Genomic DNA, 56,656 nt, shown 5'->3' with positions numbered 1-56,656 from the left:
CCTCGCGATGCTCGGCGAACGAGGGCGTGATCCTGTCGTCCGCGAAGTTCACGGGCAGCCCGCCTCCGATGTCGAGGTGAGTGACGCGGCGCTCTCCGGCACGGGCATTGATCTCCTCGGCCAGCTCCCAGACGAGGCGCACGCCTTGCGCTGCGTGCTCGAGCGAGATCCCCTGCGAGCCGGAGTGCACGTGCAGCTGGTTGAGCCAGGGGCGGTGGAGATAGGCGCCGACGACGCGCTCCCGGTCATCGGCGAGCCCCACCCCGAACTTCGAGTGCCGCGTCGCCGTGCTCATGGCGCCGATCTCGCCGGCGCCGGTCTGCGGGTTGATGCGCAGCCCGAGCACAGCCGAGCGGCTCGCGCCCTCGCGCACGAGCGCATCGATGCGCTCGAGCTCGTCGAAGTTGTCGGCGTTGACCGCTACGCCGAGCTCGAGGGCGCGACGCAGATCGCTGCGAGTCTTGGCCGGCGAGTCGAAGACGATGTGCTCGGGAGCGAAGCCCGCTCGCAGGGCGAGGGAGAGCTCGCCGGCCGTCGCCACCTCGCAGCCGAGGCCGAGTTCGGCGAACTCGCGCAGCACCGGCAGCAACGTCACGGACTTCGCGGCGACGGCGTGCAGCGTCGGAGCCGGCGAGCGGTACGTCCGCTGCAGCTCCGACGCGCACTCGCGCAGGGTGTCGAGGTCGATCACGCCGCACAGCGGCGCGTCGTCGTTGAGCAGCCCGCTGCGCATCAGCCGCCGCACGGCATCGTGCCTGCGCTCGCGGATATCGGACACCATCGGGGTCAGCCCCGGTCGGTCTCGGCCATGAGGTCAGCGAGACCGTGCGTGTCCGCCACCTCGTGATACGGGGCGAAGCGCGGGTTGCCGGGCAGTCTCGAGCGGTTGATCCACACACGGCGCACGCCCATGCCGGCCGTCGGGATGATGTCGTACTCCCACCCCTGCGCCGCGTGGGTGAGGAGCTCGCGAGGGCGGTCGACGATGCGGAACATGTACTCGAATGCCTGCTTTCGGGGCTTGTAGGCGCGGGCGTCCTCGGCGGTGAACACATGATCGAAGTCGATGCCGAGCGTCTTCACGTGGTGAGGGATCAGGTCGTTGTCGCTGTTGGTGAGCAGCGCGAGCTGGTAGCCCATCTCCTGCAGACGAGTGAGCCCCGCATGCACGTCGCCGAAAGGCTCGAAGCGCCGCACCGCCTCGATGAGCTCGTCGCCGAAGCGCTCGTCGTAGGGGATGCCGTGGCGCATGCAGGCGATCTCGAGGGTGTCGCGCAAGATGTCCTGGTAGCGGCGGTAGAGGCTCGAGGTCGCGAAGAAGCGGATCACGCGGAGGTCTGCGAGGAGGCCTTGGAGGTCGATGCCGTACTCGGCGGCGCGAGGGCCGACGATCGACCGCACGGCGCCGTCGAGGTCGAAGCGGATGAGCGTGCCGTAGCAGTCGAAGCTGATGAGCTTGCGTCGGGCGTCGGACATGGGGTTCTCTCCTTCGTGAGTGTCTGTTCTGGAATGGAGCTCTGATCAGAGCTGCTCGTATCTCATGGGGTCGCTGAGCGGCGATTCGGGATGCGAGCCGTCGAGTTCGTCGATGGCCCGCAGATCCTCGTCGTCGATGCGGAGCTCGACCGCGGACAGGTTGCTGCGCTGACGCTCGGGGCTCGCTGATTTCGGCAGCGGGGTAGCGCCGCGGCTGATCTCCCAGGCGAGCGCGAGGGTGCTGACCGGTGCACCGTACTTGCCGGCGATCGAGACCAGCAGGGGATCGCTCAGCAGATCGCCTCCCCGTCCGAGCGGGCTGTAGGCCTCGGTGCGGATGCCGCGTTCGGCGTGGGCGGCGCGCTCCTCGGCGCGCGACCAGAACGGGTTCATCTCGATCTGGTTGACGAAGGGGGCGACGCCCGTGGCCGAGGTTATCTCGTCGAGCATCGGTACTGTGAAGTTGCAGACGCCGATGTGCCGCACGAGGCCGCGCCCGCGGGCCTCGACGAGCTCGTGCCAGGTCTCGACGTAGAGCCCCCGCTCAGGGTTCGGCCAGTGGATCATGTAGAGGTCGAAGTGATCGAGGCGCATTCGCAGCAGCGACTCCTCGACGGCTCGCTGCGAAGTCTTGCGGCCCTGGTACTTGCCGCGCAGCTTCGACGCGATCCAGAGCTCCTCCCGGGCCACGCCGCTGCGGCGCACGCCCTCGCCGACCGCTGCCTCGTTGTCGTAGTTCTGCGCGGTGTCGATGAGCCGGTAGCCCATCGCGGCGGCCGAGGCGACCATCTCAGCCGCTTCGTAGCCGAGTGCCGGCCAGGTTCCGAGGCCCATCGGGGGCAGGTCGTGGTTCGCGGTCACGATGAGGCCGGGGCGCTGGCGGGCGCGGTCGATAGTGCGTCGATGAGATTCTCGATCTCGGCCTCGGTGCTGATGAAGGGCGGAGCGAGGGCGATGGCCGTGGTGCCGAGCGGCCGGGCGAGCACGCCGTGCGAGGACCGCATGACGAGGCTCACCGCGCGCGCGTCGATGCCGTCCGAGAGCTCGACGATGCCGATGAGGCCGACGCTGCGTGCGGTCTTAACGCCCGGTGCCGCAGCGACTTGCTCGCGCAGGCCGTTCGCCAGCCGGGTGCCGAGGTGCTTCACCCGGGGCAGCAGCCGATCCTCCTCGAGGATGTCGAGCACCTTCAGGGCGACGGCGCAGCCCGTTGCGTGGCCCGAGTAGGTCACGCCGAAGTGGTAGATGAACTCGGGGTCCTCACTCCAGAAGGGCTCCCAGATCTTGCGCGAGACGAAGAGGCCGCCGAGCGGGAAATAGCCGCAGGTGATGCCCTTGGCGAACATCGTCATATCGGGCTGCACGCCGAAGTGGTCCGAGGCGAACCACTCTCCGGTGCGGCCGAAACCCGAGATCACCTCGTCGAAGATGAGGAGCATGTCGAACTCGTCGCACAGGGCCCGCAGGCCCTCCAGGTAGCCGTCGGCGGGCGGGTGCACGCCACCCGAACCGATCACCGGCTCTGCTGCGATCGCGGCGATGCGCTCGGGGCCGATTTCGAGCACCTGGCGTCGTACCGCCTCGATGTCGTCGCGAGAGATGAGGCCCGTGTCGGGGATCAGGTTACCGCCGCCGTAGAGCGAGCGCATGTCATTGTTGCCATAGAGGCTCGTGCCGAACGCATGGAGGCCGTGATAGGCGTTCTCGCGGCTGAGAATGGTGCGCTTCTCGTGGGCTCCCTTGCGCTGCCAGTGGAGGCGGGCGAGCTTGAACGCGAGCTCAGCGGCATCGGATCCGCCGGCGCCGAAGAGCACTTTGGAATCGGGGAAGGGGGCGTGACGCTCGCTCAGGCGGTCGGCGAGCTCGGCGGCGCGGGGATTGAGGAAGCCGCCCCAGGTCTGAAAGGTCTCCAGTTCGCGCATCTGATCCGCGGCCGCCTCGACCACGCGCGCGTCGCCGTGCCCGATGTTTGCGTACCAGAGAGTCGCGCTGGCATCGTAGAGACGCGAGCCCTCCTCGGTGAGGATGTAGGCGCCTTCGCCCTTGACGACCATCGTCTGCATGCCCTGCACGAGGCCCATCTGCGTACTCGGCACCCAGAGTGCACGCCCTGCCTGCGCCACGTCGATCCCCTTTCAAATGGATTCGAGCCGGATCTTTGCCGAACCGCATTCTGGGTCAGCTGTTCTGAATCCTGGCACCTCTTATCCGCAATGCTAGCGGAACAAGGCTTTACACGGCGACCCTGGTTTTGTAAGGCCGGGTGAGTATAGACTTGCGATGGGAAATGGAACACATAGTTCACTATATGGCACGAAGTGCGTCGACGCGCTCGTGATCCGCTTCTCCAAACCGTGTTCACCGCGTAATAAGGACGTTCATGATCTCCAGCACTCAGCGGGCGCAGGGGGCGCTCGCGGCTCTCGGCATCGATTCCACTCGTCTGGCCCCCTATATCGACGGGCATTTCCAGCGCGACTACACCGGGGACTACTGCGCGGTGGTCGATCCGGCCACCGAGGAACCGCTGATCGAGGTCGCGGACGGGCAGCCGGCTGACATCGACCGCGCGGTGGCCTCCGCCCGCGCCTCATTCGAGTCGGGAGCATGGGCCCGCCGCCGCCCATCGCAGCGCGGCCAGATCCTCAACCGCATCGCACTCACGCTGCGCGAGCGAGCCGAGCACCTCGCAGTCATCGAGACCCTCGATGTCGGCAAGCCGCATGCCGAGGCGCTCGCCGATATCGAGGCCACCGCGCGCTATTTCGAGTTCTACGCCGGCCTTGCCGATAAGCACGGCGGCCGCACGGTGCCGCTCGCCGATCACCTCGTCGACTTCACTCTGCTCGAACCGATCGGCGTCTCGGGCCAGATCATCCCCTTCAACTACCCCGCCCAGAACACGGGTCGCGGGGGAGCTCCCGCGCTTGCCATGGGCTGCTCGGTCGTGCTGAAGCCCTCGCCCGACTGCCCCCTCAACCCGCTGCTGATCGCCGCAATCGCGACCGAGTGCGGTGTGCCCGCGGGCGTGTTCAACGTGGTTCCAGGAGGGGTCGACGCCGGCCGCACGCTCTCCTCGCATCCGGGCATCGATCAGATCACCTTTACCGGCTCGGTGGCTACCGGCAAGGAGGTCGCGCTCGCCGCGGCCAGGAACGTGACTCCGAGTGTGCTCGAACTCGGTGGAAAGTCGCCCGTGGTCGTCTTCGACGACGCCGACTTCGAGCTCGCGATCGCAGGGGTCAGCGGCTCGATCTTCAGCAATGCCGGTCAGACCTGCGCCGCAGGCACCCGTCTGCTGGTGCAGCGCTCCGCGCGCGGCGAGGAGTTCCTCGACCTGCTCGTCGAACGAGCCCGCAGCCTCACGATCGGCGAGGGGATTGAAGGCGCGACGCTCGGCCCGCTCGTCTCGAAGCGTCAGCAGGAACGCGTGGCCGCCTACCTCGAGGCCGCGTGCGAGGGGGGCGGGGTGGTGCTCACGGGCGGCGGGGTGCCCGATCGCAAGGGCTACTTCGTCGAACCGACCGTCGTCGAGGTGCCGAACAACAAGCATCGCCTTGCGCAGGAGGAGATCTTCGGACCCGTCATGACGGTCATCCGTTTCGACGGGCTCGAGGAGGCGGCCGAGATCGCCAATGACTCTGAGTTCGGCCTCTCGTCCTACGTCTGGACCAAGGACATCGACAAAGCGCTATCGCTCGCCAAGAGGATCCGGGCCGGCCAGGTCAACATCAACACCTTCGAGGTGGGCACCGGCATCGAGATCCCCTTCGGCGGCTTCAAGAACAGCGGGTGGGGCAGGGAGAAGGGCATCGAGACGCTGGCCAGCTACACCCAGACCAAAAATGTATGCATCGGCTTGAACACGGCGCTCACCCGCTGAGCCGACGGCAAGGATAGAAAGGGACTCCGCAAGAACATGGCACAGCTCAGCCAGGCACTCCGTCAGGCCACTCCGCTCCGGGTCGTCTCGGGCCGGGGCACGACGATCACGACCGACACCGGCGAGACGTATCTCGACGCGACCTCGGGCATCGGGGTCACCTCAACGGGACACTGCCATCCTCGCGTCGTAGGGGCAGCGCAGCAGCAGACCGGAAAGCTCATCCACGGCCAGTACGGGGTCTACCTGCATGATCGGCTGCCGGAGCTCATGGAGGCGTTGAGCGGGGTGCTGCCGGAGCACCTGAGCGACTTCTTCTTCGCCAACTCCGGGGCCGAGGCGGTCGAGTCGGCCGTGCGGCTCGCGCGCAACGCCACCGGGCGGCAGAACGTCGTCGTCTTCCAGGGATCGTTCCACGGACGCACGATCGGTGCCTCTGCGCTCACGACTTCGGGCGCTCGATTCCGGGCGGCGGCCAGCGGGCCGCTGCCGACCGGCGTCGTCATCGCTCCGTTCCCCTCGGCCTTCCGTTACGGCTGGAGCGAGGAGGAGGCCAATCGCTTCGCGCTCCAGGAGCTGCACCACATCCTCGCGACGCTGACCACGCCGGACGACGTAGCCGCGATCCTCGTCGAGCCCATCCTCGGCGAGGCGGGCTATCTGCCCGGCAACGCCGAGTTCTTCAGCGCGCTGCGCGAGATCGCCGACGAGTACGGCATGCTGCTGATCTTCGATGAGGTTCAGGCCGGGGTCGGGCGCACCGGCAAGTTCTGGGCTCACGAGCACTTCGGCGTCGCCCCAGACATCATTGTCTTCGCGAAGGGTATCGCGAGCGGCTTCCCCCTTTCGGGCATCGCCGCCCGGCCCGAGATCATGGCGAAGGCGCTTCCGGGGTCGCAGGGCGGTACCTACTCGGCCAACGCGGTGGCCTGTGCCGCGGCGATCGAGACGATCTCCGTGATCGCGGACGAGGATCTCGTCGGCAACGCCGCCCGTCGCGGTCAGAGGCTGCGCGACGGCCTGGTGGAGCTTTCGAGGGAGTTCCCCGTCATTGGCGATGTTCGCGGCCTCGGCCTGATGCAGGCCGTCGAACTTGTCGGTCCGAATCGCGAGCCCGTCCCCGATCTCACCTCGAAGGTGCTCGCGGCGGCGCTCGAACGAAAGGTCATCATGCTCGCCTGCGGTCCCTACGGCAGCATCGTGCGCATGATCCCCGCGCTCGTCATCACCGAGGCGGAGGTCGACCGTCTGCTCGAAGTCTGGCGCGAGGTGCTCGTCGAACTCGCCGGCCCGAGGTGAAGAACGGCAACGCATGAGAATCGCCGTCATAGGTATCGGTACCGTTGGCGTGCAGGCTGCGTATCAGCTCGCGCGCAGGGGCATCGAGGTGGTCGGGTACGAGCAGTACCCGATCGGGCACGCGGCCGGTGGAGCTGGGGGAGATTCGCGTCTTTTCTCCCGGGTCGAGCTGAACGACCCCCGCTACAGTCTCCTGATCGAGCGAGCTGAAGCCATCTGGCGCCGACTCAACGAGCGCACGGGTGCCTCGCTGCTCACGTTCACGGGCGGCCTCGTGATGGGGGATCCCTCGCTGGATCCCGTGCGGCGCGCCATTGAATCGTGCGAGCTGACTTCTTCGCCGCAGGTCCTCTCTCGAGGCGAGCTCGAGCGGCGCTTCCCCGAGATCCGCATGAACCCCGGCGAGGTCGTGCTCTTCGATCCGAACGCGGGGCGAATCGACCCCGAGCTCTCGGTCGTGCTTACCGGTCGCTTGGCCGAGGCGTACGGTGCCGAGCTGCGGCCGGGCACTGCCGTTCAGGCGATCGAGTCGCGTGCCGCCGGTGTCGGGGTGCGCGACGCAGAGGGCTGGCAAACCTACGATCGCGTCGTGGTAGCGGCCGGGGCCTGGACCGGCAAGCTGCTCGGCGGAGCGGTCCCGGAGCTGACGGTACGGAGGCTGACCTCCGCGTGGTACTTCCCAAGCGAAGCGGCGCGATTCGAGTCTTTCGTGCCGTTCATCCGGCTGATGCCCGACTACATCTACGGTCTGCCCAGCGCTGACGGGAGGGCCGTCAAACTCGGCCTGGGCTACGATTCGCATCTGCCGGTCGATGACCCCGACGCCACCGAGCGGTGGCTGCGGCCGGGCGAAGGGGTCGGGGAGTTTGCGCTGCTCGTCGAGAAATACCTGCCCGGCCTCGCCCCCGAGCCCTTCCGGGTCGAGACCTATTACGAGACGTACACTCCCCAGCGGCGGGAGTACATCTGCGAGCTGCCTGAGGATGAGAGGGTCCTCGTCCTGACAGGCTTCTCAGGGCACGGCTTCAAGGTTTCTCCCGCGGTGGGCGAGTTGGTGGCCGAGTGGGCGCAGGGCGAGCAGTCGCGTTACCCGTCCGACCTCTTTCTCGATCTGTGAGGGGCCGGCCGCGGTTAGCTCCGATGCCGTCCGGTGAGCGGTCGGGCGGTCGGTCGGGTTCTGCTGCGCTCGGTAGACGGCGAGCGGGATCCGCAGTTCTCGCTCGGACCCGGCCGGGCAGCGCGCACCCGACCTGCGCGCCCGGAATCGCGCGCTGCGGGTCGCCGCACGCGACCCGCAACATGGCGGCTTCGTGAACACTTGCCGATCGGCGCCGTGATCAGCCGTCCGCCTGCCGGATCGTTGCCAAGATATGAGGATGCCGGTTCGAGAGACGACGGGAGGCGAGCCCTCGCCGTGAGCGCCCAGAAGCCCGTCGAGCTGCTCGCCCGATGACGCCGGGTCGGGATCCGGCTCAGGCGACTCCACGAGGCGGAGCCGCCGAGGTCTTCCGCGTGTTCTTGAAGCTCGGCGTCACCTCGTTCGGCGGTCCCGTCGCGCACCTGGGCTACTTCCGGGAGGAGCTCGTCGCGAGGCGCCGGTGGGTGAGCGACCGGCAGTACGGGGAGCTGGTCGCGCTCTGCCAGTTTCTCCCCGGCCCGGCGTCCAGCCAGGTCGGCTTCGCGCTCGGGCTCATCAGGGGCGGTGCGCTCGGGGCGCTCGCCGCCTGGGCGGCGTTCACGCTGCCCTCGGCGCTGCTCATGGTGCTGTTCGCCGTCGGCGCGGTCTCGCTCGACGGCCCGCTCGGGCACGGCGTGGCGATGGGGCTGCGGGCCGTCGCGGTCGCCGTCGTCGCCCACGCGGTCTGGGGCATGGCGCGCGCGCTCACCCCCGACCCGCGGCGGATCATCATCGGCGCAGCCGCCGCGGCACTGGCGCTGCTGCTACCCGGAAGCTTCGGCCAGCTCGCCGCGATCGGCATCGGGATCGTCGCGGGCGCGCTGTGGTGCCGAGGCGTGATCCCGGCGACCGGCGCTCCCCTCGCGACGCGCGTCTCCCGACGGGCGGGATTCGCGGCGCTCGCCGTGTTCGGCCTGCTGCTCGCGGGGCTGCCCGCACTCGCCCGCCTGGTCCCGGGTGGGTGGACCGGCATCGCAGACGCGTTCTATCGCGCTGGAGCGCTCGTGTTCGGCGGCGGACACGTCGTGCTCCCGCTGCTGCAGGCGGAGCCGGCCATCGCGGCCGAGGTGACGCAGGACCGGCTCCTCGCCGGCTACGGGGCCGCGCAGGCGCTGCCGGGGCCGCTGTTCGCCTTCGCCGCCTACCTCGGTTTCGAGACGGAGACCGGCGCTGCAGCGCTGCCGGCGGCGCTCCTCGCGCTCGTCGCCGTGTTCCTTCCGGGTCTCCTCCTGCTCGTCGCGGCTCTGCCCTTCTGGAATCGGCTCCGGCAGAGCGCGGGAGCGCGCGCCGCCATCGCGGGAGCGAACGCCGCGGTGGTCGGGATCCTCGCCGCAGCCCTCTGGAACCCGGTGATCGTCTCGGCGATCACCGGGATCGCGCCACTCGTGATCGCCGTCACCGGCTTCCTCATGCTGGTGGTCGGGAGGCTCCCCGCCTGGGCGGCGGTGGTCGCCGGCGCGGCGGGCGGCGCGCTCGCCGCGGTCGTCGGCATCGCCTGAATCGTCGGCGTCGCCCTCGCGCTCGTCGCTGTCCGCGCCCGGGGTGCTCGCATCCTGCTCAACGGCTCCTTCGGCGAACGCGGGCCCGGCTTGCGGGGCACCGCTGTGCCGCCTCGGCCCTGGCGCCCGTTGCAGCGCGAATTCCGTCGGGGGCCTCTGCCTCCGGCGCCGCTGTCATAATGAGGGCATGCCCGAACTGCCCGAGGTGGCCGCGCTGGTGGGCGAGCTGCGACGAAGGATCGGCGGACGCGTCGTCGACCGCCTCGACGTGTTCGCGTTCGCCGCGCTGAAGACCGTCGCCATCCAGTCGTCCGAGCTGAGCGGGCGCACCGTCGATGAGGTCGAGCGCCGTGGCAAGTTCCTCGACCTGCGCGTCGGCGCCGATCACCTGATCATCCACCTGGCGCGGGCCGGCTGGATCGCGTGGCGCGGCGACCCGCCGAAGACCGCGGCCAAGCCTGGGCGCGGTCCGCTCGCCGCGCGGCTCACGATCCGCGGCGAGGAGGAGGGCTCGTTCGGGGGCTGCCTCGACATCACCGAGGCGGGCACGAAGAAGAACCTCGCGCTGTACCTGGTGGGCGATCCCATGGACGTGCCCGGCATCGCCCGCCTCGGCCCCGACCCGCTCGACGACGCGTTCACCTTCGAGGCCTTCGCGGGCATCCTCGCCGCCGCGGGCCGGTCGCAGATCAAGGGCGTGCTGCGCACGCAGTCGCTCATCGCGGGCATCGGCAACGCCTACTCCGACGAGATCCTGCACGCCGCCCGCATGTCGCCCTTCAAGCCCGCGGACATGCCGCGGGACGACGCGCTGCGGCTGTACGACGCCCTGCGGTCGACGCTGCGGGAGGCGGTTGACCGGGCCGAGGGGCTCCCGGCCGCGGAGCTCAAGCGCGAGAAGAAGACGGCGATGCGGGTGCACGGCAGGGCTGGCGAGTCGTGCCCCGTCTGCGGCGACACGGTCAGGCAGGTCATCTTCGCCGACTCCACGCTGGAGTACTGCCCCGCCTGCCAGACGGGCGGCAAGCCGCTCGCCGACCGGGTGCTGTCGAGGCTGCTCAAATAGCGACCGGATCCCGCATCGATCAGGAATCGAGAAGCCGCGCCGCCGTCGCGCGGGTAGCCTGGGTGCCGTACGAACCGCCGACCGAGGAGGAGACGAGCATCATGTCCGAGCGCACGTCCGAGCGACAGCCGATCGCCTTCGAGGGCCGGCCCGAGCGGATCGGGGACCGGATCATCCTGCGGTTCCCCGCCGAGGCGAGCGCGGCGCTGCCTTCGCGGGGCCAGGTCGCGGTCGCGGCCGTGATGAACGGGCACGCGTTCGAGACGGTGATCGAGCCCGACGGCATGCGGGGCCACTGGCTCTCGGTCGACGGGGGTCTGCTGCAGGCCCTGGCCGGCGGCTCGGGCGAGGCGCTCGGCGACGGCGACACGGTGACGATCGAGGTCGAGCCGGTGAAGCAGTGGCCCGAGCCCGAGCTCCCGTCCGATCTCACGGCCGCCCTCGACGCGGCACCGGATCTCGCCGAGGCCTGGCCGAGCCTCACCCCGATGGCGCGCTGGGAGTGGGTGCGCTGGATCGAGGCCACGAAGAACCCGCAGACGCGCGAGCGCCGCGTCGAGGTCACGATCTCGAAGCTGCGCGACGGCAAGCGGCGGCCGTGCTGCTTCGACCTGTCCTCGTGCACGGACCCCGAGGTGTCGAAGAGCGGAAAGCTCGTCGGCGCCGTGTGATCGGCCGCCCTTGACCCTGACACCGTGTCAGGCGCCTCACTCGGTATCTGCTCGATCGATACCGAGAGGAGGAGACATGACATCGCTCGACCGGGCCCTCGGCGCGCCGGATCCGTCGGCCAGGCTGCAGGCGGCGCTCGCCGCGGGCACCCGCCCGCACTCCGAGGATGTGCCGGTGCTGATCCGGCGCTGCGGCGAGGAGCCGGACTTCGGCCAGGGGCCGGGTGAGGGAGGCGGGCATGCTGATCGCCGAGCTGCGGCGGGAGACCGAGGATCGCATCGCGCGCGAGCGCGCGCTGCTCGGCCGCCTCGACGAGATCGGGGTCGCCGCCCCTGAGGACTGGGAGGACGTGCTCGACGTGGCCGGCGCGCTGCGGTGGGCGATCGCGCGGGCGGGCGAGCCCGCGGTGGCCGCGCTCGTGGCTCGGGTTCGGGATCCCGACGCCCGGGTGAGGATGCGCGCCGTACGAGCGCTCGGCGATCTCGAAGGGGCGGCGGTCACTGAGGCGCTTTCCGTGCTCGTCGGCGACGCGGACGACGAGGTCGCCGACCTCGCGGCGCTGGCGTTGGCCGCCCGCGCGGGGTTCGAAGCGCGCTCGCCGCAGGAGCCCGGCGCATCGAGCCCGACCGCTGAGCAGGCGCTGTCTCGCGTGCTGCCGCGACTCGTCGCCATGATCGTCGCGGGATCGCGTGACGTGGAGGCCGCAGAGGTGCTGGGCGCGCTGGCCGCTCGATCCGCCGCTGTCGAGCAGGAGATCGCGGCGGCGCTGACCGACGGGCTCAGGGCGGCCGGTGCGGGCGTGCCCCGGTACGACTTCGCGGCGCGCAGCCGGCTGGCTCAGGCGCTGGGGGAGATCCCGAGAGGGGCCGCCCGTGCGGCGCTCGGCGCACTCGTCGCCGATCCCGATCCCGCTGTCGCGCGGGTGGCGTGCTATCTCGTGGGGCGTGCTCAGCCCCGGCGACGGAGAGTTAGGCGATAGCGCGAACCTCGTGGTCGATGCCTCGGCGCGCGTGCCGGAGATGGTAGGCGGTCTGCATCTGCAGCCGACGCTCCGGGCTGCGACCGAGGGTCTAGGAAAGCGTGAGCGCCCCGTCCGGGCGGACGGGGCGCGTGATCAGCGGTTGATCGCTGCCCCGATGATCTGCAGTCCTTCGACGAGCCGCTCGGTCGGCGTATTGATCGGGGGCATGAGCTTGATGACTTCGCCATTCGGCCCGCAACGCTCCACCAGCACTCCGGCCTCGAGTGCGCGTCGCTGCGCAGCGTGCGCGGCGTCCGCATTGCCGAGGCCGAAATCGACACCGGCGATGAGGCCTCGCACCCGCGCCGATTCGACGCCCGGCAGCCCGATGAATCCTTCCCGGCCGTGCGCGCCGGTGACGGCATCGTTCATCGTCGCGCAGTTCCGGCTGACGAGCTCGAGGAAGGCGGGATCGGTCCAGTACGCCAGCGCGATCCTCGCGGTTACGAACGAGAGCTGATTTCCCCGGAAGGTTCCGGTGTGCTCCCCGGGCTCCCAGACGTCGAGCGCGGGTGCGATGAGGTTCAGCGCCATGGGCAGCCCGAAGCCGCTGATCGACTTCGCAGTGGTGACGATGTCGGGAACGATGCCCGACCGCTCGAAGCTGAAGAACTGGCCGGTGCGTCCGCATCCGGCTTGCACCTCGTCCAAGATCAGCACGATGCCGTGTTCGCGCGTCCAATCCCGCAGATCGCGCAGCCACTTGGCGGAGGCCCCGAACACGCCGGCCTGGATCTGCACGGCCTCGACGATCACGGCAGCCGGAACGTCGGTGCCGCTGCGCCGGTCCTCGACGAGGCGCCTCAGGAAGCCGAGCGAGTCGAACTCGCCATGGGGTCCGTCCTCGAACGGTACGAAGGTGACATCGTGAGTGAGCGATCCGAAGTTCTTCCCCGCGCTCCGTCCGCCGCTGACCGCGTACGCGCCCGCGGTCATCCCGTGATAGCCGCCGTTGAAGGCGACGACCCGGCTGCGTCCCGTCGCTTTGCGGGCGAGCTTGAGGGCCGCCTCGTTCGCATCCGCTCCGGTCGGTCCGGTGAACTGCACCCGATAGTCCAGGTCGCGAGGGCCCAGGAGCTGCTGTTCGATCGTCTCGAGCAGTTCCCGTTTGACCCGCGTGAAGAGGTCGAGCCCGTGCACCACCGCCCTGCCGCGCAGATGGCCGATGATGGCGTCCCGCATCCGCGGATCGTTGTGCCCGTAGTTCAGGGCGCCGGCGCCGGCGAAGAAGTCGAGGTACTCGCGTCCGTCTTCACCGCGCAGCACCGTGCCCTGCGCGGTGTCGAAGACGATCGGCACGTCGCGGCAGTACATGCGCACATTCGACTCGCGCCGCTCGAAAGTCTCGACGGTGAGGCCTGCCTGCCGGTTGGTGGTGTCGGTGGTGGTCATTGCTCTGCCCCTTCAGTGCGCCGAGTCGCCCCGGTGCTCGTGCGGGTGCCCCAGCGGCCCCGTCTGTACTCGAGGCTGGTCGAGCAACCTTCTCGAAAGCTTCTCGGAACCTTATCGATTACTTACCGCGACGAAACGCCTGGTGATCGGGTGGCTGCTCGGTGCGTGCTTCAGCGGGTGGCGCGCGGCGAAGCCGAACGGGTGCCGGGAGCGTCGACTCCTCAATCCGCGGCGTCGAGCAGCTCGCGGATCGCTGGGGTGACGGGAATGCCGAGGGTCTCGGCCTCGGCGCGCGTCCGATAGCGGTGGTCCGCCGGCATGCGATCCATGCCGGCATCGCGGAGCGCCTGCACCAGGCGGCTCGCCCGACCGGCGAAGGGCGTCGATGCGCCGCGGTCGGGGTCGATGACCAGCAAGAACTGCCCGGTGCGCGTGGAGTGTGCCCCGCCCGGCTTGTCCCGCTGCGCTTCGAACGAGAAGTCGCCGCCGGTGAGCGCGGACGCCAGCAGCTCCACCATCATCGAGAGCATCGCGCCCTTGTGCCCGCCGAACGGCAGGAGCACGCCGCCGTCGACGATGGCGCGCGGGTCGGTGGTTTCGCCTCCCGCGGCGTCGACACCGGTGCCGACCGGAACGGACCGGCCGGCCTGCGCCGCGAGGGTGAGGTCGCCGTACGACATCGAGGAGGTCGCGAAGTCGGCGATGAGGTGCGGAGCCCCCTCGATGGGCATAGCGAAGGCGAAGGGGTTCGTGCTGAGCACGGCCCGGTGCGCTCCGGCCGGTGCGACGGTCGGCTCGCCGCCCGTGACCGCGGTCACCGCGACGTAGCCGGCATCGGCGAACGGCTCGAGGTCGGGCCAGAGCGCGCTGTGGTGCTGTGAGTCGCGGATCGCGACGACGGCGACGCCCTGCTCCTCGACGGCCCGCGAGATCTCGTCGCGGGCGCGTGAGAGCGCGAGCTGGGCGATGCCGCCGGCGGCGTCCACCCGCAGGTAGCTCGAGCTGACGCGCTCGACACGTGGTTCCGCGACGCTGTCGAGGTATCCGGAGCGCAGGGTCTCCGCATACTGGGACACGCGGAACACCCCGTGGCTCAGGGCGCCATCGCGCTCGCAGCCCGCGTGGTTGAGGGCGAGGATCCCGGCGACCTCGGGCGAGGCGCCGGCCTCGACGAGCACGGTCTCGATCGCCTCGACGAGGCGCTCGAAGGGGATGCGTTCGGTGCTCATCTCCAGCTGCTTCCGTTCTCCCGCTGAATCAGGCGCCGTTGAGAGTGCGCCCGTGCGCAGCGGATCCCGAGACGGCGCACGGAGCTCGCCTGCTTGCCCGTGTCGTCCCTGCGCCCCCATCGAAAGCGGGTGGCTTCGACAGCGCGGGCGCGCCGGTACCCGCCTGCGCATCGAGTGCTCACAGCGTTCAGGGAACGGCCCCACCGCATGCACCGACCTCCTTGAGCTCTATGAACGGTTCAGCGGACAAGGTTCTGAACGATCACGCGATCGTAGGCCTCGACGGTCTGCCGCAGGATGACGTCGAGCGGTTGCGCCCAGATGTCGTCGTTGAAGATCTCGACCTCGATCGGGCCAGTGTAGCCCGCCTCGAGCATCGTGCGGGTCATCGCCACCAGGTCGATGACCCCGTCGCCCGGCTGCAGGCGGCTCTGCATATTGTTCGGCGCGGGCAGCGGCAGCTTGAAATCGTTGATCTGGTAGCCCGACAGGCGCCCTTGCGAGCCCGCCCGCGCCACGGAGTCCTCGAACTCGGGATCCCAGAAGGTCGCCCAGGAATCGACCAGCACGCCGACTTGCTCGGCAGGCAGGCCGTCGATCACTCGAAGCGCCTGGCCCACGGTCGTGATGATCGAGCGATCGTTGACGAAGAGCGGGTGAATGGGCTCGAGCATCACCTGCACGCCGCTGGAGACGATGTCGGGCAGCAGCGTCTCGAAGGCGTCGCGCACCCGGCCTTCGGCGTTCCGGATCGAGCGGTCGTGCTCGGGCAGGCCGCCCGCGACGAAGGAGAGCGTCGGGATCGAGAGCTCGGCGCACATCTCGAGCGCCGAGCGCACGGCATCGTACGCCGCCGAGAGCTCGACGCCCCGCTTGTTCGTGAGGAAGCCTACCCGGCTCATCGACGTCGCCGTGAGACCCGAGTCGTTCAGCCAGCGGCGCACTGCAGCGGGTCCGGCCTCCTGGACCGGCTCGACCCAGACGCCGATGTGTTCGATGCCCGCCGCTGCGGAGGCTCTGATGGTCTCCTCCAGCCCGTACGGCATTGCGGTGGCCTGATTCAGGCACAGTTTCATGGTTCTTGACACTCCTTTCGGTGCCCCTGTCGAGATATCAGCGGGGCGCTTCGACGACCCGGGGTGTTCTCCCGGCCGCCGAAGCGCCCCGAGCGCACGCGCCGCTGAAGCCGGACGCCGCTTTGGGTCAGAACCTCACGGCATCCACGAACTTCTTGAGATCGGGGTTGTCGTTGCGGTTGAACGCGTCGTCGGGTGTCGTGTTCACCGCGATCTCCCCCTCGTGGAAGAAGACCAGGCGATCGGCGGCGCGCGCCGCGAAGGCCATGTCATGGGTCACGAGGGCGATGGCGATCCCATCGGTCTCCTTCAGACGCTGCAGCACCCCGAGCACCTCTGCCGCGACGGGCGGGTCGAGAGCACTCGTGATCTCGTCGCAGAGCAGCAGCTTCGGCTCCATCATGAGCGCTCGCGCGATCGCCACTCGCTGTCGTTCACCGCCCGAGAGTTGGCTGGGCTTACTGCGCAGGTGATCCGACATGCCCACCTCGGCGAGCGATCTCTTCGCGCGCTCCAGCGCCTCCTCCTTGCTGAGGCCGAGCTTCTTGAGCGGTGCCAGCGTGAGATTCGCAAGCACGTCCATGTGCGGCCAGAGCGTGTACGACTGGAAGATCATACCGACGTGCGAGTCGAGTTCTTCCCAGACCTCCGTGCGCTCCTCGTCCTCGAAGACGACCTCGCCGTCGAAGATGATCCTGCCGTCATCGGGATCGGTGAGGCCGGCCAGTGCGCGCAGCAGCGTACTCTTGCCCGAGCCCGACTTTCCGATGATGACCGTGATGTCGCCGGCCTTCATGTCGAAGTCGACGTTCTTCAGGATCTGCCGATCGCCGAAGCTCTTCTGGAGTCCACGCGCCGAGACCAGCACCTGCCCGATCGATGCGGTGATCGTGCGCACCGTTCCGGTCGGGGTCTGCCCCGTCCGGGGATTCTGTTCGTCGGTCATCAGTTCGCCTCCTTCTTCACGGCTTCGACGAGGGTCTTGACCGGCCTGCGTCGGCCCGGTACCTTCTGGCCGTTCTGTTGCATGCGGCGCTCCAGGTAGCTCGTGATGAGCGAAACGGGGAAGGCGACGATGAAGTAGATCACCGCTGCCGAGGTGAACACCTCGAGCGCCCGGTACGACTGCGCGGAGATCGTGTTCGAGATGAACATGAGATCGGCCACCGCGATGGTCGAGACCAGCGCCGTGTCTTTGAACATCGAGATGTTCAAGGAGAGGATCACCGGCACCTGTTGGCGCAGCGCCTGCGGCAGGATGATGTGCACCAGCCGCTGCATAGGGGTCAATCGCAGCATGACCCCGGCCTCGATCTGCTCCACCGGCACGGCCTGGAAGCCGGACCGGTACGCTTCGGCCATGAACGCGGTGAGGTTGGCCGTGAGGGCGATGATGGCCGAGGTGAAGCCCGGAAGCGTCACGCCGGTCAGCGCGGGCATCGCGTAGTAGATCCAGAAGAGCTGCACGAGCATCGGAGTGCACCGGAAGATCTCGATGTAGATCTGGAAGATCCACCGGATGATCGCGATGTCCGACATGCGTCCGACGGCGACCGGTACCGCCAGGATCATGCTGAGCGCGATGGTGATGATCGCGAGCTGGAGTGTGGTGCCCAGGCCTCCGAGCAGGGTGTCGAAGTTGGTGCTGATCACAGACCAGTCGAATGTATATGTCTTATACATAAGCGTTCCGCTAGCTTCTGCTCGACTACTGCTTCAGCAGCCCTGCCTCGCCGAGCTGATCCTCGGTCACGTAGCCCACCTTTGCGTAGGCCTCGTCCATGAGCCCGTCGTTGATCGCGCGCTCGATGGCGATGTTCACGGTCTCCACCGAGCGCGCGTCGGCGGTCGCGGGAACGCCGTAGGCCGCGAAGCCGCGGTAGACGTCGGGGTCGGGGAGGATGATCTTGACGTCCGAGTTCTCCTGGGCGAAGCTCACGAGGGTCGGCAGGTCGCCGGTGATGGCGACGACGCGGCCGGCGAGCAGCGTCTGCAGTGAGCTCGTGTATGCGTCGGACTCCTGGTAGTTGGCCTCGGGGAACTTGCGCGGGAAGCCGCCGGACGCTGCCGAACCTGTGACGATGCTGATCGGGTTGCCGGAGGTGACGACATCGTCGACCGTGGTGTAGGGCGCGTCCGCCATCACCGCCATGGCGGCCGGGTAGTCCCAGACCGGATTGGTGAACTGCACCGCGGTCGCGCGCTCGAGCGTACGGTCGAGGTTCGCCGCGAAGTCGTAGCGACCCGCCTGCAAACCGGCGACGATGTTCTTCCACTCGGCGGGAACGGTCTCCAATTTGACGTTGAGCGCATCGGCGAGGTTCTGCAGCGGAATGAGGTTGGGACCGCCGAACGTACCGTCCTCGAGCTCGACCGTGTGCGGCGGCGAGATCGCCACGCCGACGCGCAGCACGCCGCGATCCTTGATCTCCTGGAGCCAGGAGCCCTGGGCGGATGCGTCGTCACCGCCGCCGCCGCCACCGCTCAGCTTCGCGCCGAGGAAGCCGCCGCCGAGTGCGAGGAGGATCACTACGATGAAGGTCAGCACCATTCGATTCGCACTGTTGCCCTTTTTCTTTGCCACAATCTCATCTCCTTTGACTGTTTGATTGTCAGACACTCTCGTCGCTTCGAGAGTCTATGAGCTTCTGTGGCATCTGTCCACACCCAAGATGTTGGTTGTCCGGTTTGTGACGGTTCCGCAATCTTGCTGCGCCTTCTCAGCCCCTTGCACCCGCCTCGATGCCGAACCAGGTGTCGCTGAGCGTGAAGCCGTGGGGATAGGGATCGGTCGGGTCGAGGGTCATCTGGCTCAGGCCCGTGATCCATGCCTGACCGCCGACCTGGGGGATGACGGCGTCGTACCGGCCGACCTTCGCGGTGCCCTCGATCTGAGCGCTGAAGGTGCTGCCGGTGATCGACTCGTGGGTGAAGCTCTCGCCGACCTCGATGTCTCCGCGCGCGTGCAACAGGGCGAGGCGGGCCGAGGTGCCGGTGCCGCAGGGGGAGCGATCGCAGCGGCCGGGCGAGACGACGACCGTGCACTTGGCGGCGAGGTCGCCGTCGGCGTCGCGACGCAGCGGGCCCATCCACTCGAAGTTGGTGATACCCGGCATGTCGGGATTGCCGGGGTAGGCGACGGGCACCTGCTCGGCCGTAGCGAGCTTGATCCGCTCGCCCACGTCGCAGAGTTCGCGCGCCTCGCCGGGGCTGAGGGAGAAGCCGAGATCCTGCGCCTCGACCATGGCGAAGGTCATGCCGCCGAAGGCGACGTCGACTCGCACGGTGCCGATGCCCTCGACCTCGACCATCGTGTCGCGGGCGTAGCAGAAGGCCGGCTGGTTCGTGAAGGTGACCTTCGTCACCTTGCCGTTCTCGCACTCGCAGCGCAACCGGACGAGCCCGACCGGGGCCTCGAGGGTGAGCTCGGTGACGGGCTCGGTCATCGGCAGGATCCCGGTCTCGAGCAGCACCGTGGCGACGCAGATCGTGTTCGACCCCGACATCGCCGGGTACTCGGTGGTCTCGAGGATGATGTAGCCCATCGCCGCCTCGGGGCTGTTGGAGGGCACGATGGCGTTCACGTTGTGCCAGACCGCGGCGCGCGGCTCGAAGAGCATGAGCTCGCGGACCTGATCGTAGTTCTCCTCGAACCAGAGCTTCTTGTCGAACATCGTCTCGCCCTGCACCTGGCCGATGCCGCCGATGATGACGTTGCCGATCTCGCCCTCGCAGTGGGCGTTGACGACGTTGAGTACGCGATTCGATCGCATGGTCGGGCTCCTTTGCTCTGGTGTCGGCGCGAGCGCGCCGGGAGGTTGTTGCGTCTGATTGTAAGACAAATTGCCGATTGGCGACAATAGCGGCCCGGGGCGGCGGTCAGTACGGGCGCCGCTTCATCCGCGGCGCACCAGAGCTGCCGCGGAGGAAGTCGAAGTCGAAGCCGGCATCGGCCTGCATCACGTGCTCGACGTAGAGGCGGCGGTAGCCGCGGTCGAACTGCTGCTCGGGCGGCTGCCAGCTTCGGCGGCGCGCCTCGAGATCCTCATCGTCGACCTCGAGGTCGAGACGGCGATTCGCCACGTCGAGATGGATGATGTCGCCGTCGCGCACGAGCGCGAGCGGCCCGCCGACGCCCGCCTCCGGCGTGACCTGCAGCACCACGGCACCGAAGGCGGTGCCGCTCATGCGGCCGTCCGAGATGCGGACGAGGTCGGTCACGCCGCGGTCGAGGAGCTTCCTCGGGATCTTGAAGTTGCCGAGCTCGGGCGCGCCCGGATAGGCGGTCGGGCCGATCCCTCGCAGCACGAGCACCGAGTTCTCGTCGACTTCGAGGTCGGGGCTGTCGAGACGCGCGTCGAGATCCTCGATCGAATCGAAGACGACTGCGGGCCCGCGGTGGTCGAGCAGCCGGGAGTCGGCCGCGGTCGCCTTGATGAGAGCGCCGCGGGGGGCGAGGCTGCCGCACAGGATCGCGAGGGCGGGCGCGCTGCTCACCGGATTCTCGCGGCGGCGGATCACGCGCTCGTCCCACACCCGCGCCGACGCGATCTCCTCGCCGATCGTGCGTCCCGAGACGGTCGGCGCATCGGGGTCGAGCAGATCGCCCATGCTCCTCATCAGAGCGGCCTGTCCGCCCGCGTTGTAGAAGTCCTCCATCAGGTACTCGCCCGACGGCATGACGTTCGCGAGCAGGGGCACCTCGCGGCTGTACCGCTCGATGTCGTCGATGCTGAATTCGAGGCCCAGGCGACCTGCGAGCGCGAGTAGGTGGGCGGTGGTGTTGGTGCCGCCGCCCAGGGCGGCGTTCGTGCGCACGCCGTTGCGGAAGGCGGCGGGCGTGAGGATGTCGGCGATGCCCACCCCTTCGCGCACGAGCTCGACGATGCGGCGGCCCGTCTGCTGCGCTGCGGCCCGCTTCCGCGCGTCCATGGCGGGAATGTTCGCAGTGCCCATGAGCGAGAGGCCCATCGACTCGAGCACCGCCCCCATCGTGCATGCCGTGCCCATGGTGTTGCAGGTGCCCGTGCCGCGGGAGATGCCGTACTCGGCGTCGTCGAGGTCGGCGGGCGTGAGCACGCCCTTGCGCGCCTCGTCGCCCAGCTTGTACATGTCGGTGCCCGAGGCCATCTGGCGGGCGCGCCAGTTGCCGCTGAGCATGGGGCCCGCGTGGATCATCATCGTCGGCAGACCGGTGCTCGCCGCCCCCATGGCGTAGGCCGGTGCGGTGTTGTCGCAGCCGGTGAGGATGACGAGCCCGTCGACGGGATTCGCGCGCGCGAGCTCCTCGAGCTCCAGGCTCATGAGGTTGCGGTACATCATGCCGCTCGGCCGCATGATCGAGTCGCCGATCGACATGGTCGGGAACACGAGTGGGAAGCCGCCTGCCTCGAGCACGCCCCGCACTGCGCGCTCGGCGAGGTCGGTGAGGCCCGAGTTGCAGGGCACGAGGTCGGAGGCGGAGTTCGCGATGCCGATCACCGGGCGGCCGTCGAACATCTCGCCCAGGTGTCCGCCGGCCTTGAGGTTGGCGCGGTGGTTGAACGGGGCGTTGCCCTGTCCCTCGAACCATTCCCGGCTGCGCAGCCCGCACGAACCGCAGTCGCCGCCGTTGTCGCCGGTGCAATCGGCCATGGTGCCCCCTCGCCTCGTGTGCCGTGACGACGACAGTACCGCAGGCGGGCGATTGTCGCCAATCGGCAATTTCGGAGGATGCGCTCCTCTCGCGAGGGATCCCTGCCGCGAGAGATCCCTGTCGCGACGGATCCCTGTCGTGACGGATCCCTCCGCGATGCCCCGGCTACGCGCCCGTGCGGTACCGCTCGAGCTCCGCGAAGAAGCCGGGCCAGGTCTTGGCCGAGCACTCCGGGTCGTTGATGACGATCCGCGGTTCGACGAGCGTGAGGAGGCCGAAGGCCATCGCCATGCGGTGGTCCTCGAAGGTGTCGATCGCGGCCGGTTCGAGGCGCCCGTTCGGGCGGATCACGAGCGTGTCATCGTCGGCGGTCACGACCGTCGAGATGCCGAGCTTCCCGAGCTCCGTGATCATGGCCGACAGTCGATCCGACTCCTTGTGCCGCAGGATGCGGGTGGAGGTCAGGGTCGTGTCGCCCTCGGCGACCGCCGCGACGGCGCCGATCGTCAGGCACATGTCGGGCATCGGGGCGAGGTCGGCGGTGCGGCCCCGCAGCGCCGCCCCAGCGGCTCGGCTCACTCGCACGCCGCCGTCGCGCCAATCGACGGTCGCGCCCATCTCCTCGAGCGTCTCCAGCATCACCGCGTCGCCCTGCATCGTGTTCCGCAGCACGTCGGGTATGAAGACCGGGCGCCCCGTGATGGCCGCGGCCGCCGCGAAGTAGTTGGCGCTCATGATGTCGGGTTCGACGGCGTAGTCGCGGTGTCGGTAGCCGCTGCCCGCGATGACGAAGACGAGGTCTTCGCCGTCCTCTCTCATCTCGATCTCGGCGCCGAACGCGCGCATCACCGTCGCCGTCATCGCGATGAAGGGGCGCGAGACCGGCCGCAGGGCGCGCAGCTCGACGCCGTGTCCCGAGGCCGCCAGGGCCATGAGCAGCCCGCTCACGAACTGGCCGGAGTCGCTCGCGTCGATGGAGAGGGAGCCGGGAATCGTCGGGGCGCCGGTGATGCGGCGCAGGCCCGGACGGTCCTCGATCTCCTTGCCGAGACGACGCAGTGCGCGATAGAGCCCTTCCATGGGACGCTCGAGCAGGCGATCGGTGCCCGTGAGCAGAACGGGGGCGTCGGTGAGCACGGAGAGCGCGGCCAGGAAACGCATGGTCGTGCCCGAGGCGTTGCAGTCGAGCGGGGTCTGCGGCGGCGCGAAGCGGGGCGACCCGGTCACGAGGTAGGCGTCGGATCCCTCCTCGCGGAGGGTGGCCGCGGTCTGATCCAGTCCGCCTGCCATCGCCCGGGCGTCGTCGTTGCGGGGCACGCGCGACACGGCGCTCGTGCCGTCGGCGAGCGCCGCGCAGACGAGCGCCCGCGCGGCGATGCTGCGCGAGCCGGGCACGCGGGGGATGAAGTCTGTCGTCATGCTGCCACTGCTTTCAATCGGACGCCGGTCGCCTCGGGCCTTTGGGCGCCGAGACTCACCGGCTCGTCTCGTCGCGCTCAGTCGCGTCGACAGCGCGCCGCTCGATCCACCGGGAGAGGCGTATGCCGGCGCTGTGGCTGTGCTGCCACGCCTCGCGGGCCGCGACCTCGGGGTCTCCCGAGAACAGCGCCGCCATAAGCGCCTCGTGCTGCGCGAAGGCCTCTTCGCCGGTTACGGCGGCGTGCGCGTTGCTGGTGATGATGAACAGTCTCACCTGGTTCTCGACCAATCGGTACTGCTCGCGCAGGCGCTGATGCCCCGAGAGCTCCACCGTCAGCTTATGGAACTCGAAGTCTCGGGCGCTGATGCCATCGACCTGACCGTTCAGACAGACCTCGTGGAAGGCTCGGTGAGACGCAGTGATCGCCTCGCGCGTGGGGCCGTCGAGATTCTCCGCGATGATGCGCGCGGCGAGACTCTCGAGGCTCGCCCGCAGCGTCCAGGTCTCCCAGACCGAGCGCGATGAAAGCTCGGCGATGTGCCATCCCGTGTAGGGAGTCTTCACCACCAGGCCCTCGAACGAGAGCTGTACGAGCGCGGCGCGCACCGAGGCTCGACCGATGCCCAACCGCTCCGCGAGGCTCAGCTCGGTGAGGCGCGTACCGGCTTCGATCGCACCCGACAGCACATGCTCCCGCAGGCGGTTCGTGGCTCGATCTGCGACCGAGAGGCGCTCGAGAGGCAGCAGGTCTTCGTGCATTGGCGGTCACCTCGGATCCAGTCGGCCGTCGAAATCCGTATCCGCCGATCATAGCCTGACCTCAGCAGCGCCATTGGCAGTGTCCTTCTAACGTGCTATTGTCAGACAACCAGACATAACTCGAGAGGATGCCACCGATGTCTGAACCGAGGACAGCAGCCGCCCTCATGGATGGGGGCGGCCTGACGGGCGACTACGTCTCGATGGGGAGCGGTGAGGCGCGCGCGGTCGTTCGTGACGTGTACGGATTGGACGCGCAGGTCTTGCGGCTCGCAACCGAGAAAGACGACACCTTCCGGGTCGACATCAATCGAATGCCGCGATTCGTCATGAAGGTGGCCAATCCGGGCGATGATCGAGGAGAACTCGATTTCGTGCGCCAGCTGCATCAGCACGTGATCGATACCGATCCGTCGATCCCGATACCGAGGTTCCGCGCTGACCTCAGCGGCCGATCCGTCACCGCACTCGTGGACGAAGCGGGTCAGAACCGGGAGGTGCATCTCATCGAATACCTCCCGGGCACCACTCTCGACGAGCTGGAGACGGATGCGCGGCAACGCGAACTCGTGGGCGAGGCCCTCGCCAAGCTTCGCATCGCCACCGAATCGTTCGCTCATCCCTGCGCGACCCGCCCCCTCGCCTGGGACGCGCGCCGAGCGCTCGAACTCACCCCCTTGCTGGCTTTCGTTCAGGACAGGAGGAGGCGTGCGGCGCTCGCCGCCGGCCTGGCGCGTTTCGCCGACATCTCGGCTGAGGTGAACGGAATGCGGATGCAAGTCCTGCACAACGACTTCAGCAAGTCGAACCTGCTCGGTGACCCGAGCCGCGAGGAGTTCCTCACCGGCGTCTTCGACTTCGGCGATTCCGTCACGACCACCGTGGCCGTCGACGTCTCGACCGCTCTCCTGAATCAACTGCCTCGAGATCTCGCCCGGCATCCGGTGGATGATCCCTTCGCCGCGGGCAAGGATCTGCTGCGGGGGTACCTGCGACTGGCGGCGCTCACGGATCGCGAGTTAAGTCTCGTTCCCCACCTCGTCATGGCGCGGGTGATAGCCCGCGCGCTCATCACCACCCGCCGTGCGTTGCTCTTCCCCGAGAACGTCGGGTACATCATGCGCAACACCCAGCAGGGCTGGGCTCAGCTCGAGTGGTTCCTCGACCGTCCCTTCGACGAGGTCTCCGAGATCCTCGACGCCTTCCGCGCCTAGCCCGCGCGCTTCCCCCGAAAGGAGCATGCAATGACCGCAACGCCTCGCGGAAAGATGAACAACGCCTTCGACCCGGCCCGGGCCGAAGGACTCGACGCGGTTACGCGGGCGATGATCGACCGCCGGGAGCGCCTGCTCGGTCCGGCCTATCGGCTCTTCTATCAGGAACCGGTGCAGGTGAGCCGCGGCAGGGGAGTGCTGCTCTGGGACCGCGACGGCAACGAGTATCTCGACGCCTACAACAACGTCGTCTCGGTCGGCCACGCTCATCCGGCGGTGACCGCGGCCGTGAGCCGGCAGATGGATACGCTGTGCACGCACACCCGGTACCTGCAGGACGGCATCCTCGCGTACGCGCAGGACCTGCTCGGCACATTCGGCGGCGAGCTCGCAGCGCGGGGCCGCACGATGTTCACCTGCACCGGGTCCGAGGCGAACGACCTCGCGTTGCGCATCGCTCAGCACCGCACCGGCCGGCGAGGGATCATCGTCACCTCCGAGGCCTATCACGGCAACTCCTCCCTCAGCGCGGGCTTCTCGCCCTCGCTCGGCGAGCACTCGCCGCTCGGCGTCTACGTGCGCCGCGTGCGCACCCCCGACTCGTACCGACTGCCCCGCGAGGAATTGATCGAGCGGTTCGTCGCGGACGTCGCCGAGCAGATCCACGACATCGAGCGGCACGGCGAGGGCCTCGCCGCCTTCGTGGCCGATTCCCTCTTCACCTCGGACGGCATTTTCGCGGAGCCCACGACGCTGCTGCAGCGCGTGGCCGAGGTGGTGCACGCCGCGGGCGGGCTCATGGTCGCCGACGAGGTGCAGTGCGGCTTCGCCCGGTCGGGCGATCGCTTCTGGGGCTACCAGCGGCACGACCTCGACCCCGACATCGTCACGCTCGGCAAGCCGATGGGCAACGGCTATCCCGTCGCAGGCGTCGTCGTGCGGCACGACGTCGTCGAGCGCTTCGGGCACGACACCCGCTACTTCAACACGTTCGGCGGCAACACGGTCGCGATGGCGGCGGCTCAGGCGACCTTCGACGTGATCAGGGACGAGGGCCTGCAGGAGAACGCGCAGCGGATCGGGGGCGTGTTGCGCACGGGGCTCGAGGAGCTGGCCCGACGCCACGAGGCGATCGGCGACGTGCGCGGCGCGGGGCTCTACTGCGGCGTCGAGATCGTCGCCAACCGGGGTGAGAAGTCGCCGGACGCCGCGCGGGCGACGGCGATCGTGAACGGGTTGCGCGAGCGCCGCGTGCTCATCTCCGCGACGGGCGCGGCCTCGAACGTGCTCAAGATCCGTCCGCCGCTCGTGTTCGGAGAGGAGCATGCGACGCGCCTGCTCGGCGCGCTGGACGCGGTGCTCGGGGAGGCATAGCGAGGCCACGCGGGAGACTCGAAACACGGAGGTCGAACAATCGTCACTGAGGAGTGAAATGGCATCAACGGAGACGGGGGCGAGTGATCTCGCCGCTCACACGATCCATAAGGTCAACACCTACAAGATCCGCACGCGTTTTCCGAGGCTCATCGGCAAGAACGCCTTCCGAGACGAACACGGATACGGCGACGAGGTTCTGGTGAAGGAGCTCCTCACCGATCGAGGGGCTTCGGGGTGGGGGCTGGCGTCCGGCCTGTTCTACCGCCCGGATCTGACCGAGGACGAGCTCGTTCTGGGCAGGACTGTCGCGGAGCTGTTCGCACCGGACCAGGGCATTCTGGACATGTCGTTGTCGTCGTTCGACTTCGCGCTGCATGACCTGGCGGGCAGAATTCTGGGCATCCCGTGCTACAAGATGTTCGGCAACGACGGTCTCAACCCGGTGCCGGTGTACGACACACTGATCTACTTCGACGACATCAGTCCCGACACGAGGCCGGGAGGCCTGCGGCAGGTCTTGGAGAACTGCCGGTACGGCTATGACTACGGCTATCGGGCCTTCAAGCTGAAGATCGGGCGAGCGCCCAGGTGGATGGACTGGCCTGACGGGCTGAGGAGAGACATCGAGGTCACAAGGATGGTGCGGGAGCACTTCCCTGACTGCGAGATTCTGGTGGACGCCAATGATGCGTACACGGTTGACCGGATGAAGGAGTATGTCGATGCGGTCGCCGATGTCGGGCTGTACTGGATCGAGGAGCCGTTCCGCGAGAACCTCGAGGGTTTTCGTGCCCTGAGGGAGCACCTCGATCGGGTGTCGCCGAGGACCTTGATCGCCGATGGTGAAACGGACCCCGAGGTCGAGCTGCTGATCGAGCTGTATGAGCAGGGGTACCTCGGAGTGTTCCAGATGGACGTCCAGGGCGATCTCGGGCTCGGCCACGCGTTCGGATTGACCAGTTGGCGTCGATTGATGCCGCGGTTGAGGGAGATCGGCGCTCGCATTTCGCCGCATGCCTGGGGGATCAAGCTCAAGACCCACTACGCGGCTCAGTTCTGCGCGGGCTACCCCGGCGTGGCGCTCGTGGAGGGCATCACCGATACGACGGAGGGCGTGGACTTCAGCGCGTACGTGCTCAGAAACGGCAAGATGTTCGTACCTGACAAGCCGGGCTTCGGCATGGAACTCGTGTGGGGAGCCCCGGTCACCGGTGAAGGAGAGAGCAAGACGGTCTCCAGACAAGTGTGAACCGGGCCTGGACTTGCGGGATCTGCCATCGCGCCGGCCAGGTTGCGAAGAGTCGCTCCGTCCAAGAATCGCCGCGCGCGGTCTTCGAAGATCTGGTATCGGCGCTCGTCGAGGTGCGGACGGACGGGACCGCGCTGCAGGGCATGAAGGGGTGGGTGGAAGCCGGGCGCGGAGCGTCGGCGGGCTCCGGCTAGGCCACGCCCTCCGCTGCCGCAAGCTCGCGGAAGTGCCGCATCATGCGCTCGGCATCGGGCTCGACGCCCGTGATGAGGCGGAACGCGTCGACGGCCTGATAGACGGCCATGCGGCCGCCCGCGAGGGTCGTGCAGCCCGTCGCGCGGGCGGCGCGCAGCAGCTCGGTCTCGAGCGGGCGGTACACGATGTCGGCGACCCAGAGATCGGAGCGCAGCAGCGCCGTGTCGAAGGGTGCGCCGGGGTGATCGTGCATGCCCTGCGGCGTGCAGTGCACCACGCCGTCGGCCTCGGCGAGCAGCGCCGTCAGTTCGGCGTGCGGCGCCGAGACCGCGTTCGCCCCGCGCCGTCCGCGCAGGTCGGCGGCGAGGGACGACGACCGGTACTCGTCGATGTCCACGATCGTGAGCTGTTCGGCTCCGAGTCGCACGAGCGCGTCGGCGACCGCGGTGCCGGCCCCGCCCGCGCCGAGCTGCACCACCCGGCGCAGCGTCGCGTCGCCCATGCCGTCGCGGAACGCGTGCTCGAAGCCGGTCGTGTCGGTGTTGTAGCCCACGCGGCCCTCGGGTGCGTAGACCACGGTGTTCACCGCACCGAGCTCGGCGGCCACCGGATCGACGCGATCGAGGTAGTCGATGACCTGCTGCTTGCAGGGATGGGTGACGGTCATCGCGTTGTAGCCCAGCCGTTCGGACCAGTCCAGGATCTCGGGGAGCTGGTCGAGCTCGAGGCCGAGAGCGGCGATGTCGATGGGGCGGAACACGTGTGAGAGTCCGTGCGCCCGCCCCTCGGCCATGTGCAGTGCGGGTGAGAGCGACTGGATGGTGCCGGTACCGACGAGGCCGACGAGGAACGCGGGTGAGACCATCGGAGGGCTCCTTTGTCTGGCAATTTGGTGGACTTGGTCATACGTTATCGCAGACCGGGCTCGGGTGTCGGGTGTTCTCGCGGCTCGGTCGACGCCATTCAGCGAACAGGAAGGTTGGCCCGCGGCTCGTCGTCTTCTGCGGCAGTGTTGCGGTCGTTCTGCGATGGAGATGCGGCCATTTCGCGTTGATATCGCGCGGTCGTCGGGGCCCGGGAACTTTGTGCCGGAATCGCCCGGTGCGTCGATTGACGAGCCTCTTGGCGCTGGTGTACTGTCGCCGCAAAGGCAGATTGTCAGACAACTCTGAGTGGGCGAGCCGACGAGTTCGGCTTCCCGCCTGCCTCCGGATCAACGGCGAGATGGAGCGCCGAAACAACAATCCCGCTGAGGCGGGCCGAGCTCGAAGGGAATGATGAGGAATGAACGAATCCAAGACCGCGGTCGTCACGGGGGCCGGCGGAGGAATCGGAAGCGAGGTCGCCTCGCGGCTCGCCGCGGACGGTTTCCGAGTCTTCGCCTTCGACCTGCACTTCCGAGACGACGCCTGGCAGGATGATCGGAACCGCGACCGCATCGAGCAGGTCGTGGTCGACCTCGGAGACCACCTCGCGATCCGATCCGCGTTCGAGGAGCTCGGCGGGCGCATCGAGAGCCTCAACGCCCTCGTCAACTGCGTCGGCATCATGCGCCGCGGCGACGCGCTCGCCCTGAGCGACGAGGACTGGTTCGACACCATCCGCGTCAATACGACCGGCGTCTACTTCGCCTGTCGTGAGGCGCTGCCGCTGCTCACGAAGAACGAGACGAGCTCGATTGCCAACATCGCATCGAACTGGGGCCTCATTCCGGCGCCCGGCCACATCGCCTACAACGCATCGAAGTCGGCTGTCGTCTCGCTGAGCAAGAGCCTCGCGCTCGACTTCGGCAAGCAGGGCGTCCGAGTCACCGCGGTCTGCCCCGGCGAGATCCTCACCCCCATGGTCGAGAAGCGCCTGCGCGACAACAACATCACCGAAGAGCAACTCGCAGAACCCATCCCGATCGGGCGCGTGGGCCGCCCGGCCGACGTCGCCGCCCTGATGTCCTACCTCGTCGGCCCCGAGTCGAGTTACGTGACGGGCGGTACCGTCGAGATCACGGGCGGGCTGTTCTCGTGAGCGCGGCGGAGGGCCTGCTGGTCGGCAAGCGCATCCTCGTCACCGGCGCGACCGGCGGCATCGGCACCGAAATCTGCCGCAAGCTGCACCGCGACGGCGCGCGACTCGCGATCCACTACGGCTCGAGCGACGAGCAGGCCCAGGCGCTCGTCGCCCAGGGCGGCGACCGGGGCTCGGTCGCGCTCCAGGCCGATCTCACCTCCGAGGGCGGACCCGACGGTCTGTGGGACGCGGCAACCGATGCGCTCGGCGGCATCGACGTGCTCGTGAACAACGCCGGCCTGTGGATCTACTCCCGCCTCGAGCCGGAGGAGGAGTGGCTCGCCGGCTGGGACGCGAACATGGATCTGAACCTGCGCCAGGCAGCGTGGCTCACGCGCCGCGCCGTGCTCGACTTCCGGAAGCAGGGCGGGGGCGCGATCATCTCGATGGCGAGCCGCTCCTCGCTCCGCGGCGACGACGGGGAGCACCTCGCCTACGGTGTCGCGAAGGCCGGCCTGCAGAACCTCATGAAGGGCGTCGCGCGCGCGTTCGCCCACGAGGGCGTGCTCGCCTACTCGATCGCCCCCGCGATGGTCGCGACCCGGATGATCGCGGGGCACATGCCCCCGGAGAGGCTGGCCGCGCTGCCGATGCGGGAGGTCGTGCCGCCCGAGGACGTGGCCGAGACGGTGGCGTTTCTCGCCTCGGGCCGCGCGCGCCACATGACCGGCGCCACGCTCGACATCATGGGCGCCGACTACGTGCGGTAGCGCTGCGTGCCCGCCGCCGGGCGAGAGGGCCGCTCGCGGGATCCGATTCCGTGAGCGGCCCTCTCGTGCGTCAGACGGCGACCGCGGTCGACTGCGCGGCCATGATCTCGAGGAGCTCCTCCGCGCTGCGGATCGTGTGCTCTCGGAAGGCGCGATCGACGGCGTCGCGATCGCGGCTGTGGAGCGCGTCCATGAGCGCGTGGTGCTGGGTGAGGGCGCGGTTCGGATCCGAGCGGATCGCCTGATCCTGCGCCAGCGCGATGGTGATGTGCGCCTCGATGACCGGCCACAGCCGCAGCAGCACCTGGTTCTCCGAGGCCTCCCAGATGCCGCGATGGAAGGCGACGTGCGCCTCGTGGCGGATGAGGGGATCCGGATCCCTCTCGACCGCGGCGAACTCCTCCCAGTACTCGTCGAGCGCGGCCATGCGCTGCCCGTCGGGGACGGCGAGGATCGAATCGACCGCGAGCATGTCGACGGCGTGGCGGGTATGGGCGAGATCAAGATGCTCTCCGGCGCTGAGCTCGGCGACGCGCATGCCGCGGTAGGGCTCCTGTACGAGGAGCCCCTCGCGAGCGAGCTGGTTCAGCGCCTCGCGGAGCGTGGGCCGGCTGACGCCGAGCTGCGAGGCGAGTCCGACCTCGGTGATCTTCTCTCCGGGCACCAGGGTTCCCAGCACGATCGCTCGGCGGATCTCCTGGATCGCGCCGTCACGGCGTGACAAACCTGCGACCTGGCCCACACTGGCCGACCGACTACTCGTCGTCATATACTTCTTCAATTCTGTAGGCGCCTCACGATCACGCGCGAAATGCTGAGTTTGTCTGATTGTTAGGGTACCAGGCTTCGCGGGTGCTTCGGACCCGGCCGCTCACCCGGGGGCTTTGAGGCGAGGAGAACGCCCCTGCGCCGATAGCCGACCGGCCCAGGACGCGATCGCGTCGCGCGCTGCGAGGGTCAGGCCGCGCCCCAGATGTCACCGACGCGGTAGCCGGTGGAATAGGGGTCGTCGTCCTCGAGGATGAAGTCGTGGATGCCGGTGATCCAGCCGCGGCCCGCGATCGTGGGCAGGACCGCGGGTCGGCCGCCGACCTCCGTGGTCCCGCGGATGGTGGCGCGGAACAGCGAGCCGATCATGCTCTCGTGCACGAAGTCCTCGCCGACGGCGAGCTCGCCTCGAGCGTGCTTCGCCGCAAGGCGGCCCGAGGTGCCGGTGCCGCACGGTGAGCGGTCGAGCGTGCTCGTCCAGGTCTCGGGATCCTCGGGATCGACCGGACCGTTCGGGCAGATCACGCCGTTGCGCGCATCCGCCCCATCGGTATCGCTCTCTCCGTGGATCATCGCGAGTGCGATGCCCCGGACCTCGGGGTGCTCGGGGTGGACCACCGGGCATTCGCGCCGCGCGACCTCGCGGAGCAGGGCGCCGGCGCGAATGATCGCCTTCGTGTTCTCAGGCTTCAGCTCGAGACCGAACTGCGAGGCGTGGGCCTGCACGTAGAACTGGCCCCCGAACACGATGTCGGCCTTCACCTTGCCGTACTCGGGCAGATCGAACTCGCGATCGAGCTCCATCGCGAAGGAGGGAACATTCTCGATGCTGGTCTCGACGGCGCGTCCGTTCTCGACCTTCACGGTGAGCTCGACGAGCCCGGTCGCGGTGTCCATGCGCAGCCGGGTGAGCGGCTCCTCCACCGGGACCTGGCCGGTCTCGACGAGCGCCGTGACGGCGCAGATCGTGTTGCTGCCCGACATCGGGCGGAAACCGCCGTGCTCGAACACGATGATGCCGAAATCGCTGTCGGGGTTCACCGGCGAGGTGACTATGACCCCGCAGAGGCAGGGGTAGCCGCGGGGCTCCTGCAGCAGCAGCCGGCGGAAGTCGTCGAGGTGCTCCTGGCAGTAGACGAGCCGCTCCTGCATGGTCGTGCCGCGAACGAACATGTCACCGCCCACGACCACGCGGCCGGCTTCACCGGCCGCGTGGACGTCGATGGCGTGGATGATCTTTCGTGCCATGAGGCGAGCCTACTGGCCTTTGACCTCGACGCCGGCCTCCCGCAGCAGGGCCGCGAGCTCATCGCGCTGCTCCTGGCCGACGGGCTGGATCGGGGGGCGGGTGCTGCCCGCATCGACGCCCGCGAGCGAGACGCCGGCCTTGATGGCGGCCGCGTAGTTCGGCTCCTCGAGCCACACGCAGATCGGGTTGATGCGCTCCCACAGCTCGCGGCCGCGCACGAGATCCTTCTCGACCGCTACCGCCTGGTAGAGCTCGGCGGCGAGGGCGGGCATGAAGCTTGCGCCGCCCCAGACGCCGGCCTCTGCGCCGAGCGCAAGGCCCTGGAACGTGTAGGTGTCCCAGCCGTTGAACGCCTTGATGTCGTCGTCGTGCTCGAACAGGATCGTGGCCATCTTGGTGTTGTCGCCGCCGGTGTCCTTGAAGCAGGTGACGTTGGTCTCCCGACCCAGCCGCGCGAACTGGTCGGGGGTGAGGTCGACGCCCGTGACGCCCGGCATGTTGTAGTACATGATCTGGATATCGACGGCCTCGGAGATCGCCTTGTAGTGGGCGAGCAGCTCATCGAAGCTCAGCGCGTCGTAGAACGGCGGGACGATCATCACGGCGTCGGCGCCGTCCTCCTTCGCGGCGGCGGTGAGCTCGATCGCCTCGGCGGTCGAGAGCGCGCCGGTACCGGCGACCGCGAGACCGCCGTGGGCGTGCGCCGCCTCGATGTAGGCCTTGTTGACGGCCTTCTGCTCATCCACGGAAAGGGTGGCGAACTCGCCCGTGCTGCCGGCCGAGACGACGCCGTGCACGCCGTTGCCGATAATGAACTCGGCCTGGCGCTCGATCCCGGCGAAGTCGACCTTGCCGTCGGCGTCGAATGGAGTGACGACAGCGGCGAGAATGCCCTTGAGTTCGGGATACGTCATTGTAATGATCCTTTCGGTCGATGATGCGGAGGGTGAGGAGGCGATGAACAGACTCAGTTAAGCAATCAGATTGTCAGACAATACCTCGGAGCACACGCTACTCCCCAACCCGCGCGGCGTCAACCGGTGCGCGTCGCCGATGCCGGGTTGCGCGGAGGGGTGAAGGCGGGTGTTCGTCATCTCTGGTGCGCGGGAGACGCGCGTGGTAGGGTGATCGTGTATCGTCAGATTGTCAGGCAAGGAGCGGAAGCATGCGAGTTCTCGTCATCGGCGGATCGGGCACCATCGGCAGCGCCGTCGTCGAAGCGTTCCAGGAGCTGGGCGACGAGGTCGTGGCCGCCTCACGATCCTCGATCCCGAGCGTCGACATCACGGACACCGCGTCGCTCAGATCGCTGTTCGAAACCGCGGGGGCGGTCGATGCCGTGGTGACCGCGCTCGGCGCCGCCCCGTCCGCGCATCTCACCGAGGCGACCCCCGAGCACTTCGCCGCGGGCTTCACCAGCAAGCTCGGCGGTCAGATCGGCGCCGTGCTCGCCGGTTTGCCACACATCGCCGAGAACGGCTCCTTCACTCTCACGACCGGCATCCTGGCGCAGCATGCCATTCCCGGCAGCAACGTGACGGCGACCGTCAACAGCGGCCTCGAGGGTTTCGTGCGGCGCGCGGCGCTCGACCTGCCGAACGGCGTGCGCATCAACGCCGTGAGCCCCACCATCGTGCTCGAGCCCGGTCAGGTGGTGGAGGCGTTTCGAGGCTTCCGATCGACCACCCGCGCCGAGGTCGCCCAGGCCTACGTGCGATCCGCCTACGGCGTCGAGACCGGTCAGGTCTTCCGCGTCTGGTGACCCGTCGCAGCGGGAGAACCGGGCCGGGACCGTCCTGGCCCCATTCGAACCACCCACACTCGGGGCCTGCTCCGCAGCGCTCCGCCGCAACCGCACTTAAGGAGTGTTATGTCCAGCAGGTACCGCGTTCAGAACCCCGCCACGGGCGAGATTCTCGAGACCTTCGAAGCGCAGACCGACGAGCAGATCGAGCAGGCCCTCGCGAGTGCCGATGCGGCGTATCGTTCGTGGCTCGAGCGGAGCGTGCAAGAGCGCGCCGCGGTCGTGAAGCGCGCCGGTGAACTCTTCGAGGAGCGCAAGGAAGAGCTCGCGAAGACCATCGCCGTGGAGATGGGCAAAGGCCTGCAGGAGTCGCGCGAGGAGGTCGAGTTCGCGGCCTCGATCGTCGACTACTACGCCGTGCACGGCCCGTCGCTGGTCGCCGACTACGAGATCCCGAGCACCGTGCCGGGCAAGGCGTTCGTCGAGCACCTGCCCGTGGGTGCGCTGCTCGGGATCATGCCGTGGAACTTCCCCTACTACCAGGTCGCCCGCTTCGCGGCCCCGAACCTGCTGCTGGGCAACACGATCCTGCTCAAGCACGCCGATATCTGCCCGAAGTCGGCACTGGCGGTGGAGCAGATCTTCCGCGACGCGGGTGTTCCCGAGGGTGGCTATCAGGCTCTGTTCGCGTCGCACGATCAGATCGCGACCGTCATCGCCGACCCCCGCGTGCAGGGCGTGTCCCTGACCGGTTCAGAGCGCGCCGGCTCGATCATCGGAGAGCAGGCAGGCCGTCACCTGAAGAAGGCCGTGCTCGAGCTGGGCGGTCTCGACCCCATGGTCGTGCTCGACGATGTCGAGGACGTCGCAGCGGTCGCGAAGGACGGCTGGGACTTCCGCACGTACAACTGCGGTCAGGTGTGCAACGGCAACAAGCGCATGATCGTCATGGCCGACATCTACGACGAGTTCGTGGCGGAGCTGAAGAAGCAGGCCGAGGGACTCAGGCCGGGCGACCCGCTGGACCTGGGCGAGAACGAGTACGTGCCGCTGTCGAGCCGTGCCGCGGCCGAGGGCGTGCACGAGCAGGTGCAGCGCGCGGTCGCCGCGGGTGCGAAGATCGAGGCCGGTGGCGTGCTGGGGGAGGGCGAGACGGCCTATTACTCGCCGACCGTGCTGACGGGCATCCCGACGGATTCGGCGTCGGCTCGCGAGGAGATCTTCGGCCCGGTGGCGGTGGTCTACAAGGTGTCGAGCGACGAAGAGGCGCTGGCGCTGGCCAACGACTGCGATTTCGGCCTGGGTGCTTCGGTGTTCGCGGCTGATGAGGCGCGTGCGAAGAAGATCGCGTCGAAGATCGACGCCGGCATGAGCCACGTGAACATCATCGCGGCGGAGTCGGCCGAGCTGCCCTTCGGCGGTGTGAAGCGCTCGGGCTTCGGTCGCGAGATGGGCCCGCTGGGCATCGGGGAGTTCTCGAACCGGCGGTTCTTCTTCGTCGCGGAGTGATTCAGCGACGAGGCGCGCCGTCTGCCCAACGGTGCGCGCGAGGGCGGGGCTCCGATCGTGTGATCGGGGCCCCGCCCTCGTCGTCGCCCGCTTCGTGACGGGGCGCGACGGCTACGTTCTCGAGCTGCGTCGCTAGCGGGGGATCGCCTCTCCGGTGAGCCGCAGCCCCTCGACGAGCTGCGCGGTCGGCGTGTTGATCGGCGGCATCAGCTTGATGACCCCTCCGTTCGGGCCGCAGCGCTTGACCAGCTCGCGGAAGCTCGTCTCGCGCCGGTACGCGAGCGCGATCCCCGCGGCGACGAACGCGAGCTGATCTCCGCGGAATGCGCCCGTATGCTCGCCGGGCTCCCACGCGTCGAGCTCGGGGGCGATGAGATTCAGAGCCATCGGCAGGCCGAACCCGCCGATCGACTTCGCCGTCGCGACGACGTCAGGCACGATGCCGGACGGTTCGAGCGCGTAGAACTCGCCGGTGCGTCCGCACCCGGCCTGCACCTCGTCGACGATGGGCGCGGCGCCCTGTTCGCGAGTCCGATCACGAGGGATCCGCGGATCCCTCACCCCTCATCGTTCTCGCGAAGCAGCCGCGGCCTAGTAGCGCGCGAGGCTCTCGATGCGGCTGAGCGCCGAGCCCGGGATCTCCTGCGCGGCGCGCATCAGGAAGTTGAGCTTCTCGATGCGCTCGCCCGAGCGGGGGGCGCCGTTCTTCTGGAACGGCACCTGCAGGCCGAGCGAGAGGTCCATCACGATGTCGTCGATGACGCCGCCCGAGCGACCCGACGGCAGCGCGAAGAGGCCGTTCTCGGTGGCGGTGTCGAAGGTGTCGAGCGATTCGGTGATCGTGCCGATCTGGTTCGGCTTGAGCACGAAGCCCTCGGCGGCCTTCTCAGCGATGGCGCGGTCGAGGCGCTCCTTGTTCGTGACGATGAAGTCGTCGCCGAACACGTAGGTGCGGGTCAGCTCGCGCACGGCGAGCGAGAAGCCCGCCCAGTCGTCCTCGTCGAGCGGATCCTCGACGAAGAGCAGGTCGAACTCCTCGGTGAGCTGCTTCAGGTAGCCGACCAGCCCGACGTTGTCGACGCGGCCGCCGTTGAGCTCGTAGGTCTTGTTCTCGCGGTCGTACATCTCGCTCGAGGCGCAGTCGAGCGCGAACGAGACGCGGCCGTCGTAGCCGGCGGCGCCCACCGCGTCCTGCAGCAGCGACAGCACCGAGTGCGGGTCGCTGTAGGGCGCGGCGTAGCCGTACGAGCCGCCGACGGTCGCCGGGTTGCCGGTGGCGCTCTCGATGAGGCCGGGCAGCTTCTTGAAGATCTGCACGCCCATCTCGACGGCCTCGTCGATGGTCTCAGCGCCGTAGGGCACCACGATGAACTCGTTGAAGGCCTGCACGGCGTCGCGGTTGCGGCCGCCGTTGATCACGTTGAAGCACGGCACCGGGATCGAGGCGAGCGGCCCCCGGGCGATGTGCTCGTAGACGGGCTTGCCGGCCTCCGCGGCCTGCGCGCGGAGGAACGCGACCGAGACCGGGTAGACGGCGTTGCCGCCGAGCACGCCCTTGTCGGCCGTGCCGTCGAGGCCGACAAGCGCCTCGTCGAGATCGCGCTGGGTCGCGAACACGGTGCCGACGAGTTCCGGAGCGATGACCTCGGTGACGTTGCGCACGGCGCGGTGCACGCCGAGACCGTCGTAGCTCGAGGGATCCTCGTCGCGCAGCACCTTCGCCTCGTGCATGCCGACCGAGGAGCCGGTCGGCGCGGCTGCGCGGCCCACGACACCGGATTCGGTGCGGAGCTCGACCTCGACCATCGGCCGGGCCTTGCAGTCGAGGATCTGGCGGGCGACGACTGATGTGATGACGGTCATGAGCCCCCTCCGTTCTGGGCCGGCACGTAGAGGACGTTGAGGTCGCAGAGGTTGGTGCCGGTGTTGCCGGTGAGCACGACGTCGCCCATGGCCTCCAGTGCCTCGAAGCTGGCGTGGCCGCGCAAGTGGGCGAGGATGTCGACGCCGGCCTCGGCCGCACGGGCCGCCGACGTCGAGTCGGTGATGCCGCCCGCCGCCGAGGAGGTCCCGTCGGTGCCCTCGGAGTCCATGCCGTACATGCAGGCGCCGGGCGCCGCCGCCGCCGCGAGCGCGAAGCTCAGCGCGAGCTCCTGCGAGGGGCCGCCGTGACCGGTGATCACGGTGCCGGGGCGAATGCGGGTGACCGTCTCGCCGCCGCTGACGATGACGCACGGCGCCCGGAAGGGGCGACCGCTGGTCTGCACCTCGCGGGCGAGGGCGGCCATGAAGGTGCCGGCGTCGCGGCTCTCTCCCTCGAGGAAGGTGGTGAGGATGTGCGCGGTCACGCCGCGCGTCTCGGCAGCCGCAGCCGCGGCCTCGGCGAGATCGGGCAGCGTGTTGATCACGAAGTAGGTGTTCTCGGGGAACGCCTTCGGCGTCTCCTGCTCGGGGCCGGCGTCGTCCAGGAAATCGATGATGCTCCTCGGTAGGCGGTCGCGCAGGCCGTGGCCGTCGATCGCGGCGCGCGCGTCGTCGAGGGTCGTGGGATCCGGGCCGATGGGCGTGCTCGCGTAGTGGGGGTCGGGCTCGCAGATGTCGCCTGTCGGCGGCTTGCCCACGGCGTCGGAGATGCCGATGCCGATGAGCTCCGCGCCGCGGTCGCGGATGCGCTCCGCGAGGCGGCCTCCGTTCGTGCGCGAGATGTGGCGGCGCACGGCGTTGACTTCGTAGATGTCGAGGCCCGAGGTGAGCAGCACCTCGGTGGCGGCGGCCTCGTCCTCGACTGTGATGGGCTCGATCGGGGCGTTCAGCAGGGCCGAACTGCCGCCGCTCACCGCGATGATGAAGAGATCGTCGGGGCCGGCCTGGTCGACGAGCTCGAGCACCCGCTGCGAGGCCCGGTAGCCGGCCCGGTTCGGGAGGGGGTGTCCGCCGACGTAGACCTCGGTGCGGTCGGAGAACTCGTCGGTGCGCTCCGCGATCTTCACGACGGCGATGCCGCGGGTCAGGCGCTCGCCGAGCGCGCGGTCGATGGCCATGACCATGGCATTGCAGGCCTTGCCGGCGCCGATGAGGTAGACGTTCTTCTTGTCGGCCAGATTCCATCGGCGGTTGCCGATGTGCAGGATGTCTCCCTCGACCCGCACGATCCCGCTGACGCGCCGGTAGCCGTCGACCCGGTTCAGGGCGTCGTCGACGATGCCGAGCACGAGTTCGCGCGAGGCGCGGTCGCCGACTCCGACGAGCGCGTCGTAGTTCTTGATCTTCATGCGGCCGCTCCCTCGCCCGCGGCGGTCTCGTCTGCGGCGAGGGATCCCCCGCCCTCCTCGGCCTCGTCGAAGCCCCAGAGCTCGAGCTCGACGCCGAGTCCCTTCTGCTTCGCGCTCTCGAGCAGGTCGAAGCCCCAGGCGACGTCGAAGACGGCCATGCCGCTCGCGATGAACACGGTGCGGCCGCGCGACGGCGGGCGCTCCTCGGCCATGATCGTGCCGAGGTCCTCCGACTCGGCGAGCGGGGGCGCCTTGCCGGCGTCGATCAGCCGGTACATGTAGCCGCCGATCTGGCCGAGGTAGGCCTTGTCGACATCGTCGGCGCGGCGCGCGTCGGCCACGTAGGCCTCGTGCAGCGGTACGTGGTCGTAGACGACGCGGCTCTCGGTCCAGATCTTCTCGTCCGACTGCATGGGGCCGCTGAGCAGGATGCAGGCGTGAGGGGTGAACCAGTCGGCCTCGATGCGCAGCGGAGCGGTGCGCGAGGCGGCGACGGTCACGATGTCGGCCTCGGCGACGCACTCGCGGGCGGTGCCGGCGACCGCGGTTTCGACGCCGTACTCGGCGCGCAGCCACTCGGCGAAGGCCTCGGCCTTCTCGCGCGAGCGGTTGTTGCAGACGATGCGTTCGATGCCGGGTTGCTGCGACAGGATCGCGCGCACGGCCTGCCGGTTGATCTCGCCGCAGCCGACCACGGCCAGCACGCGGGCGGGCTCGGCGGGCAGGTAGCGGCTCGCGACGGCGGGCACGGCCGCGGTGCGCGAGGAGCTGAGGCGGTTCGCGGCCATGAGCGCGAGGGGCTCGCCGGTCGACTTGTCGTTGAGCATGACGGTGAGCACGGAGCGGGGCAGGCCGCGCTTGCGGTTCTCGGCGTTCGAGCCGTACCACTTCACACCGCAGACGTCGAAGCGGCCGCCGAGGTACGCGGGCATCGCCGAGACGCGGCGGTCGGGGCCGGCGGTGGGCATGTTCGGGAAGGGCGAGGTCTCGGGGAAGACCAGCACGAGGCCGTGGCTGTTGCGGTTCACGCCGCCCATGACGTAGTCGCCCTGCTTGAGCAGGCGGAACACCTCGTCGGCGACGTCGACGGAACGGGCGACGTCGTCGACGCCCGCGGCGACCATGTCGGCCTCGGAGAGGAAGAGGAACGGTGAGCGTGGGGGCATCGGATACCTCGGTCATATCTTCGGGAGTCGGGCTCTCCTGTCCACACTGACGAACACTTACATTCGCCACAAGCGATTTATTGTCGGTGTTTATATTCGTAAACATCGAATGATTAGACTGAGGTGTGCTCAATCTCAACCGTCTGCTGCTGCTGCAGGAACTGCAGCGGCGCGGATCCCTCATCGCCGTCAGCGAGACCCTGTCCTTCAGTCCCTCCACCGTCTCCCAGCAGCTCAAGGTGCTCGAGGAGGAGGTCGGGGCGCAGCTCACCGAGCGGGTGGGCCGCGGCCTGCGCCTGACCCGCGAGGGCGAGACCCTCGCGGAGTGCGCCGCTGCCATCTTCACCGAGGTCGAGCGGGCCGAGGCCGCGGTCGCCGCGGTGCGTGCGGTGGCGCGGGGAGACGTGCGAGTCGCCGCGCTGCAGACCGCATCGCTCGCGATGCTGCCCCGGGCGCTTCGGCTGCTCGAGCGCGATGACCCGCACCCGCGCATGCTCGTGAGCCGCATCGAGCCGTCGCGTTCGCTGCGTGCGCTCGCGGCACGCGAGTTCGACATCGTGCTGGGCGAGGAGTACGCCGGCTTGCCGGTCAGTCGCCAGGAGGGCATCGAGCTGGTGCATCTCATCGACGACGCCATGGTGCTCGCCGTACCCGAGAGCTACGACGGCGGTGTCGCGGTGACCGAGATCGGCGCGCGCCTACCGTGGGTTATGGAGCCGATGGGCAGCGACGCCCGCGCCTGGTGCATCGCCATGTGCCGCAGCCTCGGGCTCGAGCCAGTGGTGCAGTTCGAGTCCGACGACCTGCTCGTGCAGATGCGGCTGGTCGAGACGGGGCATGCGATCGCCGTGCTGCCGCGGCTGCTGCTCCAGAGCGAGCGCCCGCGGCTGCGGCAGGTCGAACTGCCGGGCCGGCCTACGCGGACCGTGTTCGCCGCTCATCGCAGCGGCTCGCAGCAGAGCCCCGCGATACGCGCCGTGCTCGACGCGCTCGCGAGCGCCGTCGCTGTGGGCGAGGGATCGTGCGAGGCGGGCTGAGTGAACGCTGATCGGCGGTGCGGCGATGCCTGTCGCCGATTGGTGGGAGGGTGCTGTTGTGCGCGGCATTCTTCGGGGCATATTGTGTGATTGTAAGACATCCGGGTGGCTACTGCCCGGTTCCTCGCCCACGCTCACGAAAGGACCGGCGATGCACACTGTAGTCATCGGCGGCGGCATCATCGGCCTCACCACCGCCTACCAGCTCGCTCGCGAAGGGGGCACGGTGACCGTGGTGGACGCCCGTGCGACCGGCCTCGGCGCGAGCGACGTCAACGCCGGATGGGTGGTCCCGGCCGACGCGCTGCCCGTGCCCGGCCCCGGTGCCGTGCTTTCCGCGATGAAGTGGATGACGCAGCCTGACAGCCCGCTCTACATCAGGCCATCGCTCAAGCCGTCGTTCATCTCGTTCATGCTCGGCATGTTCCGAGCCTCGAACGGGCCCTCGCAGCGCGCCGGCTTCGAGCACACCCTCGCGCTCATGGCCGACTCCGTGCGCGTCTTCGACGAGTACCGCGCAGATGGCATCGACTACGAGCTGCACCACCGGGGGCTGCTCATGGCGTTCCATGACGACAAGCACATGCACCACCACCTGAGCTACGCCGATCTCACGGGCCGTCACGGCATCGCGCCGATCAAGCTGCTCGGAGACGCGGTGCGCGAGCACGAGCCCATGCTCAAGGACGAAGTGCGCGGCGGCCTGTTCTTCCCGAAGGAACTGCACCTCGACCCGCGTGGCTTCACGAAGGCGATGCGCGGCAAGCTCGTCGAAATGGGCGTCGAGATCGTAGAGAACGCCCCCGTCGACGGCGTCCGGATCGCCGGCGGTCGAGTGACCAGCGTCTCGAGCGGCATGCGCGCCTTCGAGGGCGACAAGTTCTTGCTCGCCGCAGGGGCGTGGACCGCACCGCTGTCGCGGCTCTTCGGGGCCAACCTGCCCATCCGCCCGGGCAAGGGCTACTGCGTCGAACTGCCGCCGCTCGGCCTCAAGGGCGCGACCAACCTCTACGACGCCAAGGTCGCGGTAACGCCGCTCGACGATCGGCTGCGCCTTGCCGGCACAATGGAGTTCGGCGGGCTCGACGAGCTCGTCAGCGACGTGCGCGTGAACGCGATCCTGCGCGCCCCCGAGAGCTACATCAGGGGGTACGAGGTCCCGGCCCTGAGCGAAGTCACGCCCCTGGCGGGCATGCGCCCGCTCGCACCCGATGGGCTTCCGATCATCGGCCGACTTCCACGCCTCTCGAACGCCTACGTCTCGGGAGCGCACAGCATGTACGGGGTGACCCTCGCGCCGGCCACTGCGGCGGCCGTCGCCGACCTGGTCCGCAACGATCGCGTCGCGCCGGTGCTCGAGCCTTTCACTCCGAAGCGATTCCGGGGCGGCCGCTGAGCGTCTCTGCGCGCCGCGTGCGACCGGGTGCGGCGTGCCCAGCGGCCTCGGGCGCGGCCATCGGCTCCGTGCTCGACTGCAGTGGCCGCTCACGGGATCCGCACGCTGGAGGACTCGCGCTGCAGACGCATCGGATGCGACGATAGACACGGCGCGCACACGCGCGTCCCATTGAAGACGGGAAACAGATAAACCATGGCGAAGTATCGAGTTCAGAACCCCGCGACGGGGGAGATTGTCGAGACCTTCGATTCAGCGACCGACGAGCAGGTCGAGCAGCAGCTCGCGGCGGCCGACGCCGCCTACCGCGAGTGGCGGGAGCGGAGCGTGCAGGAGCGCGCCGCCGTCGTGAAGCGCGTCGCGGAGATCTTCGCGGAGCGCCGCGAGGAGCTCGCCCGGATCATCGCGACCGAGATGGGCAAGTCGATCGCCGAGAGCCTCGATGAGGTCGACTTCGCGACCGACATCATCGAGTACTACGCCGTGTACGGGCCGGGCCTCATCACCGACTACGAGATCCCGAGCACGATCCCGGGCAGGGCCGTCATCGAGCACCTGCCGGTGGGCGCCCTGCTCGGCGTGATGCCCTGGAACTTCCCGTACTACCAGGTCGCCCGCTTCGCGGCCCCGAACCTGGTGCTCGGCAACACCGTCATGCTGAAGCACGCCGACATCTGCGCGCGCTCGAACCTCGTGATTCAGGAGATCATGGAGCAGGCCGGCGTACCCGTCGGCGGCTACCAGGCGCTCTTCACCTCGCACGATCAGATCGCGACCATCATCGCCGATCCCCGCGTGCAGGGCGTCTCGCTCACGGGTTCCGAGCGAGCCGGAGCCATCATCGGCGCCCAGGCCGGCGCGCATCTCAAGAAGTGCGTGCTCGAGCTCGGCGGCATCGATCCGATGGTCGTGCTCGACGCCGACGATGCGGCGGCGGTCGCGAAGGCGGCGTGGGACTTCCGCACCTACAACGGCGGCCAGGTGTGCAATTCGAACAAGCGTCTCATCGTCATGGCCGACGTTTACGACGAGTTCGTTGCGGAGCTGGTGAGGCTCGCCGACGGGCTGAAGCCCGGCGACCAGCTCGACCTGGGCGAGGGCGAGTACGTGCCGCTGTCGACCCGCGCGGCGGCCGAGACCGTCGACGCGCAGGTGCGGAGGGCCGTCTCGGAGGGCGCGCGCCTGCTCGCCGGCGGCGTGCTGTCGGAGGGCCCAGGGGCCCACTACTCGCCGGCGGTGCTCGTCGACGTGCCCCGCGACTCGGAGTCGTACCGCGAGGAGATCTTCGGTCCCGTCGCGACCGTGTACAAGGTGCACAGCGACGATGAGGCGCTCGAGCTCGCGAACGACTGTGCGCTGGGCCTCGGCGGCTCGGTGTTCTCCACGGACGAGGCGCGCGCCGCGCGCGTGGCCTCCCGCCTCGAGGTGGGCATGGCCCACATCAACACCATCGCTGCGGAAGCCGCCGAGCTTCCCTTCGGCGGCGTGAAGCGCTCGGGCTTCGGCCGCGAGATGGGACCCATCGGCATCGGGGAGTTCGCGAACAAGCGCCTCTTCTTCACCGCGAGGTAGGCTCGCGGGATCGCTCAGGATCCGCGCTCGGGCGTGCGGGATCGACGCGGTGCGCGATCCCGCGCCCCTGCCGCTCGGCGAACGGGCGTCTCCTCCTCGGCCCAGGGCCGCAGGCGCGGGATCCAGCACGCGACGCGCTCCCGGTAGACGGCGAACGCGGCGCCGAAGCGCGCCTGCAGGTCGGCCTCCTCGAGCGGGCGCACGACCCGGTTCCAGAGCAGTGAGCCGCTGAGCGCGTAGAGCACCACCAGCCAGGAGCCGAGCAACAGCCCCACCGCCACGCCCTGCGCGATGCCCGCGACGGCCATGGGATTGCGCACGTAGCGGTACGGCCCGCTCACGACGAGACGGCGGGCCGCGGCCGAGGGCAGCGGCGTGCCCTCACCGCGCAGCGACATGGCGAGCGCAGCCCAGATCCCGAGGGCGCTCGCCGGGACGAGGAGCACCGCGCCCGCGACGGGCACGGCCGCGGGTGGGTCGAGCTGCAGCCCCCAGCGCTGCTCGAGGGCGGCGATGACGAGCGGGATCGCCCCGAGGAACAGCCCCCAGAACCCGACGATCTGCGCACCGGTGCGTCCGACGTTGCGCCCCGCGGTCGCGGGACGGGCCTGGCGGAACGCGAGCGGGCCGGCGAGCAGCCGCTCCGACGGGATGCGCCCGGTGAGCACGAGGAGCGCCGCTCCCGCACCGCCGATCGCCGCGGCGACCATGAGCACCGCGCCCCATCCCGCCCGCTCCGTCACGGTCGCGTAGACCGCCATGCCGCAGGCGACGAGCGCGGTCCACGGGGCCGCGATCCACACCGCGACCCGCAGTCCGGTCGCCGCGAGCGCTGACGCCCCGACGAACAGCGGAAGATCGAGGGCGGCGACGAGCACCGGGTCGAGACCGCCGAGCGTGGCCCTGCGCACCGGCGGCACGGCGAAGACGGCGACCCACCAGGCTGCTCCGGCGACCGCTTGCAGCGCGAAGTACAGGCGCCCGGCTCCCGTTGTCAGCATGGGCACGAGTCTAGGGCGAGGGGCGGCCTCGCGCTTCGCCACGAGCTCGTTCCCGCGCTCGGCTGAGCCCCGTCTCCGCCCTGCCTGGCCCGACCCCTCTCGCCCCTGCGCGACGGCCGGAGGATCAGGTCGAGGCGGCGTCGGCGCCGGATTCCGCACCCCCACCCGGATCGAGCACGTCGCGCATCCGCTCGGCGAGCGGCTCCGTGAGCATCTCGGCGTAGGCCCAGCTGAGGTGGTTCGAGTCGCGGAACGCGAGGACCCCTCCGATCACGGGCGGCACGGCTCCGTCGACCACGAAGTAGTCGCTCAGGTCCACCAGCTCGACTCCGTCGGCGGCGCTCGCCGCCTCGGCGAGCGGATCCTCGGGCATCGCCTCGTCGACCGGCACCGCGCACTCCCGCGCGGCCCGCTCGCCCTGCTCGGTGACGCACCGCAGCACACCCTCCGGCAGCAGCGGGGTGTCGCGGATCGCGATCACCCGGTCGACGGATCCGGGCAGCTCGCTCCACCGCTCCTCGTAGGCGCGCGCCGCGGTCTCGCGCCAGCTCAGACCGTCCTGCGGCACCACCCGGTTGCTCGCCTTCGCCGCGGTGACCACGGTGTCGATGCTCGGGTCGCGCTCCAGCTCCGCGAGTACGCGCTTGTTCCACTCCGTGCAGCTCTGCCGCAGCCGCTCGTTCTCGGCGTCGGGCGACGTCACGAAGTCCCGCTCCGCGGCGGTGAAGGGGCACGACGCCTTCGCCATCACGACGAGCCGCCGGTTCTCCTGACGCGCGATGCGATCGAGCGGGACGAGCCACTGCTCGGCGTGGGAGTCGCCGACGAGGGCGATGGCGCGATCCGCGTCGGGCCGTTCGCTCCCGTACTCGCAGGGCGTGGGTTCGCTGTCCTCGATGCTGTCGAGACAGCGCTTCGGCCCCTTGTCGGCGAGCGCGGGTTCCGGGATCGGCAACTGCTCGGGGGTGGCCTCGCAACCCGATCCGGGTTCGAGAGCGGCCGCGCCGAGACACGGGTCCGGGCTCTCCAGCATCGCGGCGATCCGGGCCCGCTCCGCCTCCACGGCGCGGTCGGCGGCCTGCACGCCCGCGAGCGCGAAGAGCAGCATCGCCGTCATGCCGGCCGAGGTGATGGCGAGCGTGCGACCGCTCGGCCACGCGCGAGAGAAGCCGGTGCGGAAGGGATCCTCGACGAGCACCTTCGAGCCCCAGGCCAGCAGCAGCGTCGCGACGACCACCGCCGCCGCCTCAGAGGGGCCGAGGCCCCTGCCGAGCACGAACGGCAGCAGCGCGATGAGCGGGAAGTGCCACAGGTAGGCCCCGTAGGAGACGTCGCCGAGCCACTGCATGGGCCGCAACGCGAGCAGGGCGCTCGGCGACCAGGCCGGCTCCGGCTCCTGGGCGGCGATGACGAGCGCGGTGGCGAGCACGGGCAGCAGGGCGGCGTAGCCGGGGAAGGGCGTCGCATCGGTGTAGAGGATCGCCGCCGCCCCGATGCCGGCGAGGCCGGACCAGGCGGCCAGCGCGCGAACGCGGGGGCCGATGCGATCGAGCCATCGCGCGGGGGAGGCGGCGACGCACGCGAGCAGTCCGCCGACCGCGAACTCCCACGCGCGGGTCGTGGTGACGAAGTAGGCGCGGGCGGGGTCGAGCGCGGTCAGGGCCACCGAGGCGGCGAGCGATGCGATCGCGATGCCGCCCACGAGCAGCGCGAAGACGCTGCGGAAGCGCCGACCGCCCGATCCCCGCCGGGCCGCCGAGCGCGCGGCCAGCGCCGCCGCGAGAAACGCCACGAGCGGCCAGACGATGTAGAACTGCTCCTCGACCGAGAGCGACCAGTAGTGCTGCACCGGCGACACCTGCGCCTCGGCCGCCAGGTAGTCGACTGACTGCGCCGCGAGCACCCAGTTCTGCACGTACGCGGCCGAGGCGGCCACCTGCGTCAGGAAGGAGGGGAGGAAGCCGCGCGGCGCGAAGATCCAGACCGCGAGCAGCGTCGCCGTGAGCACCAGCAGCGCCGCGGGCAGCAGCCGCCGCGCGCGCCGCGCCCAGAAGCGGGGCAGGTCGACGCGGCCCCTCGCCTCGGCCTCGCGCAGCAGCTGCCCCGTGATGAGGAAGCCCGAGATGACGAAGAACACGTCGACGCCGATGTATCCGCCCGAGAGGCTCCGAGGGGAGAGGTGATAGACGAGCACGAGCACCACGGCGATCGCGCGGAGCCCCTGGATGTCGCGGCGCACCGCGTGCGGGCGGCGCACGCTCGTGGGGTCGGCGGGCGTCTCCGGTGGAGAGGCGGTGCTGCGGGCCGGCGGATCGGGCGCGACGGGGCGGCGATCCCGACCGCTCGGGGTCGCCGCGGGTTCCGCGCTGTCTCTCCTGCTCATCGGGCTCGCACCGCATCCTCGTGACATCTCCAGGCTAGATAACGATTCGGTATCGACGCCAGCCCTTGACAGCTCTGCGGATGCCCCGCGGCTCGTGCTCGGCGAGGGCTTCCGGCTCCCGACGCCAGGCTTAATCGGAACGTTACCTCCTCATTTTCGGGGACCGCAGCCGCATGATCGCGCGGTCGTGCCTCTCGGCTCCAGCACTGGTATGGACCCGGATAGAGACTCTGTAATTGATCCGTTGCCTGTGCCCAGTACACTCAAAACCGAAATCGCACACCGGGATCCGCCCGGTCTTCCCAACTGGAGGGATCAATGAAGATTCGTTATGCGCTTCCCGCGCTCGCCGCCGCCGTGCTGACGCTGGCCGGTTGCGTCAACAACGCCGCTACCGAGGGTGGCGGTTCCGCCGGCAACGGGAGCACCCCCGCGGCGGGGAGCATCGAGCCGGACCAGGCGGCGGTCGACCTGCTGCCCGCCGAGGTCAAGAAGTCCGGGGTGCTGCGCATCGGCACCGACGCCCAGTACCCGCCCAACGAGTACAAGGACGCCGACGGCAACCCGACCGGCTGGGGCGTCGATCTGGCGGAGGCGGTCTCGGCGAAGCTCGGTCTCGACCCGCAGTGGGAGATCCTCGGTTTCGACAGCATCATCCCCCGCATCCAGGAGGGCGCGCTCGACATGGGCTCATCGTCCTTCACCGACACGGTCGAGCGTCAGAAGTCGGTGGATTTCGTCAACTTCCTGAACGCGGGCACCCAGTGGGCCGCTGCGGCCGGGTCGAATGTCAACCCCGACTCCGCCTGCGGCCTGACGGTCGCGGTGCAGGCGACGACGGTGCAGGACACCGACGAGCTGCCGGCGAAGTCGAAGGCGTGTACCGATGCGGGCAAGGAGGCGATCGAGATCCTGCGCTTCGAAGGGCAGCCCGAGGCGACCCAGGCGGTGGTCGACGGCCGCGCCGATGCGTTCTCGGCCGACCTGCCGGTGACCGGCGACGCCGTGGCGAAGCTCTCCGGCCAGCTCGAGGCCGTCGGCGACGTCTTCGACGCCGCGCCCTACGGCTTCGCGACCCAGAAGGACAGCGACACCACCAAAGCCGTGCAGGCGGCCCTGCAGTCGCTCATCGACGACGGCACATACCTCGAGATCCTGACCGGCGCCGGCATCGAGGCCGGTGCGGTCGACGAGGCCACGATCAACGCCGGCAAGGCCTGATCCTCCGCTCATGAACGAACGCAACTCCGACGGTGCGGGGCAGGGAGCCCCGCACCGCGAGCCGGAGCAGATCCAGGCCATCCGTCTGAGGCACCCCTGGCGCGCCATCTTCGCCGTGGTGCTCGTGCTGCTCGCGGCGCTGTTCCTATACGACTCGGCGTTCAACCGGCCCGTCTACAACTGGGGCGAGGTCGGCAAGTACCTCTTCGACGAGCGCATCGCCAGAGGAGCCTGGTACACCCTGCAGCTCACCGTCTACTCGATGGTCATCGCCGTGGTGCTCGGCGTCGCGATCGCGGTCATGCGGCAGTCGCCGAACCCCGTCGTCAAGGCCGTCGCGTGGGTGTACCTTTGGCTCTTCCGCGGCACTCCCGTGTACGTTCAGCTCGTGTTCTGGGGCCTGCTCCCCACGATCTACAAAGCCTTCGAGCTCGGGATCCCCTTCACCGAGGCGATCGTCACTCTCAACACCAAGGACCTGCTGAGCTACTTCACGCTCGCGATCATCGGCCTGGCGCTCAACGAGGCGGCCTACATGGCCGAGATCGTACGAGCCGGACTGCTCTCGGTCGACAAGGGGCAGGAAGAGGCCGCGACGGCGCTCGGGCTCGGCTGGTGGCACACGATGAGCCGAGTCATCCTGCCGCAGGCGATGCGCGTGATCATCCCGCCGACCGGCAACGAGGTCATCTCCATGCTGAAGACAACCTCGCTCGTCGCGGCGGTGCCCTTCACCCTCGACCTGTACGGCCGCTCCAGGGACATCACGGCCGTCACCTACCAGCCGGTGCCGATGCTCATCGTGGCTTCGATCTGGTACCTCGCAGTCACCTCGATCCTCATGGTGGGCCAGTACTACCTCGAGAAGCACTTCGCCAGGGGCGTCTCCCAGCGGCCCGACGTGATGAAGCCGACGGTCGAGACCTCGGCCATCGGGGTGGTCGGCGCCGACGGCGAGACGTTCGTCCCGCCCCACAACCGACCGGGAGGAGGCGCATGAACGCGCACGCGACCGACACGCCCATGGTCGAGGCCCAGGCGGTCTCGAAGTCGTACGGCTCCAATCTGGTGCTGAAGTCGATCTCGCTCGAGGTGCAGCGGGGCGAGGTGCTCTGCCTCGTCGGGCCCTCGGGGTCGGGCAAGTCCACCTTCCTGCGGTGCATCAACCACCTCGAGACGGTCAACGCCGGCCGGCTCTCGGTCGACGGGGAGCTCGTGGGGTACAAGCAGAAGGGCGACAAGCTCTACGAGATGCACCCGCGGGAGGCCGCGCAGCAGCGGCGCGACATCGGCATGGTGTTCCAGCGCTTCAACCTGTTCCCGCACATGACCGCGCTCGAGAACGTGATGATCGCCCCGACGCTCCTGAGAAAGGGCGATCGGGCGAGGCTCAAGGCCCGCGCCATGGAGCTGCTGGCCCGCGTGGGCCTGGCCGACCGGCACGACTACTATCCCGCGCACCTCTCCGGCGGGCAGCAGCAGCGCGTCGCGATCGCTCGGGCTCTGGCGATGGAGCCGAAGCTGATGCTCTTCGACGAGCCCACCTCGGCCCTCGACCCGGAGCTCGTGGGCGAGGTGCTCGACGTGATGAAGGGGCTCGCCGAGAGCGGCATGACGATGATCGTGGTCACCCACGAGATGGGCTTCGCCCGCGAGGTCGCCGACAAGCTCGTGTTCATGGACGGCGGCGTGGTGGTCGAGGCCGGCGATCCCGTCGAGGTGCTCGCCAACCCGCAGCGGGAGCGCACGAAGGCCTTCCTCTCGAAGGTGCTGTAGACCGGACAGCCGAGAACCCGGTGCCGGCGCGACGTCGAGATGCGCAGCTCCGCGCATTTCTCCTCCCCAGGAGCGGCGGCACCGGGATCCGCGCCGGCGAGCAGGCCGCGTCAGGCCCCCTCGCCGAGGTCCTCCTTGATCTTGGTGGTCGAGACGCCCTCGGTGCGGTCGAGGAAGACGAGTTCGCAGTGGTCCCTGAGCACCTCGAAGCGGGGGTCGCCCTCCCAGTCGCCGCCCATCACCACGACGTCGATCTCGTACCTCTGCACGTCGCGGACCTTCTGGTCCCACGATTTCTCCGGGATCACGAGGTCGACGTAGCGCACGGCCTCGAGCATGTTCTTGCGGGTTTCGAAGTCGTGGTAGGTCTTCTTGCCCTTGCCCGCGTTGAACTCCTCCGTGGACGCTGCGACCACGAGGTAGTCGCCGAGCGCGCGGGCACGGCGCAGCAGGCGGATGTGCCCCCAGTGCAGCAGGTCGAAGGTGCCGTAGGTCAGGATCCGTTTCATCCCTCCATAGTAGGGTGAACCGGCCGGCCGATCCCGACGTCGGGCCTCCCAGGGACTCCGCGCTCGCGGAGGGCAACATTGCATGCGCGCCGGCGGGGAGTCAAGGCCCCTTTGCCGCCACCGATCGCGGGCGTACCCTGGATGGACAAGGCTCGCAGCAGCGAGGCCGGGCAATGATGGAGGTCGCGATGCAGACGAACGACGAGCGCCGGATCCAGGATCACGAGTCGGATCCCGCCCACAACGACGAGCTCGGCCACGAGTGGACCGACGAGGGCGGCGCCTCGCACCTCGGGCCTGCGACGCACCTGGAGTCTGGCCGGCCCCACGGCGTCGACGAGGAGGAGTCAGAGGATTCGGACGACTAGGATCTCCCGGCGCGGTCGCTGCGAGCGGGTCTACGCCCCTGCGGAGGCGCGCGAGGCGGCGATGCCGAACGCGAGTTCGCAGAGCGCGACGATCACGAGCACGGCGAGCATCGCCGACCAGTCGAGCCCCGCCTGCGCGAGCAGCCCCAGCAGCAGCGGTCCGGCCGCGGCGAAGGCGTAGCCGATGCCCTGACCGATCGCGGAGAAGCCGGCGGTCTGCGCGGCGCTCGGCGCGGTGAACACGATGAGGGCGATCGCGAGGCCGAAGGCGGCGCTCTGGGCGACGCCGAGCGCGGCGACGGTGAGCGGCGCGAGCGCGAGGGGGCCGAAGGCGAGCCCGGCCAGGCTGACGGCGGAGAGGACCGCGACGCCCGCGATGAGCCTCGTGCGCAGCCGGGGCCGGCTCGCGAGCGTGGGGGCGAGGAGCGACGCGGGGAGTCCGGCCACGCTCATCCAGGCGAGGAGCAGGCCGGCCTGCGCGGGTGCCATGCCGCGGTCGATGGCGATGGTCGGCAGCCAGGCGGTGAGCGAGAAGTAGATGAGGGCCTGGCAGCCGAAGAATCCGGTGACCGACCAGATGCCGCGCGCGCGGAACAGCGACCCCCGCGGCCGATCCGGAGCGTGGTGGGCGCTGGGCCCGCCCGCCCGGATCCGGGGGCCGAGCGCGAGCGCGAGCGCGAGCGCGATGAGCAGCGGGATCCCCCAACTCATGAGCGCCGCGGACACGCTCTCGTCGAGCAGGTGCAGCACGGGAACGGCGAGGGCGGCGCCGGCGGCCGCGCTCACCCCGAAGGAGGTGGTGTACACACCGGTCCAGAATCCGCCCCTGGCGGGGAGCGAGTGCCGGATGATCTGGGGGGCGAGGATGCCGAGCAGGGCGATGGCCGCGCCGGCGACGACGGTGCCGCCGAAGAGCAGGGGAGCCGACAGCGGGCGCAGCAGCGTGGCGGCTGCGAGCGCCGCGAGCAGCACCGAGATGGCCTGGGCGAGGCCGAAGCGCGAGACCAGCAGCGGCGCGAGCGGCGACGCGAGGCCGAAGAGCAGCACCGGGATCGCGCTGAGCACGGCGAGGCCGGAGGGGGGCAGCGCGTAGGCCTCGCCGATGTCGGTGAGCAGGGGCGAGACGGCGGTGATGGGGAAGCGGACGCTCAGGCCGACGGCGAGGATGAGCACGCCCGCCGCCGCGCCCTGACGCCGGTCAGGGCTGCTCATCGAGCAACTGCTCCTGCTGCTCGAGTACGCCGAGGGCGGCCGACTGGGCCGCTTCGGGATTGCCGGCGTCGATCGCGCGGTAGAGCGCCTCGTGCATGTCGGCGCGGTCGGGATCCCGTCCCTGCGCGAGGCAGGAGGCGTCCGAGATCGACTCCCGGAGCGACGCGTCGAAGCTCGCGTAGATGTCGGAGAGGAGCCGGTTCCCCGAGGCTCGCGCGACGCCGAGGTGGAAGGCGACGTCCGCTTCCGCGAAGGCGGGGGTGTCTCCCGCCGCCACGGCCTCGCGCCGCGCGGAGAGGTGCCCCGCGAGCGTCTCGAGATCCTCGTCGCCGCGGTGCGTCGCCGCCTCGCGCGCGGCGAGCGCGTCGAGTGCGCGGCGCACGCTGATCACCTCGCGGCTGTCTGCCAGGTGGATGGCGCGGCGGAGGGCCACCTGCGTGGGATCGGTCGCGACGACGTAGGTGCCGTCGCCCTGGCGGGTCTCGAGCAGGCCGAGCTGCACGAGCGACCGCACGGCCTCCCGCACGGAGGGGCGGCTCACGCCGAGGCCGGCGGTCAGCTCCGCCTCGGAGGGGATGCGGTCGCCCACCCCCCACCGTCCCTGGCTGATCTCGCGCTTCAGCTCGTCGACGACGGTGTCGACGAGCGATCGTCGTTGAATATGTCGCACGTGTACATCCTTGCAGATTCGATTGGTTATATGGTTATCATATGTCTGATGAGTCGGAAAGCGCTATCTCCCGACGCTCTCCGACTCCCCGTGACCGACCGAGAAAGGCTCACCAATGACGGCGACCCTCGACACCCCTCCTCTGCTGCACACGCCGGGCCTCGTCGACGGCCACATCCACCCCGATAAGACGGGCTGGGGAGGCAGCTGGATGTCGCGCCGCCCCGCGAGGACGCTGCGGGATCTCATCGACAACGACCGGGCGACCCAGTTCTCCCTCGAGCGGAGCGTCGAGGAGCGCGCCTACGGGCTGCTCTCGCACGCGCTCGAGAACGGCACCCTGGCGATGCGCGCGCACGTCGACGTCTCGACCGAGCTCGGCACCGCCAACGTCGAGGGGGTGCGCGCCGCGGCCGAGCGCCTGGCCCCGCACCTCACCGTGCAGATCGTCGCCTTCCCCCAGTTCGGCCTGCTCACCGACCCGGGCGCCCTCGAGGTGATGGCGGCCGCGCTCGAGTCGGGCGCCGATCTGGTCGGCGGCATCGACCCCGTCGGGCTCGAAGGAGACCTGCCCGGCCATCTCGACGCGGTCTTCGGCCTCGCGGATCGTACCGGCCGCGACCTCGACATCCACCTGCACGACGGGGGTGAGCAGGGCCTGGCACAGATCCGCGAGATCGCCGCCCGCACGATCGCCGGCGGGCGGCAGGGGCGGGTGACGATCGGGCACGCCTTCGCACTGTGCGACTCCTCGCTGCCGAGCCTCGGCGAGACGCTCGACCGGGTGGCAGAAGCCGGCGTATGGATCGCCACCTGCGCGCTCGGGCCCGACCCCGTGCCCGACATCGATCTGCTCGAGGGCCGCGGCGTGCGCCTCGTCGCGGGCTCCGACGGGGTGCGCGACTCGTGGAGTCCGTTCGGCACGGGCAGCATGGTGGATCGCGCCCACCTGCTCGGCTACCGCACGGGCGCGATGACCGACGCCGAACTCGAGCGGGTGTTCCGCCTCGCCACGACGGCGGGCGGCGAGATGCTCGGCCTTCCGGAGATCGCGGAATGGTCGGGCCCCGAGAGCGGCACGCGCCTCGAGTTCGCCGCGGAGAGCGTCGCGCAGCTCGTGGTCGACCGGCCGGCGCCGCTCCGCGCGATCCGCGGCGGCGTCGAGATCCCCGTCCGGCTCCGGGGCCGAACCGGCTGAGCCCGGAACCCCGACCGATCCCGCATCTCCCCCAGCACTGCACAGCCTCAACAGATTCACCAGACGGAACGAAGGAGTACCCGTGTCCAAGCGTTATCTCACCATGATCGGTGCGGCTGCGGCCGCATCGGCGCTCGCCCTGACCGCGTGCTCGGGCGGTGGCGGCACCGGCGGCGGCCAGGCCGGCGGCGGTCTCGACGTCGACCTCTCGAACCTCGCGACCACCACTGAGCCGGGCACCGGGCCCGTCGACGAGCTCACCTGGAACCTGCCCTACGAGCCGCTCTCGCTCGACCCGATGCTGACCTTCAACTACGCGGAGAACACGGTCGACGCGAACCTCTGCGAGGGGCTCACCCGCATCACCCCGGATCTCGGTGTGGAGAACGCGCTGGCCGAGTCGATCGAGACGCCGGACGACCGCAGCTACGTCTACACCCTGCGCCCCGACGCGACGTTCTGGGACGGCACGCCCGTCACCGCCGCCGACGTGGTGTTCTCGCTCGGCCGCCAGGTGGGCGCCGACTCGGCCACCTACTGGGCCGACTACTTCCTCAACGTCGAGTCCGTCGAGCAGACCGGGGAGCGCGAGGTCACGGTGCGGCTCAAGCAGCCCGACGCGCTCTTCGAGCAGGCGATGTCGAGCGCGGCCGGCGCGATCGTCTCGAAGGCCGCGGCCGAGGCGGCGGGCGAGAAGTTCGGCACCCCGCAGGGCGGACTCATGTGCAGCGGACCGTTCGCGCTCGACAGCTGGGAGCCGGGCAAGGCCATCACGCTCGTCAAGAACGAGAACTACTGGGACAAGAATCTCATCCCCAAGGTCGACAAGCTCAGCTTCAGCTTCATCGCCGACGAGTCGACGGCGATCAACGCGCTCCGCTCCGGCGACGTCGACGGTCAGTACTTCTACCTGCCGCCCGCCGGCCTCGGACAGATCGAGGGCAGCAAGGCGAGCATCACCTACGGCAAGTCCTACATCTTCTGGACGCTGCGCGCCCTGCAGGAGACGGGCACCTTCTCCAACCCGAAGGTGCGCGAGGCGCTGCTGGCCGCGATCGACCGCAAGGCCATCGCCGACGTCGTGTTCCAGGGCGCCGCGATCCCCTCGCCCGTGCTCGCGGGTCCCGGCTACTACGGCGACGACGAGGCGGGCGCCCTCTTCCAGAAGGCCTACGACGGATACGACCTCGCCCCCGATATCGAGCGGGCCAAGAAGCTGCTCGCCGAGGCCGGCGACGTCTCCGCGCCCATCGTGATCGGCGTGCAGGGCTCCTCGGCGGTGCACGAGCAGACGGCCAACCTCATCCAAGCCGCCGGCGAGGCGATCGGCCTCACGATCGAGACCAAGGTGATCCCGGTCGAGCAGTTCGGCAACATCTACTTCGACCCGAAGGCGCGCGAGGGTCTCGACGGCTTCTTCACGACCTACTACGGCAACATGTCGGATCCGCTCGACGTGTATTCGGTGTTCACGCCCGGCGGCTCGAACAACTTCACGGGCTACGACGCCGCCGGCGAGGAGATCACGCGGGCGCGGCAGACCGTCGATCCGGTCGAGCGGGCCAAGCTGACCATCGCCGCCCAGGAGAAGATCACGCGGGACCTGCCCTGGGTTCCGCTGGGCGACCTGCCGGTGATCCTCGTGCAGAACGATCGCGTGTCCGGCGCGACCGCCTCCTCCGCCTACCTCGGATATCCGTGGGCGGCGACCATCGGGGGCGTGGAGTAGCACCGTGTCCATCCCGTCCTTCATCCTCCGGCGCTCGGGCGGCCTGCTGCTCGTGCTGCTGGTCACCTCATTCGTGGTGTTCGGACTGATGTACCTCGCCCCGGGGAGCCCGCTGAGCTTCGTGCTCGGGCCCCGGGGCGGCACCCCCGAGCAGATCGCGAGGGTCACCGAGCAGTACCACCTCGACGACCCCTTCCTGATGCGGTACTTCGCGTGGATCGGCGACATCGTGCGCGGCGATCTCGGCGACTCGATCGTCTACCGCCAGGGGGTCACCGACCTCATCGGCGGGCGCATCGGCACAACCGTCGGCCTCATCGCGCTCGCCACGATCCTCATCGCGGTCATCGGCATCGGGCTCGGCCTGCTCGCCTCGCTGAAGGGCGGCTGGACCGACCAGGTCGTCACCACGGTCGCCACGCTCGGTCTGGCGACCCCGACCTTCGTCATCGGCGTGGCCTTG

Annotated in this window: 51 protein-coding genes (2 of these 51 cut by a window edge); 24 read left to right on the top strand and 27 right to left on the bottom strand. The window is 69.3% G+C overall.

Going from position 1 to position 56,656, the window contains the following annotated elements; translation table 11 throughout:
* The 4 genes in view from D1J51_RS06055 to D1J51_RS06040 are tightly spaced (at most 45 nt apart) and all read right to left on the bottom strand, a layout consistent with a single transcriptional unit that may run on beyond the window.
* Positions 1-781, bottom strand: partial view of a type III PLP-dependent enzyme domain-containing protein gene (locus tag D1J51_RS06055; RefSeq protein ID WP_119074287.1) — the 5' portion only. Its footprint begins 587 nt before the window's first position; 781 of the gene's 1,368 nt are visible here — the first part of the coding sequence; the start codon lies at positions 779-781; its stop codon lies beyond the left edge, outside the window.
* A gap of 5 nt (positions 782-786) precedes the next feature.
* Positions 787-1,476: a haloacid dehalogenase type II gene (locus tag D1J51_RS06050; RefSeq protein ID WP_119074286.1), complete on the bottom strand. Its 690-nt coding sequence runs from the start codon at positions 1,474-1,476 to the stop codon at positions 787-789.
* Between the two features lie 45 nt (positions 1,477-1,521).
* Positions 1,522-2,337 carry an aldo/keto reductase gene (locus D1J51_RS06045; RefSeq protein ID WP_119074285.1) on the bottom strand — a complete coding sequence of 272 codons (816 nt, stop codon included), beginning with the start codon at positions 2,335-2,337 and terminating at the stop codon, positions 1,522-1,524.
* Positions 2,334-3,599: an aminotransferase family protein gene (locus D1J51_RS06040; RefSeq protein WP_162903682.1), complete on the bottom strand. Its 1,266-nt coding sequence runs from the start codon at positions 3,597-3,599 to the stop codon at positions 2,334-2,336. The genes D1J51_RS06045 and D1J51_RS06040 overlap by 4 nt, the downstream gene beginning before the upstream one ends.
* 257 nt (positions 3,600-3,856) lie before the next feature.
* On the opposite strand from D1J51_RS06040, the gene D1J51_RS06035 reads away from it, so the two are divergent.
* The 7 genes from D1J51_RS06035 (at position 3,857) to D1J51_RS06005 (ending at position 12,051) form a co-directional block, all read left to right on the top strand.
* A complete protein-coding gene (locus tag D1J51_RS06035; RefSeq protein ID WP_119074283.1) occupies positions 3,857-5,359 on the top strand; it encodes an aldehyde dehydrogenase family protein in 1,503 nt (500 codons plus the stop codon).
* A gap of 36 nt (positions 5,360-5,395) precedes the next feature.
* Positions 5,396-6,658 carry an aspartate aminotransferase family protein gene (locus tag D1J51_RS06030; protein WP_119074282.1) on the top strand — a complete coding sequence of 421 codons (1,263 nt, stop codon included), beginning with the start codon at positions 5,396-5,398 and terminating at the stop codon, positions 6,656-6,658.
* Between the two features lie 13 nt (positions 6,659-6,671).
* Positions 6,672-7,775, top strand: a complete 1,104-nt coding sequence (locus tag D1J51_RS06025) for an FAD-dependent oxidoreductase (RefSeq protein WP_119074281.1) — start codon at positions 6,672-6,674, stop codon at positions 7,773-7,775.
* Between the two features lie 332 nt (positions 7,776-8,107).
* Complete coding sequence (gene chrA / locus D1J51_RS06020; RefSeq protein ID WP_119074280.1) at positions 8,108-9,334, top strand: chromate efflux transporter; 1,227 nt, start codon at positions 8,108-8,110, stop codon at positions 9,332-9,334.
* Between the two features lie 187 nt (positions 9,335-9,521).
* Positions 9,522-10,400 (top strand): DNA-formamidopyrimidine glycosylase family protein, encoded by an 879-nt coding sequence (locus D1J51_RS06015; RefSeq protein WP_119074279.1) that lies wholly within the window; start codon positions 9,522-9,524, stop codon positions 10,398-10,400.
* A gap of 101 nt (positions 10,401-10,501) precedes the next feature.
* Positions 10,502-11,071, top strand: a complete 570-nt coding sequence (locus tag D1J51_RS06010; RefSeq protein ID WP_119074310.1) for a YdeI/OmpD-associated family protein — start codon at positions 10,502-10,504, stop codon at positions 11,069-11,071.
* Positions 11,072-11,310: 239 nt separating this feature from the next.
* Positions 11,311-12,051, top strand: coding sequence for a HEAT repeat domain-containing protein (locus tag D1J51_RS06005; protein ID WP_119074278.1), 741 nt, complete (start codon positions 11,311-11,313; stop codon positions 12,049-12,051).
* Between the two features lie 135 nt (positions 12,052-12,186).
* Here the strand turns inward: D1J51_RS06005 and D1J51_RS06000 are convergent, their stop codons facing one another.
* From D1J51_RS06000 to D1J51_RS05955, 10 genes are all read right to left on the bottom strand, one after another.
* Positions 12,187-13,485, bottom strand: coding sequence for a diaminobutyrate--2-oxoglutarate transaminase (locus D1J51_RS06000; protein WP_119074277.1), 1,299 nt, complete (start codon positions 13,483-13,485; stop codon positions 12,187-12,189).
* Positions 13,486-13,706: 221 nt separating this feature from the next.
* Positions 13,707-14,714 carry an Ldh family oxidoreductase gene (locus D1J51_RS05995; protein ID WP_119074276.1) on the bottom strand — a complete coding sequence of 336 codons (1,008 nt, stop codon included), beginning with the start codon at positions 14,712-14,714 and terminating at the stop codon, positions 13,707-13,709.
* Between the two features lie 239 nt (positions 14,715-14,953).
* Positions 14,954-15,790, bottom strand: coding sequence for a sugar phosphate isomerase/epimerase family protein (locus tag D1J51_RS05990; protein ID WP_119074275.1), 837 nt, complete (start codon positions 15,788-15,790; stop codon positions 14,954-14,956).
* A 127-nt stretch (positions 15,791-15,917) separates the two neighbouring features.
* Complete coding sequence (locus tag D1J51_RS05985) at positions 15,918-16,736, bottom strand: amino acid ABC transporter ATP-binding protein (RefSeq protein WP_119074274.1); 819 nt, start codon at positions 16,734-16,736, stop codon at positions 15,918-15,920.
* Entirely contained in the window at positions 16,736-17,443 is a 708-nt protein-coding gene (locus tag D1J51_RS05980; RefSeq protein WP_162903681.1) for an amino acid ABC transporter permease, read from the bottom strand. Before D1J51_RS05980 ends, D1J51_RS05985 begins: the two co-directional genes overlap by 1 nt.
* A gap of 55 nt (positions 17,444-17,498) precedes the next feature.
* Entirely contained in the window at positions 17,499-18,374 is an 876-nt protein-coding gene (locus D1J51_RS05975; RefSeq protein ID WP_162903680.1) for a substrate-binding periplasmic protein, read from the bottom strand.
* A 136-nt stretch (positions 18,375-18,510) separates the two neighbouring features.
* On the bottom strand, positions 18,511-19,563 hold the full coding sequence (locus tag D1J51_RS05970; RefSeq protein ID WP_119074271.1) for a proline racemase family protein: 1,053 nt from the start codon (positions 19,561-19,563) through the stop codon (positions 18,511-18,513).
* 106 nt (positions 19,564-19,669) lie between these two features.
* Positions 19,670-21,424, bottom strand: a complete 1,755-nt coding sequence (locus D1J51_RS05965; protein ID WP_119074270.1) for a dihydroxy-acid dehydratase — start codon at positions 21,422-21,424, stop codon at positions 19,670-19,672.
* A gap of 166 nt (positions 21,425-21,590) precedes the next feature.
* Positions 21,591-22,844 carry a 3-phosphoshikimate 1-carboxyvinyltransferase gene (gene aroA / locus D1J51_RS05960; RefSeq protein ID WP_119074269.1) on the bottom strand — a complete coding sequence of 418 codons (1,254 nt, stop codon included), beginning with the start codon at positions 22,842-22,844 and terminating at the stop codon, positions 21,591-21,593.
* 55 nt (positions 22,845-22,899) lie between these two features.
* Positions 22,900-23,604 carry a GntR family transcriptional regulator gene (locus D1J51_RS05955; RefSeq protein ID WP_119074268.1) on the bottom strand — a complete coding sequence of 235 codons (705 nt, stop codon included), beginning with the start codon at positions 23,602-23,604 and terminating at the stop codon, positions 22,900-22,902.
* Positions 23,605-23,741: 137 nt separating this feature from the next.
* On the opposite strand from D1J51_RS05955, the gene D1J51_RS05950 reads away from it, so the two are divergent.
* Genes D1J51_RS05950 through D1J51_RS05940 form a run of 3 tightly spaced genes read left to right on the top strand, consistent with a single transcriptional unit; the run spans position 23,742 to position 27,444 of the window.
* The gene (locus D1J51_RS05950; protein ID WP_162903679.1) at positions 23,742-24,818 is read left to right on the top strand and encodes a phosphotransferase; all 1,077 of its coding nucleotides are present in this window, start codon (positions 23,742-23,744) and stop codon (positions 24,816-24,818) included.
* 30 nt (positions 24,819-24,848) lie between these two features.
* Positions 24,849-26,192 carry an aspartate aminotransferase family protein gene (locus D1J51_RS05945; RefSeq protein WP_205547748.1) on the top strand — a complete coding sequence of 448 codons (1,344 nt, stop codon included), beginning with the start codon at positions 24,849-24,851 and terminating at the stop codon, positions 26,190-26,192.
* A gap of 58 nt (positions 26,193-26,250) precedes the next feature.
* Complete coding sequence (locus tag D1J51_RS05940) at positions 26,251-27,444, top strand: mandelate racemase/muconate lactonizing enzyme family protein (protein WP_119074265.1); 1,194 nt, start codon at positions 26,251-26,253, stop codon at positions 27,442-27,444.
* A gap of 190 nt (positions 27,445-27,634) precedes the next feature.
* Here the strand turns inward: D1J51_RS05940 and D1J51_RS05930 are convergent, their stop codons facing one another.
* Positions 27,635-28,504 carry a shikimate dehydrogenase gene (locus tag D1J51_RS05930; RefSeq protein WP_119074263.1) on the bottom strand — a complete coding sequence of 290 codons (870 nt, stop codon included), beginning with the start codon at positions 28,502-28,504 and terminating at the stop codon, positions 27,635-27,637.
* Between the two features lie 419 nt (positions 28,505-28,923).
* Between D1J51_RS05930 and D1J51_RS05925 the strand changes: the two genes are divergently transcribed.
* Both D1J51_RS05925 and D1J51_RS05920 read left to right on the top strand, forming a co-directional pair.
* Positions 28,924-29,661: an SDR family NAD(P)-dependent oxidoreductase gene (locus tag D1J51_RS05925; protein ID WP_119074262.1), complete on the top strand. Its 738-nt coding sequence runs from the start codon at positions 28,924-28,926 to the stop codon at positions 29,659-29,661.
* The gene (locus D1J51_RS05920; RefSeq protein WP_119074261.1) at positions 29,658-30,413 is read left to right on the top strand and encodes an SDR family NAD(P)-dependent oxidoreductase; all 756 of its coding nucleotides are present in this window, start codon (positions 29,658-29,660) and stop codon (positions 30,411-30,413) included. Before D1J51_RS05925 ends, D1J51_RS05920 begins: the two co-directional genes overlap by 4 nt.
* A 70-nt stretch (positions 30,414-30,483) precedes the next feature.
* On the opposite strand, the gene D1J51_RS05915 is transcribed toward D1J51_RS05920, so the two are convergent.
* From D1J51_RS05915 to D1J51_RS05905, 3 genes are all read right to left on the bottom strand, one after another.
* Entirely contained in the window at positions 30,484-31,182 is a 699-nt protein-coding gene (locus D1J51_RS05915; RefSeq protein ID WP_119074260.1) for a GntR family transcriptional regulator, read from the bottom strand.
* 188 nt (positions 31,183-31,370) lie between these two features.
* Positions 31,371-32,429, bottom strand: a complete 1,059-nt coding sequence (locus D1J51_RS05910; RefSeq protein WP_119074259.1) for a proline racemase family protein — start codon at positions 32,427-32,429, stop codon at positions 31,371-31,373.
* A 9-nt stretch (positions 32,430-32,438) separates the two neighbouring features.
* Complete coding sequence (locus tag D1J51_RS05905) at positions 32,439-33,344, bottom strand: dihydrodipicolinate synthase family protein (protein ID WP_119074258.1); 906 nt, start codon at positions 33,342-33,344, stop codon at positions 32,439-32,441.
* Between the two features lie 251 nt (positions 33,345-33,595).
* On the opposite strand from D1J51_RS05905, the gene D1J51_RS05900 reads away from it, so the two are divergent.
* On the top strand, positions 33,596-34,192 hold the full coding sequence (locus D1J51_RS05900; protein ID WP_119074257.1) for a short chain dehydrogenase: 597 nt from the start codon (positions 33,596-33,598) through the stop codon (positions 34,190-34,192).
* 108 nt (positions 34,193-34,300) lie between these two features.
* On the top strand, positions 34,301-35,683 hold the full coding sequence (locus D1J51_RS05895) for an NAD-dependent succinate-semialdehyde dehydrogenase (RefSeq protein WP_119074256.1): 1,383 nt from the start codon (positions 34,301-34,303) through the stop codon (positions 35,681-35,683).
* Between the two features lie 132 nt (positions 35,684-35,815).
* Here D1J51_RS05895 and D1J51_RS05890 read toward each other — a convergent pair whose 3' ends face one another.
* Genes D1J51_RS05890 through D1J51_RS05875 form a run of 4 tightly spaced genes read right to left on the bottom strand, consistent with a single transcriptional unit; the run spans position 35,816 to position 40,121 of the window.
* Positions 35,816-36,244: an aminotransferase class III-fold pyridoxal phosphate-dependent enzyme gene (locus tag D1J51_RS05890; RefSeq protein ID WP_119074255.1), complete on the bottom strand. Its 429-nt coding sequence runs from the start codon at positions 36,242-36,244 to the stop codon at positions 35,816-35,818.
* Positions 36,245-36,274: 30 nt separating this feature from the next.
* A complete protein-coding gene (gene eno, locus D1J51_RS05885; RefSeq protein WP_119074254.1) occupies positions 36,275-37,546 on the bottom strand; it encodes a phosphopyruvate hydratase in 1,272 nt (423 codons plus the stop codon).
* Positions 37,543-38,955: a glycerate kinase type-2 family protein gene (locus tag D1J51_RS05880; RefSeq protein WP_119074253.1), complete on the bottom strand. Its 1,413-nt coding sequence runs from the start codon at positions 38,953-38,955 to the stop codon at positions 37,543-37,545. The genes eno and D1J51_RS05880 overlap by 4 nt, the downstream gene beginning before the upstream one ends.
* Positions 38,952-40,121, bottom strand: coding sequence for a tyramine oxidase subunit B (locus D1J51_RS05875; protein ID WP_119074252.1), 1,170 nt, complete (start codon positions 40,119-40,121; stop codon positions 38,952-38,954). The genes D1J51_RS05880 and D1J51_RS05875 overlap by 4 nt, the downstream gene beginning before the upstream one ends.
* 125 nt (positions 40,122-40,246) lie before the next feature.
* Here D1J51_RS05875 and D1J51_RS05870 point away from each other — a divergent pair, with 125 nt between their 5' ends.
* From D1J51_RS05870 to D1J51_RS05860, 3 genes are all read left to right on the top strand, one after another.
* On the top strand, positions 40,247-41,158 hold the full coding sequence (locus tag D1J51_RS05870) for a LysR family transcriptional regulator (RefSeq protein ID WP_119074251.1): 912 nt from the start codon (positions 40,247-40,249) through the stop codon (positions 41,156-41,158).
* Between the two features lie 151 nt (positions 41,159-41,309).
* A complete protein-coding gene (locus D1J51_RS05865; protein WP_119074250.1) occupies positions 41,310-42,554 on the top strand; it encodes an NAD(P)/FAD-dependent oxidoreductase in 1,245 nt (414 codons plus the stop codon).
* A 195-nt stretch (positions 42,555-42,749) separates the two neighbouring features.
* Complete coding sequence (locus tag D1J51_RS05860) at positions 42,750-44,126, top strand: aldehyde dehydrogenase family protein (RefSeq protein WP_119074249.1); 1,377 nt, start codon at positions 42,750-42,752, stop codon at positions 44,124-44,126.
* Between the two features lie 14 nt (positions 44,127-44,140).
* Here the strand turns inward: D1J51_RS05860 and D1J51_RS05855 are convergent, their stop codons facing one another.
* Together D1J51_RS05855 and D1J51_RS05850 are read right to left on the bottom strand one after the other, a co-directional pair.
* Positions 44,141-45,127 carry a methyltransferase family protein gene (locus D1J51_RS05855; RefSeq protein WP_119074248.1) on the bottom strand — a complete coding sequence of 329 codons (987 nt, stop codon included), beginning with the start codon at positions 45,125-45,127 and terminating at the stop codon, positions 44,141-44,143.
* 124 nt (positions 45,128-45,251) lie between these two features.
* Complete coding sequence (locus D1J51_RS05850) at positions 45,252-47,510, bottom strand: acyltransferase family protein (protein ID WP_162903678.1); 2,259 nt, start codon at positions 47,508-47,510, stop codon at positions 45,252-45,254.
* A gap of 318 nt (positions 47,511-47,828) precedes the next feature.
* Between D1J51_RS05850 and D1J51_RS05845 the strand changes: the two genes are divergently transcribed.
* From D1J51_RS05845 to D1J51_RS05835, 3 genes are read left to right on the top strand one after another with little or no spacing between them, the layout of a single operon-like run.
* Entirely contained in the window at positions 47,829-48,731 is a 903-nt protein-coding gene (locus tag D1J51_RS05845) for an ABC transporter substrate-binding protein (protein ID WP_119074246.1), read from the top strand.
* A 10-nt stretch (positions 48,732-48,741) separates the two neighbouring features.
* On the top strand, positions 48,742-49,731 hold the full coding sequence (locus D1J51_RS05840; protein ID WP_119074245.1) for an amino acid ABC transporter permease: 990 nt from the start codon (positions 48,742-48,744) through the stop codon (positions 49,729-49,731).
* Complete coding sequence (locus D1J51_RS05835) at positions 49,728-50,507, top strand: amino acid ABC transporter ATP-binding protein (protein ID WP_119074244.1); 780 nt, start codon at positions 49,728-49,730, stop codon at positions 50,505-50,507. The genes D1J51_RS05840 and D1J51_RS05835 overlap by 4 nt, the downstream gene beginning before the upstream one ends.
* A 110-nt stretch (positions 50,508-50,617) precedes the next feature.
* On the opposite strand, the gene tagD is transcribed toward D1J51_RS05835, so the two are convergent.
* On the bottom strand, positions 50,618-51,016 hold the full coding sequence (gene tagD / locus D1J51_RS05830) for a glycerol-3-phosphate cytidylyltransferase (RefSeq protein ID WP_119074243.1): 399 nt from the start codon (positions 51,014-51,016) through the stop codon (positions 50,618-50,620).
* Positions 51,017-51,204: 188 nt separating this feature from the next.
* Between tagD and D1J51_RS05825 the strand changes: the two genes are divergently transcribed.
* Entirely contained in the window at positions 51,205-51,384 is a 180-nt protein-coding gene (locus D1J51_RS05825) for a hypothetical protein (protein WP_162903677.1), read from the top strand.
* 30 nt (positions 51,385-51,414) lie between these two features.
* On the opposite strand, the gene D1J51_RS05820 is transcribed toward D1J51_RS05825, so the two are convergent.
* Positions 51,415-52,596: an MFS transporter gene (locus D1J51_RS05820; protein WP_119074241.1), complete on the bottom strand. Its 1,182-nt coding sequence runs from the start codon at positions 52,594-52,596 to the stop codon at positions 51,415-51,417.
* The gene (locus D1J51_RS05815; protein ID WP_119074240.1) at positions 52,583-53,266 is read right to left on the bottom strand and encodes a FadR/GntR family transcriptional regulator; all 684 of its coding nucleotides are present in this window, start codon (positions 53,264-53,266) and stop codon (positions 52,583-52,585) included. The genes D1J51_RS05820 and D1J51_RS05815 overlap by 14 nt, the downstream gene beginning before the upstream one ends.
* Positions 53,267-53,381: 115 nt before the next feature.
* Here D1J51_RS05815 and D1J51_RS05810 point away from each other — a divergent pair, with 115 nt between their 5' ends.
* From D1J51_RS05810 to D1J51_RS05800, 3 genes are all read left to right on the top strand, one after another.
* Positions 53,382-54,464 carry an amidohydrolase family protein gene (locus D1J51_RS05810; RefSeq protein ID WP_119074239.1) on the top strand — a complete coding sequence of 361 codons (1,083 nt, stop codon included), beginning with the start codon at positions 53,382-53,384 and terminating at the stop codon, positions 54,462-54,464.
* Between the two features lie 82 nt (positions 54,465-54,546).
* Complete coding sequence (locus D1J51_RS05805) at positions 54,547-56,193, top strand: ABC transporter substrate-binding protein (protein WP_119074238.1); 1,647 nt, start codon at positions 54,547-54,549, stop codon at positions 56,191-56,193.
* A 4-nt stretch (positions 56,194-56,197) separates the two neighbouring features.
* On the top strand, positions 56,198-56,656 hold the 5' portion of the coding sequence (locus D1J51_RS05800) for an ABC transporter permease (protein WP_240422962.1). The gene runs 492 nt beyond the window's last position; the window shows 459 of its 951 coding nt (coding positions 1-459); its start codon is at positions 56,198-56,200; the stop codon falls past the right edge of the window.

It is taken from the genome of Leucobacter sp. wl10 (assembly GCF_003569785.1).
Lineage (GTDB): Bacteria > Actinomycetota > Actinomycetes > Actinomycetales > Microbacteriaceae > Leucobacter.
The sequence above is the reverse complement of the archived record's forward strand: the minus strand, read 5'-3'. Positions and strand labels throughout refer to the sequence as shown.

Coding starts and splice junctions, on each gene's coding strand:
- D1J51_RS06050 (WP_119074286.1), bottom strand. CDS start 1,476: ATGTCCGACGCCCGACGCAAGCTCATCAGCTTCGACTGCTACGGCACG.
- D1J51_RS06035 (WP_119074283.1), top strand. CDS start 3,857: ATGATCTCCAGCACTCAGCGGGCGCAGGGGGCGCTCGCGGCTCTCGGC.
- D1J51_RS06030 (WP_119074282.1), top strand. CDS start 5,396: ATGGCACAGCTCAGCCAGGCACTCCGTCAGGCCACTCCGCTCCGGGTC.
- D1J51_RS06025 (WP_119074281.1), top strand. CDS start 6,672: ATGAGAATCGCCGTCATAGGTATCGGTACCGTTGGCGTGCAGGCTGCG.
- chrA (WP_119074280.1), top strand. CDS start 8,108: ATGACGCCGGGTCGGGATCCGGCTCAGGCGACTCCACGAGGCGGAGCC.
- D1J51_RS06015 (WP_119074279.1), top strand. CDS start 9,522: ATGCCCGAACTGCCCGAGGTGGCCGCGCTGGTGGGCGAGCTGCGACGA.
- D1J51_RS06010 (WP_119074310.1), top strand. CDS start 10,502: ATGTCCGAGCGCACGTCCGAGCGACAGCCGATCGCCTTCGAGGGCCGG.
- D1J51_RS06005 (WP_119074278.1), top strand. CDS start 11,311: ATGCTGATCGCCGAGCTGCGGCGGGAGACCGAGGATCGCATCGCGCGC.
- D1J51_RS06000 (WP_119074277.1), bottom strand. CDS start 13,485: ATGACCACCACCGACACCACCAACCGGCAGGCAGGCCTCACCGTCGAG.
- D1J51_RS05995 (WP_119074276.1), bottom strand. CDS start 14,714: ATGAGCACCGAACGCATCCCCTTCGAGCGCCTCGTCGAGGCGATCGAG.
- D1J51_RS05990 (WP_119074275.1), bottom strand. CDS start 15,790: ATGAAACTGTGCCTGAATCAGGCCACCGCAATGCCGTACGGGCTGGAG.
- D1J51_RS05985 (WP_119074274.1), bottom strand. CDS start 16,736: ATGACCGACGAACAGAATCCCCGGACGGGGCAGACCCCGACCGGAACG.
- D1J51_RS05970 (WP_119074271.1), bottom strand. CDS start 19,563: ATGCGATCGAATCGCGTACTCAACGTCGTCAACGCCCACTGCGAGGGC.
- D1J51_RS05965 (WP_119074270.1), bottom strand. CDS start 21,424: ATGGCCGATTGCACCGGCGACAACGGCGGCGACTGCGGTTCGTGCGGG.
- aroA (WP_119074269.1), bottom strand. CDS start 22,844: ATGACGACAGACTTCATCCCCCGCGTGCCCGGCTCGCGCAGCATCGCC.
- D1J51_RS05955 (WP_119074268.1), bottom strand. CDS start 23,604: ATGCACGAAGACCTGCTGCCTCTCGAGCGCCTCTCGGTCGCAGATCGA.
- D1J51_RS05950 (WP_162903679.1), top strand. CDS start 23,742: ATGTCTGAACCGAGGACAGCAGCCGCCCTCATGGATGGGGGCGGCCTG.
- D1J51_RS05945 (WP_205547748.1), top strand. CDS start 24,849: ATGACCGCAACGCCTCGCGGAAAGATGAACAACGCCTTCGACCCGGCC.
- D1J51_RS05940 (WP_119074265.1), top strand. CDS start 26,251: ATGGCATCAACGGAGACGGGGGCGAGTGATCTCGCCGCTCACACGATC.
- D1J51_RS05930 (WP_119074263.1), bottom strand. CDS start 28,504: ATGGTCTCACCCGCGTTCCTCGTCGGCCTCGTCGGTACCGGCACCATC.
- D1J51_RS05925 (WP_119074262.1), top strand. CDS start 28,924: ATGAACGAATCCAAGACCGCGGTCGTCACGGGGGCCGGCGGAGGAATC.
- D1J51_RS05915 (WP_119074260.1), bottom strand. CDS start 31,182: ATGACGACGAGTAGTCGGTCGGCCAGTGTGGGCCAGGTCGCAGGTTTG.
- D1J51_RS05910 (WP_119074259.1), bottom strand. CDS start 32,429: ATGGCACGAAAGATCATCCACGCCATCGACGTCCACGCGGCCGGTGAA.
- D1J51_RS05905 (WP_119074258.1), bottom strand. CDS start 33,344: ATGACGTATCCCGAACTCAAGGGCATTCTCGCCGCTGTCGTCACTCCA.
- D1J51_RS05900 (WP_119074257.1), top strand. CDS start 33,596: ATGCGAGTTCTCGTCATCGGCGGATCGGGCACCATCGGCAGCGCCGTC.
- D1J51_RS05895 (WP_119074256.1), top strand. CDS start 34,301: ATGTCCAGCAGGTACCGCGTTCAGAACCCCGCCACGGGCGAGATTCTC.
- eno (WP_119074254.1), bottom strand. CDS start 37,546: ATGACCGTCATCACATCAGTCGTCGCCCGCCAGATCCTCGACTGCAAG.
- D1J51_RS05880 (WP_119074253.1), bottom strand. CDS start 38,955: ATGAAGATCAAGAACTACGACGCGCTCGTCGGAGTCGGCGACCGCGCC.
- D1J51_RS05875 (WP_119074252.1), bottom strand. CDS start 40,121: ATGCCCCCACGCTCACCGTTCCTCTTCCTCTCCGAGGCCGACATGGTC.
- D1J51_RS05865 (WP_119074250.1), top strand. CDS start 41,310: ATGCACACTGTAGTCATCGGCGGCGGCATCATCGGCCTCACCACCGCC.
- D1J51_RS05860 (WP_119074249.1), top strand. CDS start 42,750: ATGGCGAAGTATCGAGTTCAGAACCCCGCGACGGGGGAGATTGTCGAG.
- D1J51_RS05855 (WP_119074248.1), bottom strand. CDS start 45,127: ATGCTGACAACGGGAGCCGGGCGCCTGTACTTCGCGCTGCAAGCGGTC.
- D1J51_RS05850 (WP_162903678.1), bottom strand. CDS start 47,510: ATGAGCAGGAGAGACAGCGCGGAACCCGCGGCGACCCCGAGCGGTCGG.
- D1J51_RS05845 (WP_119074246.1), top strand. CDS start 47,829: ATGAAGATTCGTTATGCGCTTCCCGCGCTCGCCGCCGCCGTGCTGACG.
- D1J51_RS05840 (WP_119074245.1), top strand. CDS start 48,742: ATGAACGAACGCAACTCCGACGGTGCGGGGCAGGGAGCCCCGCACCGC.
- D1J51_RS05835 (WP_119074244.1), top strand. CDS start 49,728: ATGAACGCGCACGCGACCGACACGCCCATGGTCGAGGCCCAGGCGGTC.
- tagD (WP_119074243.1), bottom strand. CDS start 51,016: ATGAAACGGATCCTGACCTACGGCACCTTCGACCTGCTGCACTGGGGG.
- D1J51_RS05825 (WP_162903677.1), top strand. CDS start 51,205: ATGCAGACGAACGACGAGCGCCGGATCCAGGATCACGAGTCGGATCCC.
- D1J51_RS05820 (WP_119074241.1), bottom strand. CDS start 52,596: ATGAGCAGCCCTGACCGGCGTCAGGGCGCGGCGGCGGGCGTGCTCATC.
- D1J51_RS05810 (WP_119074239.1), top strand. CDS start 53,382: ATGACGGCGACCCTCGACACCCCTCCTCTGCTGCACACGCCGGGCCTC.